The organism is Haloferax litoreum (assembly GCF_009674605.1).
In the GTDB taxonomy this organism is placed as follows: domain Archaea; phylum Halobacteriota; class Halobacteria; order Halobacteriales; family Haloferacaceae; genus Haloferax; species Haloferax litoreum.
In genome coordinates, this window is the sequence record NZ_WKJO01000001.1 from 1,334,401 (window position 1) to 1,389,537 (window position 55,137).

59 protein-coding genes, 1 tRNA gene and 1 pseudogene (2 of these 61 cut by a window edge) are annotated in these 55,137 nt (G+C 61.1%); 33 read left to right on the forward strand and 28 right to left on the reverse strand.

Features of this window, described 5'->3' with window-relative positions; genetic code table 11:
• Positions 1–54: the 3' end of a DUF5811 family protein gene (locus tag GJR96_RS06895; RefSeq protein WP_151162261.1), read on the forward strand. The gene continues 330 nt to the left of window position 1, outside the view; only the last 54 of its 384 coding nucleotides appear in the window; its start codon lies beyond the left edge, outside the window; its stop codon occupies positions 52–54.
• Between the two features lie 121 nt (positions 55–175).
• The gene (locus GJR96_RS18075; protein ID WP_191965819.1) at positions 176–337 is read left to right on the forward strand and encodes a hypothetical protein; all 162 of its coding nucleotides are present in this window, start codon (positions 176–178) and stop codon (positions 335–337) included.
• A gap of 48 nt (positions 338–385) precedes the next feature.
• Here GJR96_RS18075 and GJR96_RS06900 read toward each other — a convergent pair whose 3' ends face one another.
• From GJR96_RS06900 to GJR96_RS06915, 4 genes are all read right to left on the reverse strand, one after another.
• A complete protein-coding gene (locus GJR96_RS06900; RefSeq protein ID WP_151162262.1) occupies positions 386–691 on the reverse strand; it encodes a hypothetical protein in 306 nt (101 codons plus the stop codon).
• 118 nt (positions 692–809) lie between these two features.
• Entirely contained in the window at positions 810–2,612 is a 1,803-nt protein-coding gene (infB, locus tag GJR96_RS06905) for a translation initiation factor IF-2 (protein ID WP_151162263.1), read from the reverse strand.
• A gap of 119 nt (positions 2,613–2,731) precedes the next feature.
• The gene (locus GJR96_RS06910) at positions 2,732–3,370 is read right to left on the reverse strand and encodes a PH domain-containing protein (protein WP_151162264.1); all 639 of its coding nucleotides are present in this window, start codon (positions 3,368–3,370) and stop codon (positions 2,732–2,734) included.
• Positions 3,371–3,372: 2 nt separating this feature from the next.
• The gene (locus GJR96_RS06915) at positions 3,373–4,344 is read right to left on the reverse strand and encodes a hypothetical protein (RefSeq protein ID WP_151162265.1); all 972 of its coding nucleotides are present in this window, start codon (positions 4,342–4,344) and stop codon (positions 3,373–3,375) included.
• A gap of 223 nt (positions 4,345–4,567) precedes the next feature.
• On the opposite strand from GJR96_RS06915, the gene GJR96_RS06920 reads away from it, so the two are divergent.
• Complete coding sequence (locus GJR96_RS06920; RefSeq protein WP_151162266.1) at positions 4,568–4,813, forward strand: PRC-barrel domain-containing protein; 246 nt, start codon at positions 4,568–4,570, stop codon at positions 4,811–4,813.
• Between the two features lie 7 nt (positions 4,814–4,820).
• The gene (locus GJR96_RS06925) at positions 4,821–5,279 is read left to right on the forward strand and encodes an NOB1 family endonuclease (RefSeq protein WP_151162267.1); all 459 of its coding nucleotides are present in this window, start codon (positions 4,821–4,823) and stop codon (positions 5,277–5,279) included.
• A gap of 18 nt (positions 5,280–5,297) precedes the next feature.
• Here GJR96_RS06925 and GJR96_RS06930 read toward each other — a convergent pair whose 3' ends face one another.
• A complete protein-coding gene (locus GJR96_RS06930; RefSeq protein WP_151162268.1) occupies positions 5,298–6,035 on the reverse strand; it encodes a CPBP family intramembrane glutamic endopeptidase in 738 nt (245 codons plus the stop codon).
• A 142-nt stretch (positions 6,036–6,177) separates the two neighbouring features.
• On the opposite strand from GJR96_RS06930, the gene GJR96_RS06935 reads away from it, so the two are divergent.
• Together GJR96_RS06935 and GJR96_RS06940 are read left to right on the forward strand one after the other, a co-directional pair.
• Entirely contained in the window at positions 6,178–7,203 is a 1,026-nt protein-coding gene (locus GJR96_RS06935; RefSeq protein ID WP_151162269.1) for a DHH family phosphoesterase, read from the forward strand.
• A 212-nt stretch (positions 7,204–7,415) separates the two neighbouring features.
• Positions 7,416–8,756: a TIGR00341 family protein gene (locus GJR96_RS06940; RefSeq protein WP_151162270.1), complete on the forward strand. Its 1,341-nt coding sequence runs from the start codon at positions 7,416–7,418 to the stop codon at positions 8,754–8,756.
• 14 nt (positions 8,757–8,770) lie between these two features.
• Here the strand turns inward: GJR96_RS06940 and GJR96_RS06945 are convergent, their stop codons facing one another.
• Positions 8,771–10,063, reverse strand: a complete 1,293-nt coding sequence (locus tag GJR96_RS06945) for a glucose-6-phosphate isomerase (RefSeq protein ID WP_151162271.1) — start codon at positions 10,061–10,063, stop codon at positions 8,771–8,773.
• A 73-nt stretch (positions 10,064–10,136) separates the two neighbouring features.
• On the opposite strand from GJR96_RS06945, the gene GJR96_RS06950 reads away from it, so the two are divergent.
• Positions 10,137–10,670 (forward strand): hypothetical protein, encoded by a 534-nt coding sequence (locus GJR96_RS06950; RefSeq protein ID WP_151162272.1) that lies wholly within the window; start codon positions 10,137–10,139, stop codon positions 10,668–10,670.
• Between the two features lie 158 nt (positions 10,671–10,828).
• Positions 10,829–11,302: a DUF5812 family protein gene (locus GJR96_RS06955; RefSeq protein WP_151162273.1), complete on the forward strand. Its 474-nt coding sequence runs from the start codon at positions 10,829–10,831 to the stop codon at positions 11,300–11,302.
• A gap of 26 nt (positions 11,303–11,328) precedes the next feature.
• On the opposite strand, the gene GJR96_RS06960 is transcribed toward GJR96_RS06955, so the two are convergent.
• A complete protein-coding gene (locus GJR96_RS06960) occupies positions 11,329–11,697 on the reverse strand; it encodes a hypothetical protein (RefSeq protein ID WP_151162274.1) in 369 nt (122 codons plus the stop codon).
• Between the two features lie 131 nt (positions 11,698–11,828).
• On the opposite strand from GJR96_RS06960, the gene secF reads away from it, so the two are divergent.
• The 3 genes from secF (at position 11,829) to GJR96_RS06975 (ending at position 14,733) form a co-directional block, all read left to right on the forward strand.
• Entirely contained in the window at positions 11,829–12,692 is an 864-nt protein-coding gene (gene secF, locus GJR96_RS06965) for a protein translocase subunit SecF (protein WP_151162275.1), read from the forward strand.
• Positions 12,689–14,260, forward strand: a complete 1,572-nt coding sequence (gene secD, locus GJR96_RS06970; protein ID WP_151162276.1) for a preprotein translocase subunit SecD — start codon at positions 12,689–12,691, stop codon at positions 14,258–14,260. The genes secF and secD overlap by 4 nt, the downstream gene beginning before the upstream one ends.
• Before the next feature lie 233 nt (positions 14,261–14,493).
• A complete protein-coding gene (locus tag GJR96_RS06975; RefSeq protein ID WP_151163936.1) occupies positions 14,494–14,733 on the forward strand; it encodes a DUF7511 domain-containing protein in 240 nt (79 codons plus the stop codon).
• A gap of 72 nt (positions 14,734–14,805) precedes the next feature.
• Here the strand turns inward: GJR96_RS06975 and rnhB are convergent, their stop codons facing one another.
• From rnhB to GJR96_RS06995, 4 genes are all read right to left on the reverse strand, one after another.
• Complete coding sequence (gene rnhB, locus GJR96_RS06980; RefSeq protein ID WP_151162277.1) at positions 14,806–15,453, reverse strand: ribonuclease HII; 648 nt, start codon at positions 15,451–15,453, stop codon at positions 14,806–14,808.
• Positions 15,454–15,493: 40 nt separating this feature from the next.
• Positions 15,494–16,045, reverse strand: a complete 552-nt coding sequence (locus GJR96_RS06985; protein WP_151162278.1) for a hypothetical protein — start codon at positions 16,043–16,045, stop codon at positions 15,494–15,496.
• 78 nt (positions 16,046–16,123) lie between these two features.
• Positions 16,124–16,972 (reverse strand): CPBP family intramembrane glutamic endopeptidase, encoded by an 849-nt coding sequence (locus GJR96_RS06990; RefSeq protein ID WP_151162279.1) that lies wholly within the window; start codon positions 16,970–16,972, stop codon positions 16,124–16,126.
• 115 nt (positions 16,973–17,087) lie between these two features.
• Entirely contained in the window at positions 17,088–18,371 is a 1,284-nt protein-coding gene (locus GJR96_RS06995) for a tRNA pseudouridine(54/55) synthase Pus10 (RefSeq protein ID WP_151162280.1), read from the reverse strand.
• 180 nt (positions 18,372–18,551) lie between these two features.
• Here GJR96_RS06995 and GJR96_RS07000 point away from each other — a divergent pair, with 180 nt between their 5' ends.
• Entirely contained in the window at positions 18,552–19,535 is a 984-nt protein-coding gene (locus GJR96_RS07000) for a DMT family transporter (RefSeq protein ID WP_151162281.1), read from the forward strand.
• Positions 19,536–19,614: 79 nt separating this feature from the next.
• On the opposite strand, the gene GJR96_RS07005 is transcribed toward GJR96_RS07000, so the two are convergent.
• From GJR96_RS07005 to GJR96_RS07025, 5 genes are all read right to left on the reverse strand, one after another.
• Positions 19,615–20,226, reverse strand: coding sequence for a hypothetical protein (locus GJR96_RS07005; RefSeq protein ID WP_151162282.1), 612 nt, complete (start codon positions 20,224–20,226; stop codon positions 19,615–19,617).
• Between the two features lie 120 nt (positions 20,227–20,346).
• Positions 20,347–20,895: a DUF4112 domain-containing protein gene (locus GJR96_RS07010; protein WP_225317707.1), complete on the reverse strand. Its 549-nt coding sequence runs from the start codon at positions 20,893–20,895 to the stop codon at positions 20,347–20,349.
• A 226-nt stretch (positions 20,896–21,121) separates the two neighbouring features.
• Positions 21,122–22,423, reverse strand: a complete 1,302-nt coding sequence (gene aceB / locus GJR96_RS07015) for a malate synthase AceB (protein ID WP_151162284.1) — start codon at positions 22,421–22,423, stop codon at positions 21,122–21,124.
• 61 nt (positions 22,424–22,484) lie between these two features.
• Positions 22,485–23,519: an isocitrate lyase gene (gene aceA, locus GJR96_RS07020; RefSeq protein WP_151162285.1), complete on the reverse strand. Its 1,035-nt coding sequence runs from the start codon at positions 23,517–23,519 to the stop codon at positions 22,485–22,487.
• A complete protein-coding gene (locus tag GJR96_RS07025; RefSeq protein WP_151162286.1) occupies positions 23,516–23,764 on the reverse strand; it encodes a hypothetical protein in 249 nt (82 codons plus the stop codon). Before GJR96_RS07025 ends, aceA begins: the two co-directional genes overlap by 4 nt.
• A gap of 316 nt (positions 23,765–24,080) precedes the next feature.
• Between GJR96_RS07025 and GJR96_RS07030 the strand changes: the two genes are divergently transcribed.
• From GJR96_RS07030 to GJR96_RS07045, 4 genes are all read left to right on the forward strand, one after another.
• Positions 24,081–25,034, forward strand: a complete 954-nt coding sequence (locus GJR96_RS07030; protein ID WP_151162287.1) for an ABC transporter ATP-binding protein — start codon at positions 24,081–24,083, stop codon at positions 25,032–25,034.
• Positions 25,031–25,798, forward strand: coding sequence for an ABC transporter permease (locus GJR96_RS07035; RefSeq protein WP_151162288.1), 768 nt, complete (start codon positions 25,031–25,033; stop codon positions 25,796–25,798). The genes GJR96_RS07030 and GJR96_RS07035 overlap by 4 nt, the downstream gene beginning before the upstream one ends.
• A gap of 100 nt (positions 25,799–25,898) precedes the next feature.
• The gene (locus GJR96_RS07040; RefSeq protein WP_151162289.1) at positions 25,899–27,527 is read left to right on the forward strand and encodes a gamma-glutamyltransferase family protein; all 1,629 of its coding nucleotides are present in this window, start codon (positions 25,899–25,901) and stop codon (positions 27,525–27,527) included.
• Positions 27,528–27,602: 75 nt separating this feature from the next.
• Positions 27,603–28,949 (forward strand): hypothetical protein, encoded by a 1,347-nt coding sequence (locus GJR96_RS07045; RefSeq protein ID WP_151162290.1) that lies wholly within the window; start codon positions 27,603–27,605, stop codon positions 28,947–28,949.
• A 30-nt stretch (positions 28,950–28,979) separates the two neighbouring features.
• Here GJR96_RS07045 and GJR96_RS07050 read toward each other — a convergent pair whose 3' ends face one another.
• Positions 28,980–30,860, reverse strand: a complete 1,881-nt coding sequence (locus GJR96_RS07050) for an ABC transporter ATP-binding protein (protein ID WP_151163938.1) — start codon at positions 30,858–30,860, stop codon at positions 28,980–28,982.
• A 146-nt stretch (positions 30,861–31,006) separates the two neighbouring features.
• On the opposite strand from GJR96_RS07050, the gene trmY reads away from it, so the two are divergent.
• From trmY to GJR96_RS07075, 5 genes are all read left to right on the forward strand, one after another.
• The gene (gene trmY, locus GJR96_RS07055) at positions 31,007–31,603 is read left to right on the forward strand and encodes a tRNA (pseudouridine(54)-N(1))-methyltransferase TrmY (RefSeq protein WP_151162291.1); all 597 of its coding nucleotides are present in this window, start codon (positions 31,007–31,009) and stop codon (positions 31,601–31,603) included.
• 83 nt (positions 31,604–31,686) lie between these two features.
• A tRNA-Pro gene (locus GJR96_RS07060) sits at positions 31,687–31,759 on the forward strand.
• Between the two features lie 1,329 nt (positions 31,760–33,088).
• Positions 33,089–33,664: a hypothetical protein gene (locus GJR96_RS07065; protein ID WP_151162292.1), complete on the forward strand. Its 576-nt coding sequence runs from the start codon at positions 33,089–33,091 to the stop codon at positions 33,662–33,664.
• 615 nt (positions 33,665–34,279) lie between these two features.
• Positions 34,280–35,167, forward strand: coding sequence for a ParA family protein (locus GJR96_RS07070; protein WP_151162293.1), 888 nt, complete (start codon positions 34,280–34,282; stop codon positions 35,165–35,167).
• Positions 35,164–35,547 carry a hypothetical protein gene (locus GJR96_RS07075; protein ID WP_151162294.1) on the forward strand — a complete coding sequence of 128 codons (384 nt, stop codon included), beginning with the start codon at positions 35,164–35,166 and terminating at the stop codon, positions 35,545–35,547. Before GJR96_RS07070 ends, GJR96_RS07075 begins: the two co-directional genes overlap by 4 nt.
• A gap of 437 nt (positions 35,548–35,984) precedes the next feature.
• Here the strand turns inward: GJR96_RS07075 and GJR96_RS07080 are convergent, their stop codons facing one another.
• From GJR96_RS07080 to GJR96_RS07090, 3 genes are all read right to left on the reverse strand, one after another.
• Positions 35,985–36,353: a DUF7344 domain-containing protein gene (locus GJR96_RS07080; RefSeq protein ID WP_154326186.1), complete on the reverse strand. Its 369-nt coding sequence runs from the start codon at positions 36,351–36,353 to the stop codon at positions 35,985–35,987.
• A gap of 61 nt (positions 36,354–36,414) precedes the next feature.
• Positions 36,415–37,074 carry a helix-turn-helix domain-containing protein gene (locus tag GJR96_RS07085; RefSeq protein WP_151162295.1) on the reverse strand — a complete coding sequence of 220 codons (660 nt, stop codon included), beginning with the start codon at positions 37,072–37,074 and terminating at the stop codon, positions 36,415–36,417.
• 389 nt (positions 37,075–37,463) lie between these two features.
• On the reverse strand, positions 37,464–38,489 hold the full coding sequence (locus GJR96_RS07090) for a tyrosine-type recombinase/integrase (protein WP_151162296.1): 1,026 nt from the start codon (positions 38,487–38,489) through the stop codon (positions 37,464–37,466).
• Positions 38,490–39,052: 563 nt separating this feature from the next.
• On the opposite strand from GJR96_RS07090, the gene GJR96_RS07095 reads away from it, so the two are divergent.
• Complete coding sequence (locus GJR96_RS07095; RefSeq protein ID WP_151162297.1) at positions 39,053–39,607, forward strand: DUF1643 domain-containing protein; 555 nt, start codon at positions 39,053–39,055, stop codon at positions 39,605–39,607.
• A 167-nt stretch (positions 39,608–39,774) separates the two neighbouring features.
• Positions 39,775–41,928: a hypothetical protein gene (locus GJR96_RS07100; RefSeq protein WP_151162298.1), complete on the forward strand. Its 2,154-nt coding sequence runs from the start codon at positions 39,775–39,777 to the stop codon at positions 41,926–41,928.
• 46 nt (positions 41,929–41,974) lie between these two features.
• Here the strand turns inward: GJR96_RS07100 and GJR96_RS07105 are convergent, their stop codons facing one another.
• Positions 41,975–42,403 (reverse strand): RDD family protein, encoded by a 429-nt coding sequence (locus GJR96_RS07105; RefSeq protein ID WP_225317708.1) that lies wholly within the window; start codon positions 42,401–42,403, stop codon positions 41,975–41,977.
• Between the two features lie 205 nt (positions 42,404–42,608).
• Complete coding sequence (locus GJR96_RS07110; protein WP_004041873.1) at positions 42,609–42,803, reverse strand: cold-shock protein; 195 nt, start codon at positions 42,801–42,803, stop codon at positions 42,609–42,611.
• 254 nt (positions 42,804–43,057) lie between these two features.
• Here GJR96_RS07110 and GJR96_RS07115 point away from each other — a divergent pair, with 254 nt between their 5' ends.
• The gene (locus GJR96_RS07115) at positions 43,058–43,678 is read left to right on the forward strand and encodes a class I SAM-dependent methyltransferase (protein ID WP_151162300.1); all 621 of its coding nucleotides are present in this window, start codon (positions 43,058–43,060) and stop codon (positions 43,676–43,678) included.
• Positions 43,679–43,713: 35 nt separating this feature from the next.
• Here the strand turns inward: GJR96_RS07115 and GJR96_RS07120 are convergent, their stop codons facing one another.
• Both GJR96_RS07120 and GJR96_RS07125 read right to left on the reverse strand, forming a co-directional pair.
• The gene (locus tag GJR96_RS07120; RefSeq protein ID WP_151162301.1) at positions 43,714–44,151 is read right to left on the reverse strand and encodes an SRPBCC domain-containing protein; all 438 of its coding nucleotides are present in this window, start codon (positions 44,149–44,151) and stop codon (positions 43,714–43,716) included.
• Between the two features lie 57 nt (positions 44,152–44,208).
• Positions 44,209–44,427: pseudogene (locus GJR96_RS07125) on the reverse strand (hypothetical protein); the annotation flags it as partial.
• A gap of 186 nt (positions 44,428–44,613) precedes the next feature.
• Here GJR96_RS07125 and GJR96_RS07130 point away from each other — a divergent pair.
• The 4 genes from GJR96_RS07130 to GJR96_RS07145 all read left to right on the forward strand — a co-directional run bounded on the left by GJR96_RS07130 (position 44,614) and on the right by GJR96_RS07145 (position 48,173).
• Positions 44,614–45,345: a hypothetical protein gene (locus tag GJR96_RS07130; protein WP_151162302.1), complete on the forward strand. Its 732-nt coding sequence runs from the start codon at positions 44,614–44,616 to the stop codon at positions 45,343–45,345.
• Between the two features lie 99 nt (positions 45,346–45,444).
• The gene (locus GJR96_RS07135) at positions 45,445–46,728 is read left to right on the forward strand and encodes an arylsulfotransferase family protein (protein WP_151162303.1); all 1,284 of its coding nucleotides are present in this window, start codon (positions 45,445–45,447) and stop codon (positions 46,726–46,728) included.
• Positions 46,729–46,785: 57 nt separating this feature from the next.
• Positions 46,786–47,334 (forward strand): NUDIX hydrolase, encoded by a 549-nt coding sequence (locus GJR96_RS07140; RefSeq protein WP_151162304.1) that lies wholly within the window; start codon positions 46,786–46,788, stop codon positions 47,332–47,334.
• A gap of 62 nt (positions 47,335–47,396) precedes the next feature.
• Complete coding sequence (locus GJR96_RS07145; protein ID WP_151162305.1) at positions 47,397–48,173, forward strand: CPBP family intramembrane glutamic endopeptidase; 777 nt, start codon at positions 47,397–47,399, stop codon at positions 48,171–48,173.
• A 34-nt stretch (positions 48,174–48,207) separates the two neighbouring features.
• Here the strand turns inward: GJR96_RS07145 and GJR96_RS07150 are convergent, their stop codons facing one another.
• Together GJR96_RS07150 and GJR96_RS07155 are read right to left on the reverse strand one after the other, a co-directional pair.
• Positions 48,208–49,140, reverse strand: coding sequence for a hypothetical protein (locus tag GJR96_RS07150; RefSeq protein ID WP_151162306.1), 933 nt, complete (start codon positions 49,138–49,140; stop codon positions 48,208–48,210).
• A gap of 78 nt (positions 49,141–49,218) precedes the next feature.
• Positions 49,219–49,680 carry a cupin domain-containing protein gene (locus tag GJR96_RS07155; RefSeq protein ID WP_151162307.1) on the reverse strand — a complete coding sequence of 154 codons (462 nt, stop codon included), beginning with the start codon at positions 49,678–49,680 and terminating at the stop codon, positions 49,219–49,221.
• A gap of 118 nt (positions 49,681–49,798) precedes the next feature.
• Here GJR96_RS07155 and GJR96_RS07160 point away from each other — a divergent pair, with 118 nt between their 5' ends.
• From GJR96_RS07160 to GJR96_RS07180, 5 genes are all read left to right on the forward strand, one after another.
• Positions 49,799–50,521 carry a hypothetical protein gene (locus GJR96_RS07160; protein ID WP_151162308.1) on the forward strand — a complete coding sequence of 241 codons (723 nt, stop codon included), beginning with the start codon at positions 49,799–49,801 and terminating at the stop codon, positions 50,519–50,521.
• 60 nt (positions 50,522–50,581) lie between these two features.
• A complete protein-coding gene (gene tgtA, locus GJR96_RS07165) occupies positions 50,582–52,093 on the forward strand; it encodes a tRNA guanosine(15) transglycosylase TgtA (RefSeq protein WP_151162309.1) in 1,512 nt (503 codons plus the stop codon).
• Positions 52,094–52,221: 128 nt separating this feature from the next.
• Positions 52,222–53,049 (forward strand): ZIP family metal transporter, encoded by an 828-nt coding sequence (locus tag GJR96_RS07170; protein WP_191965821.1) that lies wholly within the window; start codon positions 52,222–52,224, stop codon positions 53,047–53,049.
• A 111-nt stretch (positions 53,050–53,160) separates the two neighbouring features.
• Positions 53,161–53,436 (forward strand): winged helix-turn-helix domain-containing protein, encoded by a 276-nt coding sequence (locus GJR96_RS07175; RefSeq protein WP_151162311.1) that lies wholly within the window; start codon positions 53,161–53,163, stop codon positions 53,434–53,436.
• 55 nt (positions 53,437–53,491) lie between these two features.
• On the forward strand, positions 53,492–53,797 hold the full coding sequence (locus tag GJR96_RS07180; protein ID WP_151162312.1) for a hypothetical protein: 306 nt from the start codon (positions 53,492–53,494) through the stop codon (positions 53,795–53,797).
• Between the two features lie 35 nt (positions 53,798–53,832).
• Here GJR96_RS07180 and epsC read toward each other — a convergent pair whose 3' ends face one another.
• Both epsC and GJR96_RS07190 read right to left on the reverse strand, forming a co-directional pair.
• Complete coding sequence (epsC, locus tag GJR96_RS07185; protein ID WP_151162313.1) at positions 53,833–54,696, reverse strand: serine O-acetyltransferase EpsC; 864 nt, start codon at positions 54,694–54,696, stop codon at positions 53,833–53,835.
• A gap of 411 nt (positions 54,697–55,107) precedes the next feature.
• Positions 55,108–55,137, reverse strand: the end of a protein-coding gene (locus tag GJR96_RS07190; RefSeq protein WP_151162314.1) for a pyridoxamine 5'-phosphate oxidase family protein. It continues 432 nt past the right edge of the window; 30 of the gene's 462 nt are visible here — the last part of the coding sequence; its start codon lies off the right edge, out of view — the gene reads right to left on this strand; it ends in the stop codon at positions 55,108–55,110.

The window sequence follows — 55,137 nt, forward strand, 5'->3', positions numbered from 1 at the left end:
GCGTTTCAGGTGATGAGCGCCGTCGGCGACGACATCACTCCTGCCGCCCGGTAATCACTCCAATCCTCTCACGGATTCACCCGCGGGGTTCGACAGCGGACTCGCCGCCGCGTTCGAATTTTCACCGTGTCAAAATTGCAACAACGCACTTGACCCACCAGTGCGTACGGTGGGTATGGTCTCTCTCAGTAGTTACGCGGACGAGATTGGTCCGACGACGCTCATCCTCGTCGGATTCCTGTTGTTCATCTTTCCCGAACCCGCCACGTCTGCGCTCGGTGCGGGGTTGATGTTGTTCGGGGCAGCGTACTGGTTTTGGGAGTGGAACCGCCCGTGAATCAGCGAGGCGAAACGTGACGGTCGAATCCGTGTCTTCGAGTCAGCGTCAGACGCCTCGGTGACGGCGTCGCTGTCCGGTGTCGTCTGGCCCCGAGAGGTCCACCGATTCGAGTGGTGTCTCTCCCGAACTGGGTCTCGACTCGGGAGACGCCGTCGGCCCGGCGACGAAGAGTCCGTACGCGAGCACTGTGACGGAGAGCAGTCCGCTCAGACCGACGACGGGCGAGACGGGCAGGTCGGTGAGCGTTCCGACAGTGACGCCGAAGAACAACGGGAGCGGAAGCGCCACCAGAATGAAGTCGTATCGTGACGCGTCCGAGACGATGCTGTCGCTGAATGTTCGTGTGCGCATTATACCACCTATTCGTGAATAACTGGCTAATAATACAAATTCGTTACGCCGTTGTCCTGCGGTTTGACAACTTCCTTCCGGGGGCCGCCGTGGACCTGACGGTGCCTGTCTGTCGCCCTTATTTGCCCCAGAAGGGGTCACGGCGGCGGTGCTTGTCGAGGTATCCGGAGAGTGCTTCGAGTTCGTCCACGGGGATGTCGTCGCGGAGTTCCTGTTCGAGAATCTTCGCGTGCTTCTCGGGGAGTTCAATCCAGAGTTCGTCGCCTTCGTCTATCTGGCGGCCCACAGTTGGGCCGTCGATGGCGACGCTGACGCGCGACCCGGCACGGGCGCTGGACACGTCTTCACCGTTTTCCTGAATCCCGGACAGTTGGCCGACTCGTTTGGGCTCGTTGCCCTCCCACTTCACGACGTTCATGTTGTTCTTTATCGTGCCGGCCATGACTTCGACGCCGACGACGGCGGGACTACTCTGACGGAAGACGTGGTCTTGGAGAATCTGGAAGCGACACGGACGGACGATTTTGTCGAGAATCGTCTCCTGTTGGGCGCGTTTCATCTCGTCGACGAACTCCTCGTACTCTTCGACGAGTTGGTAGATGACGTCGTCGTCGAACAGTTTGACCTCGCCTTTGTCGAGTTCGTCCTGCGCGTTCGAGAGCACGTCCACGTTGAACCCGAGGATGACCTTGTGCTCGGGTTCGCGGGCAGTCGACGCGACGGCCACGTCGCGTGGGGCGATGTCGCCGACTTCGGCGCGGAGGATGGGGACTTCTGCCTCTTGCAGTGCGTTCGCCATCGCTTCCAGACTGCCGAGTGTGTCGGCTTTGACGACCACACCTTCCTCTTCGGTGGTCACTTCGATGTCCGCGAGTTCGGCTTCGACTTCGCGGATGACTTCGTCTACGTCGCGGTCACCGACGACCCGGACGGGTGCGCCGGCCATCGCGTCTTCGAGGTCCGGCGCGGCGATTTTGACACCGGCCGCGGCGCGGACTTCGTCCACCTTGTCGAATCGCTTCTCGGTGCGAATCTCGGCGTTCGGGCGGGGTTGGAGGAGTGCGCGAACCTCGGTCACGATGGGTTCGTTCGCGCCGCCGACGACGATGGTGTCGCCCGCGTGAATCGTCCCGTCGTAGAGGACCACGTCGAGGGTGGCACCGAAGCCACGTTCCTCCTTGACTTCGAGGACCGTCCCGTAGCCCGGTCCGGCCACGTCGATTGCCATCTCGTCTTTCATGTATCGTTGCGAGAGGCCCATGAGGACGCCGAGGAGGTCCGGGATGCCCTCACCGGTCAGCGCGGAGACGGGGACGACACCGATGTTCTTCTGGAAGTTCTGGACGCGCCAGTAGAAGTCAGAAGAGAAGCCCTTGTCGGAGAGTTCGCCGATGAGTTGGTAGAGACTCTCGTCGAGTTTCGACTTGGCGCGTTTGGACTGCTTCTCCAGCGACTTCTGGATTGGTTCACCCTGTTGTGGGTTCCATCCGGGCGTCGTGTCCACCTTGTTGGCGGCGACGATGAACGGCGTGCCCGTTCGTTTGAGGATGTCGATGGCCTCCTCGGTCTGAGGTTGGAAGCCGTCGTTCACGTCCACGACGAGGATGGCGATGTCGGCCAGCGCACCACCGCGAGAGCGGAGCGTGCTGAACGAGTGGTGCCCCGGCGTGTCGATGAAGAGGAGTCCCGGGAGGTCGAAGTCCTCGGGCTTGACGAGGGAACCGGCCATCTGCGAGACGGTGTCTAACGGGACTGCGGTGGCCCCGATGTGCTGGGTGATGGCCCCGGCCTCACCCTCGCTGACGGCGGACCCGCGAATCTTGTCGAGAAGACTCGTCTTCCCGTGGTCGACGTGGCCGAGGACGGCCACGATGGGTGTGCGAAGCGTATCGGATTGTGACGTCGAATCAGTGTCGGACATGGAGAATCGCCCCGGAGAAGGTTACTTACCCGATTCGAGTCGGTGACTCCAGTTAAGTCCATCGTCACGGCATCAAGCGGGAATCGCGTCCCGGTTCTGGTGCGGAACGCCCGACGAAGTTACTCCGAGACGAGATTGCGAATACTGTCGGCGAACGACCCCGACTGCTCCATATTTCGCATCCGTATCTCTAGCGAATGACCACCGCCACTGGCGACCATAACGTTCCCGAGGCCGACGAGGCTCTCGGTGATGGACTTCCGCTCTTGTACACCCCGAATCTTCGACCGCGGAATCTCTTGTCGAACCAGCGAGACGAAGCGGTACTCCTTGATGATGCGGTTCGTCGTGACGTAGTACGTCGTCAGCGAGTTCGTCCAGTAGGTGTGGATACCGACTGAGAACAGATAGAGACCGACGACGAGTGTCAGCGTCGGGTAGACGTACGGGTAGTAGGTGAAGTACAGGAGGTACACTGTCAGTGCGAGAAGCGGGATTCCGGCCGCAACCTTCACCCGAGCGACCCGTTGTGTCGGGTGTCGTGTTTCGAGTATCTCTTCGCCGTCTGAGAGCCGGGGTGCACTCGGAGAGACGAAGTGGACGTACGCGCCGACGAGGACGACGAACGCCCCGAAGAGGACGAACGGGATGCCAACGTCCGGAGGGTACGTCTCTTGTCCGGTGTACAACCACGCACCGGCACCGACGAACGGGAGGCCGAGAACGGCACTCCAGAGCGCTGGTTTGCCACGAGCCATGGTTAGTACCCCCTCACGAGGTTGTGAGCGATACCGAGCACAGACAGGAGAAAGCCGCCTACGGTCAACACGAACGGGTCGTTCAGTGCCCCGAGGTCCTCGGCGGACGCACCGTTCGACAGGAACCCACGGGTCGGCCTGTCCGGCGTCGTTTCGTTCGCGTCGGTGGTCTGTGCTTCGGTACCGGTGTCTTCGGTTTCACGTGTCGTGTCGGCAGATGTCGCGGTCGCGGTGGACTCGCCCGACGTGCTCGCCGTCGATTCGGGCTTTTCCTCCGACTTCGACACGTCCCACGAGACGCCAGTCTCGCTCACCGTCGCGGTCACGACAGTCGGTCTGTCGACGTAGACCGCCTGCGTGAACGTCGCGTCTGGATACGTTTCGCCACGAGGTGGTTCTACTTCGACAGTTACCGACTCTACGACTTCGAAGCCAGTGAAATCCGCTTCGATGATTTTCGCATAGCCATCGTCATCGACGAGAATTCGATATGGGTCGACACCGAAGCCATCGTCTCTAATTTTTGGCCGAGCGTCAGTTAGTGGCTTCCCGTCGGGTGTCACGATTCGGATATCGAGGATGTGCGCAGTCGGTAGAACGATTTCGCCGAGGTCGACCGGCCCGTCGTCCACCGTGACCTCTTCGAACATGTAGACGTGCGGCATCCCGTCTTTCGTCGGTTGCAACTCGCGTCCAGACTCTGCCTTGTGGACGGTGAACTCGTACTCACTGTTCGTGCCGACGGCAATCTCGAACTCGCCGTTTGCATCTGTCTCTCCCGTGTGGTAGCTTCGGCCTGCGGCGCTTATTTTATCCCTATTGACCTTTGCTCCACTCTCGGCGACGAGCGTCCCCGAGACGATTGTCTGCTCTGCCGCCGTCGCCGTCCCAGTTCCGGCGGCCAGGGTACCCAGTGAGAGTCCCCCGAGTACCCCTGCCCGTAGGAAAGAGCGACGAGTTGACTGCCTGCTCATATTTCCAGCTTGATACTACTACATATATACGTTCTTGTCGATGTAACCGGCAGACTACGCTGTTGTCACCGGCCTCGAAGGGTCTTTTCCACACGGTTATTCTCTCTACTGATAATCTCGGTGGGGTGCCATCTTCGGTTCGAGCGTCGGACGAATCACTGTCGTCCGCCGCCCGTCAGACGTGCCCGTGGCGTTTATGGTAACCCACGAGGAACGTTCGAGCATGGCCGACATACTCGCCGAGAACCTCTCCGGAAAGGCCGTCATGGGGTCGGACGGAACGGAACTCGGGATGCTGTACAACATCACGATGAACCTGAAGTCGGGGTCGCTCAACGACCTGCTCGTCCAACCCAACGAGCAAGTCGCACCCGCGCGTGTCGCGTTCGACCGCGACGAGAGCGGTCGGTTCAAGATTCCGGTGAACCGCGTGCAGGCAGTCAAAGACTACATCGTCGTCCAACGATAGACTGCTCATGCGGATTCTCGACTCTTCTGCGTTCATCCACGAGTACCACACTGACGACGAGACGGCGTCGATTCCGCTCGTCAAAGAAGAACTCACCGGCGAACACGCCTTCCGATTCGACGCGCAGGAAGGGGCCGGCATGTACGTCCACATCCCCGGGCAAGGAACCGTCGACAAGGTGCTTCGGGCCGCCAAGGAGACGGGTGACGCTGACGTGCTCTCTGAGACTGACGCTCGCCTCATCGCCGCCGCGTTCGAACTCGACGCGGTTCTCGTCACCGACGACTACGCGATGCAGAACGTCGCCGAGCGACTCAACGTCACCGTCGAAGTCATCGCCCAGGACGGAATCTCCGAGCAGCGAAGTTGGAAGTTCCAGTGTCAGGGCTGTGGCCGCGAGTTCGACGAGAACAAAGACCGCTGTCCCATCTGCGGGATGGGCCTCGCACGAAAGAACCCGGCGTAGACCGACAGCCGCCCGGCGTTAGAGCAGTCCAGTCGTCTGCGCGTAACTCGCGAGGAACTGGACTGCGTTGAACAGACCGTGAGCGACGGCAGCGACGAGGAGATTGCCACTCTGCTCGTAGATAATCGCGAGGACGCTCCCGAGGACGAACACCATCCCGAGCGAGATGAGCATCCCTTCACCCGAGAACGACCAGAGGTGGATAGAGGCGAACACCGCACTCGACAGAACGACGGCCGGGGCTGGCCCCCAGAGGCGGCGGAGTTCGCCGTACGCGATACCTCGGAAGATGAGTTCTTCGGTCGGACCTACGAGGAAGATAGTGACAGCGGTGAGATAGAGGAAGTACACCGGATTCTCACGGCCCTGTTGTGCCAGGACGCTCTCTCCGCTCTGGATGTCGAGGAGGTTCATCAGCGCCGTCGCGGCGAGGTAGACGACGAGAAGCGCGAACAGACCGCCGCCAATCCACAGCATGTCTCGCTTCGAGGGGCGTTCGAGGCGGATGATGTCCCAGTCGTCGCGGGACGCGAGGTACGCGAGTCCGACGACGCCGAAGCCGACGAACTGTCCCGCGCTGGCGATGGCGTCTACGAGCGGGTCTGACGGGGCGAGGAACCCTCTCCCGATTCCGCTCGCGACGGCACCGAACATCGCACCGACGATAAGCGCGAGGGCGACGACGATGATGATACCGCCGTACGCCTGGAGGTGGTCGCTGGGACTCGCCGACGAGTGGGCGGAGTCGTGTGCCATTGGTCTCCCTTTCGGAAGCAGACCGGATAACGGATTCGGGTCAGGTCGCGTTCGACGTCGCCGTCTGTTCACGCCCGAGAGACAGTCTGGAATCTGTCAACCTACCGTCGCTCCTAACGTGATAGAGGACCTATACGATGTGATGAGTGCACCTCAGCAACTTCACGAGTTGCTATCCGAGGGGAACGAACTCAACATCGTCTGCCACAACAACCCTGACCCAGACTGTCTCGCGAGTGCCCTCGCGTTGGGGCGAATCGCCGCTGCTGCCGGCGTCGATGAGTCACACATCCACATCCTCTACGATGGAGATATCTCGCACCAGCAGAACCGCGCGTTCGTCAACCTCCTGGATATCGACCTCGGTAAGTTCGACCCGAAGACTGTTCGAGACCGTCCTCCAGAGTCGTTGCTCGCGTTCGTCGACCACTCGATTCCCGGTGCGAACAACAGAGTCCCGAAGGACACGCCCATCGATATCGTCATCGACCACCATCCGGCGAACGGTATCGACGCACGATTCGTCGACCACCGAGAGCACATCGGTGCCGCGGCGACCATCCTCACCGAGTACGTCGAAGCACTCGACATCGACATCGACGAGGCGCTAGCGACGGCACTCCTGTTTGCGATTCGTCGCGAGACGCTCAATTTTCTCCGGAGCGTGACCCGCGAAGAATACGAAGCGGCGGCGTTTCTCCACGAGTCAGCGGACCACGAACTACTCCGCCGATTGTCGGCACCGTCGTTCACGGGGGAGACGCTCGATGCGATTGCGACTGCCATCGGCAATAGAAGAGTAAAGCGTTCGGTCCTCGTCTCGCACGTCGGCCGAACCACCGAGCGGGATGCACTACCACAGGCCGCGGACTATCTTGCGACCTTAGAGGGTGTCGAAACGGCCATCATCTTCGGTGTCATCGACGACGCAATCCAACTCAGCGCTCGGTCACCAGACCCGCGTATCCACGCTGGCAACGTCCTCAGAAAAGCGTTCAGCGACGTGGGGAGCGCCGGCGGACACCACGACGTCGCGGGCGGTGAAATCCCGCTCGGCATCTTTGGCGACTACACGAGTGACGACGAGACGTTGCTCCGAATCGTCGAAGAAGTCGTCACTGCACGTCTCTTCGCAGAACTCAAGATAGCCGACGAGTCCAATAAATGACTGCGAGGGGTACGTGCGACGACGCCCGCACAAGTGGTCGACTCAATCGGTCTGAGCGCGAACCGGCGTGTTTGCTCTGCGTCCGGCCGTCTATCTGTTCACACGCTCGATAGGCCGACACTCGACATGGTCACCGACGGTTGAATGTATGATAATACCGAACGTTCGTGTATCTAATTTATGCCTCTAAATAACGTATATTTGTCGTAAAAATGCGCCTCGTTCACGTACTCATCCCAATTGGCAGACTGGAGGACGTTCTCGACGAGTTGGACGACGAAGGAATCGACTACGCTGTGAGCGAAGAGATTGGGAGAGGAGAGTACGAAGCGCAGGTTTCGTTTCCGCTCCCGACCAGCGCAGTCGAACCGGTGTTGACCCGACTCCGGGGCGTCGGACTCGAAGAAGCGGGGTACACCATCGTCGTCAGCGCCGAGACGGTCGTCTCAAAGCGATTCGCCGAGACGAAGAAGAAGTATACCGACCTGTCGCTGTCACGTGCAGAACTGGTCTCGCGTGCCGAGGATATGGCACCGCCGCTGTCCACGTTCGTCGTGATGACTATCGTCAGCGCTGTCGTCGCGACGACGGGGTTGCTGTCGAACTCTGCGGCGGTCATCATCGGCGCGATGATTATCGCGCCCGTGATGGGGCCGGCCATCTCCGCGTCTGTCGGGAGCGTACTCTACGAACCGAAACTCTTCCGTCGAGGTGTCGGGTTGCAGGTTCTCGGCGTGTTGCTCGCCATCGCGAGCGGACTCGTCTTCTCACTGCTGGTCAAAGAGACCCTGTTGGTGCCGCCGGGATTCAATCCGATAGAGGTCCCACAGGTCCAAGAACGACTGACGCCGAACATCCTCTCGCTGGTCCTCGCAGTCGGGGCCGGTGTTGCGGCCGTGTTCAGCCTGACTCGCGGTGTGTCGTCGGTGCTGGTCGGTGCGATGATTGCCGTCGCGCTGGTTCCGCCGGCGGCCACTGTCGGCATCGGCATCGCGTGGGACGCCCCACTCGCGATACTCGAAGCCGGGACCCTCCTACTCGTGAACATTCTCGCGGTGAATCTCGTGGCGCTCAGTCTCCTGTGGGTGAGTGGCTACCGTCCAGTGTCCGAAGGTGATGCGGGCTACGCTCGCAAACGGACCATCCAACTGCTCGGCATCATCACGTTCTCGCTCCTCGTCTTGGGCGTCATTCTCTCGGGTGTGACGCTCCTCTCGATTGCCGACGCCCAGTTCAAGCAGAACCTGAACACCGAGATAGCCGACGTCCTCTCACAACAGCGGTATCAGAACGTCCGCCTCGTAGAAGTCCATATCGACGTCTCACCGGTACAGGGTCTCCTGTTCAGTGAAGACCCCGAAGTGACGATTCTCGTCGACTCCCCCGGTGGGGTCCTACCCAGTGGATTAGCCGAAGCGATTCGCACGACAATCAAAGAAGAACAGGGGTACGACGTCATCGTCCTCATCGAAGCAGTCGACGCGTCCCGGCCTGCTGACGACGAGGCGACGATGACGGAACGGGTGGCCGTTCCCTCTCGGGTCGCCATCTAGGGTCGTTTCGAGCGCTATTCGACGACCAGTCGTTCTTTGTCCGCCACCGCGTCCGCCTCTTCGAAGTCGCCGCCACCGAGGAGGCCGCGGGCGGCGCGTTTGCCCCACTCGACGGCCGGTTGGACGAAGGTATCCACGTTCGCGAGTTCACCGTAGAGGACACAGGCCGCTTCCATCGCGTAGAGGAGTTCGCCGAGGCCGTACTCGTCCACGCGTTCGAGTTCGATGCGGACGTTCGGGCGGTCGGCGGCGACGAGACTCGCTTCCGTGGCCTCGAACTCGGCATCGAGGAGTTCACTGAGCGAGGACCCGCCGAGGTACGCGAGGCCGTCGAGGTCCGTCTCCGGGATGGCTACGTCGTCGCGTTCGGTGGCGCGGACGAGGGTGACGAGTTTGTCCCGTGGGCCGGCGCGGTACAGTTGGAGTTGTGAGTGCTGGTCGGTCGCCCCGAGGGCGCGAAGCGGTGTCTGGCCCAACCCATCCTTGCCGAGTGACTCGGCCCACAACTGTGCGAACCACTCGGAGAACGTCTCCAGCGACTCCGCGTAGGGCATCATCGCGTTCTGGAGCATCCCGCGCTCGGCGAGGGCGAACGAGACGGCACCGTAGGCGTACGCAGGCGAGTCGAACAGCGAGTCGGAGAGACGGGCCTCCTGTGCGGCCGCCCCGTCCAGAATCGCCTCGATGTCGTGCCCGCAGATGGCCGCCGCGGCGAGACCGACTGTCGAGAGGACGGAAAAGCGGCCGGGGACGCCGTCGGGAACCGGGAGAAGTGGCAGGTCGTGCTTCTCGGCGAGGTCACGGAGGTTGCCCTCCTCACCGGTCGTGACGAACGTCCGGTCAGCCCAGTCCACGCCGGCGTCGGCCATCGCCTCGCGGACGACGAGGAAGTTCGCCAGCGTCTCGGCCGTCGTCCCGGAGCGTGAGACGACGTTGACGACGGTCTGCGAGAGGTCCAGCGAGTCGAGGAGCGACGCGACCGCTTCGGGGTCGACGTTGTCGAGGTAGTACGCGTCCACGTCGCTGTCGAGGGCGTCCGTCAGCGTTGCCGCGCCGAGGGCGCTGCCGCCGATACCGACGGTGATGACCGCGTTGGGGTCGTCGAATCGGCTGACTGCCTCGCGAATCGCGTCGGGGTCTGTCGTGCTCGGAAGGTTCAGCGCTTCGTAGCCGTGTTCGTTGTCCTCCCGTCCCTGTTCGATACGTTCGTGGGCGTCCGCGACGCGCCCGTCGAGCCGTTCGAGCGTCTCGCGTGAGACACCGTGGGCCGACGCCGTGTCGAGGACGTTCCCGAGGTCTACTTGCATGGTAATTCGCGCGTCGGCCGGCGTGAAAACGACACCGGTCGGTTTAATCGCAGTCACTCCTAATCACCGGCTAATGGCAGACGACTACGGCGGCGTCTTCGGGGCGTTCCCGTACGCGTTCCGGCACAGCGAGTCGTGGCTGTTCAAACTCTACGTCCTCGTGGGTGCCCTCGCGTCCGGTATCGTCTCGTTGTTCGTCATCTTCGGACTCGTGGTCCTCATCGGCGCGACGGCGGCCGTCCCCGGCGGGTCGCTCACCCTTTCGCGGTCGTTTTACGTCCTCGTGGGACTGTTTCTGGTCGCACCGCTCGTCGCACCCATCCTGTTCGTCGCTCGGCGGCATCGACGCACTGGGTCGGACCCCCGCTACGACGTGAGCCTCGCGTTCACCGGGTTCCTGTTCATGCTCTCGATGTACGTCGGTCTCGTCGTCTCGGTGCCGGCGGACTTACAGACGCCTGTCGAACCGTTCACACTCGGCCCAATCACCGTCTCGGCGCTCGTTCCCGTCGTGGAACTCCTCTACGCGCTTCCGCCGTTGTACGGCCTCGTCCCACCCGTAGTGTGCGCGGCGGCGATTTACGGCGTCCATCGATTGCTGCGGTGAGTAGTGGCCGGACCTCGGTGCACCGAGCTAGGATGGTACCGTCTTCGTAGTTGAACACTCGCAGTAGTCGTTTCACCATCTGTTTCCGTGTGAACCAGCGACAACCAGCGCCGACAGACCCCGAAACGGGGAAAAGGCGCGACTGCCTACACCGGGTGATGACCGAGTCCGAACGAACGGGAACGTTCCTCGTGACGGCGGCCGACGACCAGTCGGCGGTCCTGCGAGACGTGCAATCCGGGCAGGTACACACGCTCTCTTCGAACCCCGGGGTCTCCGAGGAAGAGGCCGTCCGCGGCACCGTCGCGCCCGACCCGCCGATGAACGTCTCGTGGCAACTCGTCGAAGTCGAATCACGCTGGACCGTCTCCATCGAACGCTCGTCGGAGTCGCCGACGACGAACTCGCGAACCATCGCCAGTGAGAACCCCGAGGGCGAACTCGTCACCCAAGAGCGAGCGGGGACGGGCGAAATTCACGTCCTGTCGGTGCCCGAAGAGATGACCGAACAGGCCGTCGACGACATCCTCTCCGACCGAGAGGGACTACTTTCTCGCGCGGCCCGACTCGACGTGAACCGCGTCGAAGTCCGGTCTGGTCCGGGCGTCGTCTCGGTTCGGTACATGCCCTAGTCGGTAGGGAACCCTGTTTTCCGTCGTCAGTCTTGCTTCCCCGTCGTCGACGCAGGTCCGTCGGCGCTCTGGACGCACCACCCTCCGTGGACGCTTCCTTCGCGTTCGACGAACTCCACGTCCGTCTCTTCGGAGAGGGTCGTCGCGCCGGCGGGTTCGAGTTCTTCGACGCGAAGCGTCAGCGTGAGCGAGTCACCACAGCACCCCACGTCGAGGAACTCTTCCCACTCGTCGCCGAGGGCCGCCTCGTCGTGGAACCGTTTCAGGTAGTTCACGAACCGGTCGGCCGTCAACTGGTCGCGGCCCCACGCGCTCAGTTCGTCCGGGAAAGAGACGACGACGCTCGTCGCCGTCGCTTCAGTCGCTGGTTCTGGTGCTGCCGATTCACTGGTCATGATTCACGATTGTTGTTCAAAGACTATGGGCCTGTCGCGGAATCGTCGCGCGTCCGTCAAACCGTGTGCCTCGGCACCGTATCCTGCCACGGATAAGAAACCTTATTCGGCGTCGCTCAGGACCGCAACGCATGGTCGAGTTTACGGTACCGGAGGTAGACTACACCCGGTACACGAATCGCCAACTCGCGGCCGTCCCCCTCGCGGTTCTCGCGGTGGCCCTGCTGGTCATCGGAGGGTGGTACGTCGCGACTGGTTCACCGGTAGACCCCGGCGTCGATTTCACCGGTGGCACCGAACTCCGTATCGCAACGGATGCCCCGCAAGACGAGGTCCGCGCGGCCTTCGATACCAACCCCGAGTCGATTCGCGCCGTCGCCGCCGACGGGACGTACGTGGTGACGTTCCAGTCCGGAAGCGCGACGACGACGGAACTCGAACAACAGGCCGAAGCGGCAGGCTTCGAAATCCGCTCCGTCGACGCTGTCTCCGCGAGTTTCGGTTCCGACACGCAACTGCTCGCGCTCGGCGGCGTCCTCGTCGCGTTCGCCGGGATGAGCATTCTCGTGTTCGCGATGTTCCGCACGTTCGTTCCCTCCATCGCCGTCGTCATCTCTGCGTTCTCAGACATCGTCATCCCGGTGGCACTGATGAACATCCTCGGCATCGAACTGTCGCTCGGAACCGTCGCAGCACTCCTCATGCTCATCGGGTACTCCGTCGACTCCGACATCCTCCTGAACAACCACATCCTCCGGCGCTCTGGTGACTTCTACGAATCGACGTACCGCGCCATGCAGACCGGTGTGACGATGACGCTGACGTCCATCGCGGCCATGATTGTCATGACCATCACGGCGACGCTGTTCGGCATTCAACTGCTCGCCGCTATCGGCACCGTCCTCGTCTTCGGGCTTACCGCCGACCTGATGAACACCTACATGCTCAACGTGACGCTCCTTCGCTGGTACAAGTTCGAGGGGGTGGCCCGATGAGTACCATCCGCGACAACTGGCGGGTCATCCTGCTCGTCATCGGCATCCTCATCTCGACGTTCGCCCTGTTCTCGCCGACGGTCGGGTCTCAACCCGCTATCGGCGAGGACGACAGCATGACCAACCTCAAGTACGGTCTCCAACTCGACGGCGGGACGCGAATCCGCGCACCGCTCGTCGGCGTCACCGCCGAGGACGTGGAGTTCAACGGGGACTCCGACCGCGTCGTCGAACAGCAAGTCGCCGCGCAGTTACCGGACGCCGACGCCGCGGACGTCATCGCCCGGCAGGGTGCCGAAGGCAACACGGTCGAAGCGACTGCCGAGAACGTCACCACCGACGACCTCAGCAGTGCGCTCGACGCGGCCGGATACGCGCACGGTGAGGTCAGAGACGGCGTCACCGAGACGACCCGAACGGAGACGGTCCGCGTCCTCGAATCGAAAATTAACGAGGCAGGACTCTCCGGCGGGACGGTCCAACAGGTAACCACGGCGACGAACGAACACTTCATCCTCGTCGAGGTGCCGAACCGTGACCGACAGGACGTCATCGACCTCGTCGGTGAGCGCGGGACCGTCCAAATCGACATCTACTACCCGACCTCCCAGAACGGGTCGCGGGTCTACGAGACGCGTGAGGCCGTCTTGACGCAAGCCGACTTCACGTCCATCGGGACGGCACAGGAACCACAGACTGGCGGTGGGGCGTTCGTCCCCGTCTCGGTCCGTGACGAACCAGCGCGGGACTTCCAAGACGACGTCGTCGAAACTGGTGTCGCCCAACCCGGCGGCACACAGTGTACGTACATGGATGAAGACGGCCGCAACACGACCGAAGGGTGTCTGCTCCTCGTCGTCAACGGCGAAGTCGTCAACGCCTTCGGGATGAGTCCCGGACTCGCCGACGGTATGCGCTCCGGCGAGTGGGCCAACGCACCGAGTTTCCAACTGCAGACGCTCAACACGTCCGAGGCACAGGAGATTGCCATCAACCTCCGTGCCGGTGCGCTCCCCGCGAAACTCGACCTCTCGGGTGAAGACGGCGGTACATCGTCGTACATCTCTCCGAGTCAGGGTGAGAACTTCAAGACCGACTCGCTCATCACGGGTATCATCGCCGTCCTCGCCGTCGCTGGGGTCGTCTTCCTCCGCTACGGCAAACCGCAGGTCGCACTTCCGATGATCGTCACGGGTCTCTCCGAGGTGTACATCCTCCTCGGGTTCGCCGCGGCAATCGGCTACCCACTCGACCTCTCGGTCATCGCTGGGTTCATCGCTGTCATCGGGACTGGTGTGGACGACCTCATCATCATCGCCGACGAGGTGATGGGCGAAGGGACGGTGAAGTCGCGCAAGGTCTTCCAGTCGCGCTTCCGCCGTGCCTTCTGGGTTATCGGCGCTGCCGCCGCGACGACCATCATCGCGATGAGTCCGCTCGCCGTGCTCTCGCTCGGCGACCTGCAAGGCTTCGCCATCTTCACCATCCTCGGCGTCATCGTCGGCGTCCTCGTCACCCGTCCGGCGTACGGTGACATCCTCCGAATCCTCCTGACCGAGGATCGCTGACACCACTTCTGGACTCGCTTTCACTGCGGCTTTTCTCCGTCTCTCGTAGACCCAGCACTGAGTGCGTGCTGTACGAGTGGTCTCCCCCGATTCTGGATAGGTAGCTGGTTCCGGTCGTTTCAATCTCGGGGTAATCTCCAGTAGAGTAATATAGTCTGAATGAAAACTATTGATTGAAGCGATTTCTGAGAAACCGCCGCCCGTCGGTGATTACGGTGCAAACCACTCCACTCATGGAAGAGACTCCACTTCGACACGACGACACGGACGCGATGACGACGACGACGACGGAGCGTCAGGGACGAAACGTATCCCCGGCAGATGACTTGGAGTATACGGCAATCGTTGCCCCGTACGACGACGCACCAGACGAGTGCACCATCTTCCCCGCAGGCCTCTCCGAGGACGAACTGGTGACGACGTGGATTTCCGCGCAAGAAGGTTCGTACGTCTCGCTCGACGAGATGGTGTAACCCTCCGCCGACACTCGTTCCCCCGCGACCAATCCTCCAACTAACCCGCCGCGCGACCAGATTTTTTGTGCCTCAGAAGTCCCCGAGCGACGCCTGTTCGTGCGCGGCCAGCACGTCCGCACACGTCGACCACGACTTCCGCGCGCAATCGGGCAGGATACCGTGCTCGCGGACGAACTCCCGCAAGAAGTCACGCGTCGTCTGGTCGCTCGGATAGCCGCTTCCGACGTCGCCGTACTCCTCGGCGATGGCGTCGACGCGGCGGTCACGTTCGACCTTGGCGACGATGCTCGCCGCGCCGACGATGGCGTGTTCGTCGTCGGCGCGGTGCTGGGCGTGAACCTCGACGGAGACGCCCGCGTCGGCGAGTCCGTCGCGGACGCGAGTGCCGAACCGCGACTCGCTCACGTCACCGGCGTCACAGACGAGTTCGTCGGCGTCGGCGGCGACTTCGGCCGCCGCTTCCACCTGCGCCCGGACGGTGAGGAGATTCATGTCCGTCTCGGGGTCGTCGATGGTCGCGGGTTCGACGAACGCGACACCGACCGAGATGTCGTCGCGTTCGCGGAGCGTCGCGGCGAGTTCCTCGCGGCGGGCGGGCGAGAGTCGCTTCGAGTCGGCGATTCCATCGGGAAGCGTCTGGGGGTCTGCTCGAACCGCTGCGGCGACCATCGGACCGAGCACGGGTCCCTTTCCGGCCTCGTCGACGCCGATTCGCATATCTGGACGGGTCTTCGAGGGAGGGATTGAACGTACCGATTCAGTCTCGCGGGTAGCAATCCCAGTTGACTCGCGGCCCGGGGTCAGCGTGGTAGTCGAAGACGGCAACCCCGTCGGACGTGACGGCGACGGCGATACCCCTGATGAGTGGTGTCTGCGCGACGACTGACACGTCTTCGGTGTCGGATTGCTCGCCGACCGTGGCAGTAGCCCAGATTTGGTGGTCAGTCTCGGGGTCGAGCGAGGAGAACACGGTGTCGTCTTCTTCGGTCGTCAACTCGTTCGCCGGCACGTCGTAAGTCGATTCGAACAACAGTGTGCCGGTCGTCCGGTCTTCGACGGTGAGCGTGACGATGACCGGTTCGTCCCGTTTGTTGCGGACTTCGACGTCGGGGACGACTCCCTGTTCGTCACACGTGTGGGTCTCGATTGTCGTCGTGTCTGTCTCGACTTCCGTCGTGGTCGATTCCTGCGTCGGTGCCGTCGTGGACGTGGTCCCCGCAGAACCACCTCCCAGACACCCGGCGAGAAGCGTGGCCGACCCGCTTGCGAACACTTTGAGCACGGCGCGGCGGCGGGGGTGGAGGGACATGGTCTGACCACCTGTCGGTCGAATAAGTGTCTTCCCCCTGTCCATTCGTGGAGTGGACTCTCGTCTTCCACTGCTTCGTCAGGTACCGACCGACCGAACCTGCTGTCCAATCACCTCACGCTTTCGCCACCCGACCACCGCGACGGCGACGAGGATCGTGAGGTAGAACGCGTACCACCTGACCTGCTGGGACGGCGCGAGCACCTCGCCGGTGAGGTTAATCATCAGGTGGAAGAGGATTGCCGCGAGGACGCTCCGGTCGGTGTTGTCGTAGAGCCACGCGTACAGCGTCTCTAAGAAGACGAACGTGGCGAAAAAGCGCCAGACGATTGGCTGGTACGACGCCTGACTGTAGTAGCCGTCCATCAAGAACAGCGGGATGTGCCAACTCGCCCAGACGACACCGCTGACGACACCCGCAACTGTCGGGTTCCAGACGGCGATGAGTCGGTCCAGAAAGTACCCTGTCGAACCGGTCTCTTCGACCAGTCCAGCGCCGAGCGTGAACCCGAAGAAGGCGAACAGACTCAGCGGCGTCACCAGTCGTTCGAGCGCCTCGGTGGGGTTCAGCGGGGTGGTCTCGGCACCGACGAGAGCGGCGATTCCGGCGGCGGTCAACGTAATCGCCGGATACAACCCCACGATGACGAGTGACCACCGCGGGCGGATTCGCCGAACGTCGACGATGCGGTTCCCAAGTCGTCGGAGGCCAGCGACACCGCTGCGGCGGTACACCATCAGGATGCCCCCCAACGCGGGACTGATAGCACCGACGTAGAACAGGAGGACGTTCGGGAACGTCCAGACGCTCTGTCCGGAGAGAACGACGAGACTCCAGAAGAACCACGCCCATCCGAGGTAGATGGCGACGTAGCCCACCAACCCGCGTTTTCCCGCGAAGATGGTGCGGGTCGCTGTCTTTCCCATACGGACTATCGGTTCGTCGTCATCTTAATGCCGAATCACAGTTCTCCGACTGTGGGAGTCGAGCATCGAGACGTGGTACGACTTGCCGAGAGAAGTCTGGTGCCGGAGTCCCCGGTCAGTCCTTGAAGAACTCGTCGTCCTCGAACGGTTCGTCCTCGCCTTCGACGGCGATAACGTCGAGTGCCGTCACGACTGCCCCCGTGTCGAGGAGGCCAGCGAGACTCGGTTCCGTCCGGCCTTCGTCGCCGGAGACGAGTTCTTTGATGTAGAGGCCACCTTCGCCGTGAATTTCGACGGTGGCGTGCCGTGCGTCTTCGAGTTCGCCGGAGGCGTCGTAGACCTGCCGGACGCGAGTGAGACTGGCGCGGCGGTGGTCGACGCGGTTAGGCGTGTACTGGTCGATGGTCGCGCCGGTGAGTTCGTCCAGTGCGGCCTGTAACTCTTCGTCGGTTACGTCGTCGTCGAACTCGACGGCGGCGCGGTACTGCTTGCTCGCGTCGAGTTTCTTCACGCGTTCGACCATGTCGTAGGTGGCGAGGCGGAGTCCCTCGACTTCGATGGCTCCCTCGGCCATCGCGTTGACGTCGCCTTCGAGTTGTTCCACGTCGATGTCGCGACGCCGGGGTTCCATGATTTCGACCACGAAAGGACGACCCGTCCCGAGCATCAGGGCGTCCACGTCCTCGCGGCCCGCACCGTGGAATTTCGCGTCGACGCCGTCCATCACGTCCATCACGACGGGCGCGACGAACCCCTCGACGCTGTGTTCGTAGAGGTAGCCAGACCCGCCGCAGTAGTCACACGGCTCTTTTCCTTTGTATCCCGACCCGTCGCACTCGCGGCAGGGCCACTCTGTCTGCGGGATATCGCGTTCGAGTTTGCGGTAGCGACCGTAGACGAACGCCGAGTTGAGTTGTGTCTCGACGACGTCTCGCTCGATGTCGAGGAGGAACTGTACGTCTGGGCGTGTGAAGTCGACGTCAGTGCCGGTGAGACGGCCGATGCGCTTGCCGACTTCGCGGTTGAATTCGGACTTGAACAGTTCGCCGGCGTCTTCGGGGAGGCCAGCACCTTCGCGGAGGAGTATCTCGTTCTCTTCGACCAGCGGTGGTGCTCGCGTCCCGACCTGATACGTCTCGACTTCGACGTCGTCGATGGACGCGGCACAGCGCTCTGCCCAGTCGTCGAAGCGAGCACATTCACCTTCGCAGACCCAGCAGTCTTCGGTGTCGACGGATTCGTACGGTTCGTCTGCGTCGAGGGCGGCGGCGATGCGAAGCGATTGGCCTCGTTCGGCGTTCGTCAACCCGAAACTCCGTTCGGCGAAGGCCCGGCCGAGACAGGCATCACAGACAGGCCCACTCTCGGCGAGGGCACGGGCGTCCTCCAAGATACTCATACTCGGGTTCTCTCGCGGCGCGCGTAACTACCTTACTTTGTTCGAACGCCCACAGAGACTCATCTTCTTGCTGAGACATTCGTCAACATACGCCGGGTGAGGTGTTATCCTGACTCCGAGAAATTTCATGTACGGGGGCGTGATAGTCCGGGCAACAACCGGGTCTCAGGTCGATATCTCGTGTCTATCGGAACACAAACACATCGAAACGTCGCACTGTTCGCAATCCTCGCGGTTCTCTGGGGGACATCCTTCATCGCCATCGAAGTCGGGTTGGAGGTGCTTCCCCCCGCACTCTTCGCTGCACTTCGGTACGACGTGGCCGGTGTCGTGCTGTTCGGCTACGCGTTGTTCGCGGCCGAAGATTGGCGGCCACGCGGCCGAGACGAGTGGGTCGTCGTCGCCGTCGGTGGCACGCTTCTCATCGGTGCACACTTCGCACTCTTGTTCTCCGGCCAGCGGTACGTCACCAGTGGTGTCGCGGCTATCGTTCTCAGCACCTCTCCCATTCTCACGCCACTGTTCGCGTGGTCGATGCTCCCCGACGAACGACTCGACGCTGGCGGGTTCGTCGGCGTCTCCCTGGGTCTCGTCGGAACCGTCGTCATCGCTCTCTCCTCTGGGTCGGTCGGCGGCCAACTCGTGGGCGTCGTCCTCCTCTCTCTCGCCGCCGTGAGTTGGGCGTTCGGCACCGTCCTCGTCAAGCGACTCCCAGGCAACCCACCGGTCGTTCCGATGCAGGCGTGGATGATGCTGCTCGGTGCTGGACTGCTCCACGTCGCGAGTCCCGTCCTCGGCGAACCCGGTATCGCAACCGTCGCGTGGTCACCGCTGGTCGTGGCGGCACTCCTCTTCCTCGCCGTCCTCTGTAGTGCCGCCGGGTTCATCATCTACTTCGTCCTCTTGGACCGTATCGGAGCCATCGAAATCAACCTCGTGAGCTACGCCGTGCCCATCGTCGCCGCACTCAGTGGATGGGCCGTCCTCGGCGAGACCATCGGGTCCGAGACCATCCTCGGGTTCGCCTTCATCCTCTCCGGGTTCGCGCTGATGAAGCGCCGGGCACTCGTCCCGTTCGTTCAGCGCCTCGGCGTCCGTACCGGTATCGTGGCACCCGAAGCAGTCAGTGACTACGAGCACGACGGCGTGCCTGCGGACGACTAAGTGCGCTTCTGTCGGTCGTCGACTGCGCCGAATTGGCCGCGTCTTCGAATAAAAAAGTTCGCTGACGGTTGTTGCTCGGTTACTCGCTGGTCGTGGTCGTCTCGTTTGCAGTCGTCGTGGTATCCGTGGTCGTCTCGTTTGCAGTCGTCGTGGTATCCGTGACCGTCTCGTTTGCAGGTGTCGTCGTGGTCGGCGTGGCCGTCTGGTTCGTCGTCGTGGTTGTCGTCTCGTTAGCCGTCGCCGTCTCGGTCGGCGTGGCTGTCTCTGTCGTCGTCTCTTTGGCGGGTACTTCGTGCGTGGCGAGTACCGATTCGGTGCCGGCGCGACCCACCCAGACGACTTCGACGGTGGACCCGGACTCCGCCGCCTCGATTTCGACGAAGTTCCCGACCGAGATTGGGTACGGTTGCGTCTCTTCGTCGTCTGCGACCCACGTCGTGGTTCGCTCGCCGTCGACGGCGACGTACACCTCGGTCGTGTCCTCGTCTTCGATTTGGTCGCCGCCCATGTGGACTGCGCGGAGGACGCCGCCTTCGCTCGGGAACGAGATGTCGGACTCCGGAACCGGGGCGGGTTCGGGAGTCGTCGTCTCGTCCGATGCGCCGCCGGACGTGGGAGCACCGCCGAGACAACCGGCGGTGAGGAGGGCACCTGTCGCGCTGACGCCTTTCAGAAAGGTTCGTCGTTGCATAGGCAATTTTTGCGAGGCCGGTATAAATGTCTTTTATTTTATACTTTGGGCATCGATGACCAGTCCCACGGTCACACAGGTCACTGTCGAGAACCCGAACAGACGGGGGACGCAGAGTCGTCAGAAGAGGCCGATACCGAGTTGGCCGAGAACCCACAGTACAGCGAGCGTGACCGAAACGCCGAGTCCGACCAAGAGTACCGTGACGATAGCGACGGCGAAGAGCAGGAATCGCCGGTCCGCTTCGACGCCCTCGCCCGAAAACTCGCCGTAGCGGTCCTCGATGAGGCGGACGTTCCGCGCGTTCGCCTTCCACGCGGCGTCGAACACGTCACCGGCGACGGGAACCGACCCAACCGTCGCGTCGAGCAGGACGTTGCCGAACATCCGAGCGAGTGTGGCCCGCGGGACGCCCATCATCGCCGCTTCGACGAGGATGTACGCCGAGAGGGCCGACCCGACGGTGTCGCCGACGCCGGGGACGAATCCCAAGATGGGGTCGAGACCGATTCGGTAGTTCGTCCCCGGAATCTCGATGGCGTTGTCGAGGTAGAAACTCACAGTCCGGAGTCGCTCCAGTGTCTCTTCGGGTAGGTCGTCGTCGAACTCGACGATTGCGTCGGGTTCCGCCGGTCGGTCACCGACGTGCTGGAGGCTCGAATCGTTCACGTGGGAGGAGTCGCGCCGCTCGAACTTGAGCGTGGCGTCGAACCCGTCGCCGGTCGAGACTGGACAGGAGCGAAGGAGATTCGTCGAAAAAACGAGTGGCGCACCGCCCCCACGGTATCGGGCGTGTGCGCCGCGTAGAGCTACAACCAGGAGTGCCGTCGAACGTGGTTCCTGCCCGACGGCGACCGCATCTAGGCGGAGTGCTGCCGAAGGCAGCGTGCTGTGCTTAGAGACCGACCTCCATCGCGCGTTCGACGACGCCCGTACTGTAGCGTTCTTCCAACTCGTCGTGTTGGTCAGGGCGGTTCTCGTACACGTCCTGGAACAGACTGATGGGTGTCATCGCGGCCTGATAGGTCGCCTCGTCCCACATCCGGTCGGTGGAGATGTCGAACTCGGTGTCACCGATGCGGAGCGTCGCAGACCGTTCCATGGCGATTGCACCTCGTCCGGCCTCCTTGGCGGCCTCGAACTCCTCCATCGAGTCGACGATGTCGTCCATGCTCGGGACGTACGAGGTCAGACCGAGGAGTTCCTCGTGCAGTTCGTCTTCGTCCAGCGTTCGCGTGTCGCTGCCGACGCGAAGTTCGTAGCCACCGTCGGTCGCTTCGAGCGACATGCGGTCGCCGTCGTAGACTTCGACGCCGTCCTCGGAGTCGAGTTCGACCTGCTCGCCGTCCACGTCGAGAAGCCAACTACCGGTCTTCGGCGGAAGCGGCGACGTGTTGGCCTCGACGACCTGACCGGGCGTGAGCGACCAGATGCCGAGCATCCCTTTCGCCTGGTTCTCGGTCATGCGCTCGTGGTAGCCTTCCACGTCGCGGATGTCGTCGTACGGGCCGTCGACTGCGATACACCCGTTCGCGCTGGCACCGCGAGAGGTGTTGTGGCGCAGCTCGGGCCACGCCGGCAGTTCGCCCGTCGGCGTCATCGCGCGCATGTCTTTCGTGTAGTCCACCTCGCCGTCGACGAAGAGGAACAACCGTTCGAGGTTGTTCGTGTCCTTGCCCATCTCGTCACGGAGTTTCCCCATCGCGAGTTCGGACTCTCCGCTCTCGATGATGACGGACATCGCGAGGCTTCCCTCTTCGAGGCCGCACTCGTTTTCGACGATGGTGAAGAACTCGTCGGCCTTCTTCCAGTCGTCGATGTCGCCGACTTCGGGGATGACGAACCCGTCAATGTGTTCGATTGCACCGGTGTCGGAACTCGCGATTTCCAGCATGTGCTGGAATCCCTGATAGCGCGTCGCAGGACTGTCGCGGTGCCAGACCATCCGCGGGTGAATCTCACCCGGGAAGTCGGCTCCATTCTCGGAGACGACTTCGATGATGTTCTCGACACCTTCGTCGCGCATCGAGGGCGCTGTCGCGTCTTCGTTGTCGGGCACCCACACGTCCGGGGCCTGCATGCCGCGGAGCTGGGACGCGCTTCGAATCATCTTCGCGGAGTCTTCTTCGCCTTCGACGGCCGTCGGCGACGTGAAGAACGTCCGCACGAACTCTCTGTCGTGTCTTCGTTCAGTCATATACGTGTATCTGGATTATAGTGTGTTAATAATTGGTTTGGCAGAAAGTATCGGTGTGTCCCTAGTCGTCGTTCGACGTGATGGGGTCGGCCTGTTCTTCGCTGAACCCTTCGGATTCCTCGATGCGTCGGCGGGCCTCTGGGTCGAACTCCGTCTCGATGTCCTGATACCGTGAGACGAACGAGAGTTCGTGGTGACTCTCGGTCGGGTGGCCGAGGTAGCGCTGTTCGAGGTCGAACTGCCCCTCTTCGTCCTGTTCGGCGAGTTTCTTGAAGTCCTCGTAGACGGCGTGTGCGCCCGAGTGGAGGCCGAACAGCGTGATGAAGATGTACTTGTACCCGAGGTCACCCAGTTCCTGGAACGTGAGCGGGTCTTCCTCTTCGGACCACGCGAACGACGACGAGTAGTTGAATGCGAGTTTCAGGTCGGGATGCGTCTCGTGAATCTCCTCGGCGTACTTGACGGCGTCCTCTCGACTCGGGTTGGGCATCTCTGGCCAGACCAGGTCGACGCCGGCGTCGGCGTAGATGCGGCCACGTTCGAGGTGCTCTTCCCAGTCACCGTTCGACGACCCGTAGGCGTCGGTGCGGGCGATGATGATGGTGTCTTCGCTCTGCTTGGCGTCGACGGCGGCCTCGAATCGAGCCTTGGCCTTCTCTCGGGAGACGATTTGCTTCCCAGCGATGTGGCCACATCGCTTCGGCGTCGTCTGGTCTTCGATGTGAATCGCGGCGACGCCTGCCTTCTCGTACTCGCGGACGGCGCGGCGGACGTTGTGGATGCCGCCGTAGCCAGTGTCACAGTCGGCGATGATGGGGAGGTTGGTCGCCTCGACCATGCGCTTGGCGTTCTCGACCATCTCGGTCATCGTGACCATCTCCAGGTCCGGGAAGCCGAACTGCCCGAGGACCGTCGAGTAGCCGGACATGTACGCGGCGTCGTGGCCGGTCATCTCGGCCAGTCGGGCGTCCAGTGCGTGGTACATGCCGGGTGCGAACACGAAGTCCTGCGTGTTCAGTTTCTCGCGGAGTTCGCGGGCTTTCTGGTTGTCAACTTCCTGTGCGAAGACGTCGCTGTCGAGTTCGGTCGGATTCATTGGGTGTTGTCGGTCGGAGTCGTCTGCATCGTTCGCTCGATGCGGTTCAGTTGCGTGCGGAGCGCGGCGAGTTCACGACGGATGTTCGTCATCTCGTCTTCTTCGCCGGGTGTCTGGATGAAGGGGACGAGCGGCGCGTCCATGTTCTCCTCGTTGTTGGGGTAGCGTCGCGTCGTCTGGGGAGGGCGAGTGGTCGTCGTGCGGGTCGTCGTGTCGGTTCGGGTCGTGTTGGGTCGGTCTGTCATTGGTTACGTTGGGGGTGTCGGTGGTCGATAGCGGTCCAGTCGGCGGGGCGTCGATTTGTGATGTGCTGCGGCGGATACTGCGGATACTACCATTGTGCGTTACCTCACTCGGTTCGACTCGAGAGCGATATTAAAAGTTAATCATTTATAATGATAATATTCGTTAATGACTTAGTTCGATACACACGAATAATAGGTCCTAATTTGATACGTTACAACATACCATGCTCTCGCAACGACGACCGTGTCACGTGGTTTCACGCCATTCCGCGGACAGCACGCTTAATCGCGTCCACGTCTGACGACGCATCAACGAATGGCATCCGCGATAGAGATACGAGACCTCACGAAGTCCTACGGTGACGTGACGGCCCTCGACGGAATCGACCTCGACGTGCCGGAAGGGTCGTTCTTCGGGTTGTTGGGACCGAACGGTGCCGGGAAGACGACGTTCATCAACATCCTCGTCGGCCTCGTCCGCAAGTCCGGTGGGACGGCCAGTGTGTTCGGGTACGACGTGGAAGCAGACTACCGAGAGGCCCGTGACCGAATCGGCCTCGCCCCACAGGAGTTCAACGTCGACCGCTTCTTCCCCATCCGCGAAGTGCTGGAACACAAAGCCGGGTACCACGGGATTCCGCAGGACGAAGCGCGCGAACGGGCGGACGAAGTCCTCAAACGCGTCGGCATCTACGACAAGCGCGACACGCGATTCGACTGGCTCTCCGGCGGGATGAAACGCCGATTCATGCTCGCACGTGCGCTCATCACCGACCCCGACCTGCTCATCCTCGACGAACCGACTGCCGGCGTCGACGTGCAACTCCGCCACGAACTCTGGGAGACCATCGTCGACCTGAACGACCAGGGGACGACCATCCTCCTCACCACCCACTACATCGAAGAAGCAGAACGCCTCTGTGACGAAGTCGCTATCCTCGACTCCGGGCGCGTCATCGAAGTGGCGAGTCCCGAGGAGTTGATGGACCGCGGCACCGACGACATCGTCGTCCAACTGCGCGACAAACCGACGGCAGTCCCCGATTTCGAGGCCGAAGACGACCGGGTCGAGTCCGTCGAACTCGACGGAATTCGCCTCGTCGTCACCGCGCATCAGGGGGGACTCGTCGCCCCCGACGTCGTGCAGGCACTCGACGATGCCGGTCACGAAATCGTCGACCTCGAAATCTCTCGCACGTCGCTCGAAGAGGTGTTCGTGGAGATGACCAGACAGGGACAGGGCCGTGCGACGATGGAGGTAGAACAATGAATCTCGACGTGACCGGATTCTACGCACTCCTCCGGCGCGAGGTCCTCCGGTTCGTCCGCCGTCCCCGGAACACCTTCGTCCCGCCGTTCATCACGAACGTGCTGTACTTCTCGGTGTTCGGCGTCATCCTCGGCGAACGTATCGACCAGATTGCGGGCGTCCGCTACATCCTCTTCATCCTCCCCGGTCTCATCGTCCTCGGGGCCGTCTCGAACGCCTTCGAGAACGCCTCGTTCTCTATCTTCCACGGCCGCTGGAACCGCTACATCGAAGAGGCACTCACGTCGCCGCTGTCGTACACCTCGATGGTCGGCGCGTACGTCCTCTCCAGTGCGACTCGCGGCGTCCTCGTCGGCGCACTCGTCGCACTCATCGGCGCGTTCTTCACGACTGTCGGCGTCGCCCGGCCGTTCTACCTCGTGGCGTTCATGCTCGTCATCACGCTCCTCTTCGCCGGATTCGGCGTCATCGGCGGTCTCTGGGCCGACGACTTCGACGACCTGACGATGATGAACCAGTTCATCCTCCGCCCGCTCGTCTTCTTCGGCGGCGTCTTCTACTCGCTCAACGAGATTCCCGAACTGTTCCGGCAGGCGTCGCTCCTCAACCCGATGATATACATGGTCAACGGCGTCCGCTACGGGTTCCTCGGCGTCACCGAAGTCGACCCGAACCTCTCGCTCGGCGTCCTCTCGGCGCTCACGTTCGTCGTCGTCGCCGTCAACATCGCTCTCTTCCGGCGTGGGTACGGACTGACTGACTGACCAACTGACCGAGACGTTCCATTTTCTGCTCGTTCGATACACACCTCCACCGACTTCCGAGAGCCGAACAGCTATGCGGCGTGTTTACGAAGCACACGGCATGTCCGGCCCCACACCCGACCCCGACCGTTTTACCTCCCGGCGGTCGACCGTCTACGCCCCGAACGGTATCGTCGCAACGAGTCAGCCACTGGCCGCACAGGCAGGCGTGGAGATTCTCTCGAACGGTGGCAACGCGTTCGACGCCGCCGTCGCCACGGCCGCCGCGCTGAACGTCGTCGAACCCACGTCGACGGGACTGGGTGGCGACGTGTTCGCCTGCTATCGAACCGCCGACGGCGAGGTGGGTGCGATGCGCAGTTGTGGCGGTGCACCCGCGGACGCGACGCGTGACCGGGTTCGAAAGGCAGTCGCTGCCGAGGAGGGCGTGCCCCTCTACGAGGTGGAGATGCCCGAAACGGGTGCACACACAGTCACCGTCCCCGGGACTGCTCGCGGATGGGAGGCGACGCTCGACCGCTTCGGAGCGCAGTCGCTCGGCGACGTGCTTCGACCGGCGATTCGCTACGCGAACGAGGGCTATCCCGTCACGGAAGTCGTCGCGGCGCAGTGGCAACACGGCGAGGACCTGTTCGAGTCCGACAACGCACGCGAGGCGTACCTCTTCGACGGTTCTGCGCCGACAGTCGGGCAGATGGTCACGCTCCCGAAGTTGGGCCGGACACTCGAACGGGTCGCCGAGGAGGGTGCAGATGTCGTCTACGAGGGCGACATCGCGGCGGCCATTGCCGACGAAGTCCAGTCGAACGGCGGGTTTCTCACCACTGACGACTTGGCCGCGTTCGAACCGGAGTTCGTCGACCCCGTCTCGACGACCTACGGCGGCGTCGAAGTGTACGAACTCCCACCGAACAATCAGGGCCTCGTCGCCCTCGAAGCCCTGAACGTCGCCACCGAAATCGACGCGGGCGACCACCCGTTCGGGTCCGCCGAGTCGGTCCACGCCTTCGCCGAGGCGATGAAAGTCGCGTTCCACGATGGCCACCGGTACATCACCGACCCCGAACACGAGGAGATACCGCCGCTTGCCAGTCGGGAGTGGGCCGCGAAACGGGCCGAAGAAATCGGTGACGAGGCGAACCACGACGTGACCTTCGGCGTCGCCGACGCACACGCTGAAGACGCCGACACCGTCCTCTGTTGTGTCGCCGACGCCGCCGGGAACGTCGTCTCGTTCATCAACTCGCGGTTCGCCGGGTTTGGCTCCGGCCTCGTCGCGGGCGACACCGGCATCGCCTTACAGAATCGGGGTGCCTCGTTCTCGCTGGACGACGACCACCCGAATCGGTTGGAACCCGGAAAACGCCCGTTCCACACGCTCATCCCGGGCCTCATCGAGTTCGGTGCGGACGACTGGGCGGCCTTCGGCGTCATGGGCGGGTACATGCAACCGCAGGGGCACGTGCAGGTCGTCTCGAACATCGTCGACCACGGCCTTCCGGCGCAGGCCGCCCTCGACGCGCCTCGATGGCGATACCGCGAAGACGGGACACTCGCAGTCGAAGACAGACTCGGCGGCAGCGTCGGTGCGAAGTTGGCTCGGAAGGGCCACGACGTTCGACTCCTTCCGGCGTCGATGTTCGGCGGTGCCCAGTTCGCTCGCTGGGAGGACGGCACGCTCTCGGGGGCCACCGAACCACGGAAAGACGGGCAGGTCGCCGGGTATTGAATCCCACTGCCGAACGTTGTCCTGTGGCAACACATGTCGTAACAGTAAAGCACGACGCCTCGGCAGTGAGAGTCGATGGTTCCACTCGGTCGCCGAAGATTTCTCAAACACGCCGGTGTCGGTGCCGCGGGAGTCTTTGGCCTCACGCGAACCGTTCGCGGTGCCGTCGACGACACTGCGTTCGACCCTGAGCGACACGCGTTTGGATTCAAAAACTGGTCGTCTTCGGACGTGGCGTATCCCGAACACCAGCACGCAAGCGTCGACCCGAAGGCCGTCGAGAAACGGATTCGGCGCGAGTGGAGCGGTGTCTTCTCGGACTTGTTTGGTCTCGCACTCTCGAATACGCCCGGGTCGCTCGTGAGCCTCCTCGCCAGCCAACTGTCGGTCGATGTCAACCAACTCGCGGCGTCGAACGGCCACTGTTACGGGATGACCTTCGCGGCACAACGATACTTCGAAGTCCCGGGTGACCTCCCCGATGGTGTCGAAACCGCGTCCGACGTATCCGACCCCGAGATTCCGCTCGGGTCCGATGAGGGGCCAATCGGTGACCTCATCGACCACTATCAGGTGACGCAACTCCTCGACGTGCACGCGTGGCTTGGGCGGCGGCGCATGCTCCGCCCACGCCACATTGACTACGAGGCCGAACTCGCGGCGCTGGTCGCCGTCATCGACGAGTTCGGAACGGCTGGTATCACACTCGTCGACTCCGAAACACGGGCCTCTCATCAAGTCCTCGTCTATGGGTACGACGAGACGCCGACCGGCGTCGAATTGACGCTCTACGACCCGAACTACCCCGCACAGAAGTATCTGAATCAGACGCGACGACTCACTATCGACGTGGGGAAGACGACGCCCGTTTCGGGGTCGTCGGAGTACGACGCATTCGTCTTCAACCGCTGGGACCGCGCGATTCGGTCCGATGCCGACACCACGAAACCCACCCAGAACGGCGTTCGAGAGACGTTCGACCACTTACTGTCTCGGGTGTTCCGGGTCGCCGTCGACAGTGACGCCGTTTCGCTCGCAGTCGTCGACCCCGGCGGGAACCCGGTCGGACGAAACAACGCGGCGTTCATGGACCGCGAGCAATCCGACGTGTGGGCGACGCGCTATTGTTACGACGCCCCGGCGGGGACGTACCGACTCGCTCTCGTCGGTGCCACGGAGACGGCGTACGACCTCCGCGTGCAAGTCGCAGGACTCGGGACTGAGTCGCTCGATACCGTCGTCTGGAAAGCGCTGTCGTCCGGTGAAGTCCACGAGTACGAAATCACGGTTCCCGAGTCTGACACGCCGTCGGTCGCCCGTGTCGGCGAGACGCCGACGGCCTTCTCTCGGTTGGACCCGACGAGCGTCGCAATCGGTCTCGCGGGTGGGGCAGCGCTCACGTACCTCGCTCGCTCGCGCTGAATCGGTCGGTCACTCGCGTTCACTGGCGTGTCACTCTTCGCCGCCGTCGGCAGACACTTCATCGACGATATCGGCCACTCGAACCCGGTCGACCAGTCGGTCGAGGAGGTCCGCGGACACGCCGGACGTGTCGCCTGCTTGGACGCTCCACAGCGTCGCGTACAGGCCGCCCTCGGCGACGAGTTCGTCGTGCGTGCCGGATTCGGCGACGCGCCCTTCGTCGAGGACGACGATGGTATCTGCGTGTCGAATCGTCGAGAGACGATGTGCGATGACGAGCGTCGTTCGGCCTTCGGTCAACCGGGCAAGCGCGCGCTGGATGAGGAGTTCCGTCTCGGTATCGACGGCGCTCGTCGCCTCGTCGAGGACGAGTATCCGTGGGTTTTGGAGCATCGCGCGGGCGATGGAGAGTCGCTGTCGCTGCCCACCCGAGAGTTTCACGCCGCGTTCGCCGATGCGGGTGTCGTACCCGTCGGGCAGGTGTGAGACGAAGTCGTGTGCTTCGGCGGCCCTCGCGGCGGCGACCATCTCTGCTTCCGTCGCCTCGAACGCGCCGTACAGCAGGTTCTCGCGGACGGTTCCGTCGAAGAGATACACGTCCTGACTCACGTACCCCATCGCCTCGCGGAGACTCCGTATCGACACGTCGCGCACGTCGTGGCCGTCGACGCGGACCGCCCCACCAGAGGTGTCGTAGAGGCGCAAGAGGAGTTTCGCGGCGGTGGATTTCCCGGCTCCCGTCGGGCCGACGAGTGCAACTGTCTCACCGGGGGCGGCGGCGAACGAGACGTCGTGGAGGACCTCTCGCCCAGTGGCGTACGCGAACGACACGTGGTCGAACTCGATACCACCTGCGACGGTACCGAGGTCCACTGTCTCTGAGGAGTCTCGAACCGTCACGTCGCGGTCGGTCAAGCCGAAGATTCGCTCGCCCGAGGCGCGGGCGTTCTCGTAGGCGTTGACGATGCGTCCAGCACCGGAGAGTGGGTCGATGAATCGCTGCGTCATGAACAGGAAGGTGACGAACTCTCCGACGAGGAGTTTCCCCGTGAACGGCCACGGCGGGCCGAGGATGAGCCAGAGTCCACCGATGGCGAACGTGGCCGCGAAGGCGACGCCCGCGAGGAGTTCCATCGTCGGTTGGTAGAGGTAGTCGAGTCGGACGACGGCGAGCGCACGCGTGTAGTAGTCCATCGACGCGTCGGCGACGCGGGTCGTCTCGTACTCTTCGGTGGTGGACGCTTTGATGACCTCCATCCCGGCGACGTTGTTCTCGATGCGCGTGTTGAGTGCGCCGACGCTCTCGCGAAGAGCGCGGTACATCGGACGGATGGTTCGCATGAACCAGACGGTGAAGACGGCGAGGAGTGGGACGGCCACGAGGGTGACCACGGCGAGTTGCGCGTTCAGGTAGAACAGCACGCCTGCGATACCGACGACGGAGACGACGAGTTGCAGGCCGCCGGAGAGCGTGCTGTCCAGAAACGTCCGCAAGTTTCGTACGTCGCTGTCGAGGATAGAGAGCACTTGTCCCGTCTGCTTGTCGTCGAAGAAGGTCATATCGAGGCGCTGGAGCACGTCGTAGGTGTCCACGCGGACGGCGTGCTGGACGCGATTCGAGTAGACGGCGAGGCCGAGTCCCTGCACCCACGAGAGGCCGACACCGGCGACGAACGCCGCGATGACGAGCCAGAAACTCAGCCAGAACTGTCCCGTAACCATCTCCGGAATCCACGCCGACGGAACGAGCGGAAGCGCGTAGGCGGTGTTCTGGAAGAACACGGCGTCGATGGCCACTCCGAGGACGAGTGCCGGCACGATTCCGACGAGTCGATTGAAGACGCTCGCTGCTAGCCCGACGACGAAGAACGCGAGGTTCTCCCGACCGTATTCGGCGAACAGGCGGACCATCGGGTCGCGCCCGGATTGGTGGCTCACTTACCTGAGGTAAGGCTCCGACAGATATGACGTGCGCGGTGGGGGTAATCGGTGTCTGCACATGGACTCTCTCGACCACGAGTGGACAGGGCTAAGGGTCTCTCCGGCGGAGTCGGCGTATGCGCCAATTCATCGTCCTCGGCCACGACGTGCCGACGACACCCGACTTCACGCTCGACGACATCGCCGGCGGTGCCGGCCGTCTCGACGTGCTCTGCCGCTGTGTCAACTCTGCGTTCTTCCTCTCGCATGCGATTCGTGAGGACGTGCGCGTCCACCTCGTCCTCGGCGACGAGTACACCGTCCGATTCGAAGGCTCCGAACTCCGCCGCCTCAACCCCGACGAGCGTTCGACTGCCGCACTCGTTCGGAAGGCGCTAGAGAAACGCGACGAGGCTATCGGCCACATGCCTGCCGAGTCGTCACCGGGAGTCTCCATCCGGCGGATGGGATTCGAAGCGACGCTCGAAGAGGCGGCCCGCGATTCGACTGTCGTCGAACTGCACGAAGACGGCGACCCGGTGGTCGACGTGGAACCGCCTGAGAACCCACTGTTCGTCCTCTCTGACCACAACGACTTCACCGACGAGGAAGCCGAGTTGCTGGCCGAGGTGTCTGACCAGCGGGTTCGACTCGGCCCGGAAGTGCTCCACGCCGACCACTCGATTACGGTGGCGCACAACTACCTCGATACCGAGGGCTATTCGCAGTACTGAGGCGGGGTGAGAGTGTGTCATCGAGTCTGATGGTGAGAACTAATCACAACTGTTAAACGCGACGGTGGCTTGCCTCAAAATGCGGGCCGGTGGGGTAGCTTGGTATCCTTCGGCCTTCGGGTGGCCGTAACCTCAGTTCGAATCTGAGCCGGCCCATTTCTTGCTACCCTCGTTTTGGTGCCGACAACAATCGCCATACAGCGACGGGTTTCGCACTGCTATCGCGCCCATGGTGGGGTTGATTCCATTTGCAGTGCAGTGGGTGGTCAAAGCAGTCATGCGATTTCCGTAGAGCCGACAACGAATGTTGAACGAACCGTAATAAAACCTTGCACCAGCCGATATTCTCACCCGCGCTGATGCATTCATTGTCAAAAATCAGAGGTATCGTTGCCGGGGAATATCGAACAGCTGCTTAGATTTCCCGAACAGACCGTTTACGACTGATTGGACGCGATCGCCCAGGGCGGCGAGGTTGTGCTCGGCGACCGGAGGAGTCGGCCTGGGGCATACCCCAAACGGTACGAATCCTCTTTTCACGGTAGATTTTTCTGATTGTTGGTGTGCGGAGCCGGGTGCGCTTGTAACGCGCTCCAAAGACTCGAACTCTCCGTGAACGCGGATATACATATATGCGCGTACCCATGTATCTGGATATTCGGCTAGTTGTGTATGCAGCTATTCAGAGTCCCCTCGGTCACCATTGCTATCTTAGGTGCGTGTTTTCCAAACGATAATTGAGGGGCAACGTTTGGTTACACGAGAAAAGTGTAACGACCGGGAACCAAACGTAACATCGGCAGACACCCCGATTCCCAAATGAAAACTAGCCGAATACGCGTATATGTGGGCACACATGTAAACGTCTACACGCATATCTATCTATCTGGATATTCATCTAAGCACCCCCTGAATTTTATCCGTACAGCGACGAGCTAGCCGGTATGACCTATTTCGGAACCGACTCATCTCGCTATAGTGGCTGGTCTCCAGAAGAGAAGGAAGAGGAGCTGAAGAACGCCGAAATCTCCCCTGACAGGGGACTGCGGTGTAATGACTGACGAATCGACCAGCACTGACTGGGAAGATACCGAACTCTGGGCAGGCATCCAAGACGCATTGGCCGACCGGTTTGTTCGTCCAAATCAACCATTCGAATTTTAACCGTACCAAAGGACTTCGGGGGTTAGTCTTCCGAATTGATCATCGTGTCACTGACTGCAGACAGGATGTGTTCACCGTCGCGGTCGCCAGTCGGCCCTTGCAGTCGGAAGCCTGCGTCGAGGACGTGTCGACCGAATTCCAAACGATAGGCTCTGTTGAAATCCTTAGAACCTGACAGAATCCGTGTGACACAGACAGAGGGTGGATTCAGCACCAGACTCACCGTTGAATGACTAACGTCACTCGTCATTCCAGCGAACTAAGTTGCCGAACAGTCTCTAAGATGCAGAGAATTATGTTGGTTCGACGACAATGAGCGCTATGGATTTTTCCCGTCCAGTTCGTCCACACCGACGACTTTTGTTCCCATTTGTGGTCGTACTATTCCCGCTGCTCGCGTTTGTATATCGGGACGCGGGAGTTAGAATCGTAGACGGACAGCAGGTGAATACGCCGCTATTGCGGACACTCACGCTCACGGTTACTGCAATCGCTGTGAGTTACACCATCGCAATCGCCGTGGCCAGAGCAGTTGGTGAAAGGAGCAAACGAGACTCTGCGTGGACATGGATGCTGTTTCATCCCTCAAACGGGACGATTGCCATTCTTGGTATTCTGTGGTCACTCATTGTGGGCTACGTGGCCCTCAACTCCGCAGTGACACTGCCCCCTGAAGCATCACTGGTCGTCGGTATTCCCCTTGCATGGCCGCTATTCATTTTGGTTCTCTTGATGTATGCCATCGGAAATGCGTTTCCCGTCTTCCAAGCATCATTCGCGGCCCAAGCAGCGTTCGTGGCAATCGGCTACGCGCTTACAAGCGCGTGGTTGTTTCTTTTCTCAACGTGGATTGCATCTACTGTACTACACAGGCAGAGGAGAGCGGTGACAGAATGACTACGAGAAACAGACTATGAAGAATCGTCCCCGTGATTGCCAGTACTGACTGTGTGCGTTGTGTTCAGTACGATCGCAGAAATCTCATCGAACGCTGTCAGAAGTGACGTGCTGAACTCAGAGGGTGAATTCAGCAAGAACTCGATGTTCGATTCACGCGACCAACGATGAAACAGACGATAGGTAGGTGTGCTTAGCGAACATCGAGAACCCCGTCTACGAACATCAAGAGAGCAAGAACGAAAACCGCGATAACTAGTAATCCAACATTACTCGAGCCGTTAAAAGCGAAACGCCAAATGAAGAACCCCGAAACGGAGGCAAGCAGGCACATCCCAAAGAAACGGAGTTCTGACGGGGTGTTCATAATAAAAGTGGAGTTTCTAACACTTTAACTGATTCCCTGTGCGTAACGATTTTCCGGCGACCCACATCGGGCCACCCCATTGACCGACTCGCGCTCTGTATTCAGCACGAACTCAGCAAACTATCAGCTGCTGATGATTTCAACAGAGCCAGAATTATCGAACCTTAGGTACCTCACCTGCCTTACCTGAGGCACCTAAGGTAGCTATCTGACAAGCAGTTAAATACTACAAATAACTATATTATATTATGTCCCCACAAGAACCACACGAACCCAAAGCAGTCGCCACAGTAATGCTGAAAGGTGGAACAACCAAGAGCACCATAACTGCGAATACCGCAGAAGCACTCGGACGCGCCGGGTATGATGTCCTCACCGTCGACACAGATCCAAACGGACATCTCACAGCCAATCTCGGATACAGTGATCTCTACTACGACGGTGATATCGATCTGGGTGATATTATCCTCTCAGAAGGCAATGCAGCCCCTAGTGATGCGATCCAATCTACCAACCTCGGATTCGACCTCCTGCCGGCTAGCGTGGCTCTCGAAAGCGTCGAGACCCGGCTCAAAAATGAGATGCAGCCATCTCTCTGTCTGAAGCAACGACTCGTCGATCCTCTTCTGGGTGACAGATATGATTACATCCTCATGGATACCCACTCAAGCAGAAATGCACTCGTGAACAATGCAGTCGTCGCGGCCCCAAATCTTCTCCTTCCGCTGATACCCGAGCAGGGCATTAACAGCGGGCTCTCACGGACACAGGAGCGCATCATTAACCCACTTAAGCAGAAAATCGATCTCAAAATTTTGGCGATGGTGCCGAACAAGCTCTCGCAGCGAATCGATCATAAGAATGAGGATCGACGGCTTATTGAGCGAATCTGTCGGAGTGACTCCCTCTCTGAGTATCTTCCTCAGTTCGCTCACGTTAAGCCAGAAACATTCGATGCTATTGATGCAGACGAGCGGCGTGGCAGCCTCCCGAAACCCGGATTGCGTAAGGATTCCGATCTCAACGATTCGTTCAAGCAAAACAAGACCCTTGGTGCTTTCAACCCCGAGAATACACAACTTGAGGCATTCGATGAATTGGCTGAAATAGTCGTTCAAGGGGAGGTCAGTCAATGACTGATACCGACGACCCGTTTGCGGATCTCGAAAGCGGCCTCGAAAATGATCAGAAGTCAGGCACCTCCGAGACAACCGAGCAAGATGAATCCAGGGAGACAGCTCCAGACGTTCAACGACCAGATCCCATACCCGACAGCAATCTATCTGACCCCGCGTTTTCGTTCGACGTAACCAAACAAGATCCACTGTACGCGCGTCCGGAGTCCTGGGAACGGTTCAACGACACTCTCTTGGAAGTTGAGCTTGCGCTCCGAGACTGCGAAATTCGGGATGTGCCCAAGCGGGAGCTGCACGACGCCGCGTTGAGAGTTCTCACAAACCACACTGACGAATTCGTGGAAGCCGTGGTTGATGAACGCCGTGATAACGACGTTTGAGCTAGCCCTGAACGCATTGCGACGAGATTATACCAGAGTTCTCGAATGAGGACGCAAGCGATTACGAGGAATAGGAAAATGGCATGCTATCTCCTCACATATCTGGAGGCAGCTCTGTTGAAACCCTTAGACCTTGACAAGAAGTGCGTGACACAGACAGAGGATGTATGTGTCACTTCACACAAATCGTGGAATTATCTCGAAACACGCTAGTACCGGCAGAAGTGTGCTTGATTCGCACCTGTTCGGGCAGGGAACTGTGGTTGATTGGGACGAGAACAAGCAATTCCTCTTGTTGTGTCTCCACCCACTCCTTCATAGAGTTCGAGTTCCAGCAACAGGGCGTCCACGCTCCCGATTCGAGGTGGTTCCACACGTCCACATCACCGTAATAATGGCCGTCACTGCATCGATAAACTGTCCCCCCGCCTTCCGATTTAGTCATATAGTTCCATTGGTGCGTCAAGTGAGGGGTCGGCACCGAGAATCGTAGACAGAGTTGGCTGCATCTGGTCGAGTAGCTCAGTTGGTTCTACGAACTGTCGCTCTGGGTCATAGGTTATGAGCCCTCCCGAGGCCAACTTTGGGAGGTGGACGTGATGGAGCGAGAGGCGAACCTTTGTCATCGCGTCCTCAGACGCCTCTGTACTGGTCGTCTGATGATTGTACGTGAGGACGGTCTTTGTGAGGTCGTTCAACGTAAACGACCGGTGCTCTTCTGTGAGCACCGCAAGCACGATTCGACGATGCTGGTTTTGACACAGGCTGAGTACCGAGCTGAAGTCAATCGGTTCCTCAGTCACCATACGTAGCTATGACCCCTGTCACGTATCAGCCACACTTTTTAGTATACAACCTGTTTAAGTATCAGTCTGGTCGGACTGTGATGGTCGAGAGCGTCCTCCCGAGGACGTGCTTGATTCCGCGTCGGAGGCGGGAGGCGACTGCCTGCTGTGAGATACCGAGTTCCTCGCCGAGTTCTGCCATCGTGATCTCCCGCGGAGACTCGAAGTAGCCACGCTCGTAGGCGAGTATCAACGCCTCTTGCTGGGTGTCAGTGAGAGTGTCTTCTGTTCCCGTCTCAACTCGTGTGAGCGCGTTCAACGCCGTCAACGTGACAGGGATGTCCAGTTCTCGACAGCGTCGTTGAAAGTCTGCGATGTCGCTTTGTTGGTCGCCGCGTATCTCGAACGTCCACTGTTGGTTTGTGCCGATGGCCTCGATGAGCGGTACCTCTGTCTCCGCCAATATAGTGAGCACGTCGGCGTACTCCACCGACCACTCGACGCGTAACAGGTACTCGTCTTCAACAGAGTCAACGAGACGAATATCCTTCACGCCCGGGTGCTCGGTGAATGCACCCTCGATGTCGTTGACTTCGGTTCCCCGTACCCAGAAGTAGGGAATCACCACGTCCCGCGCGAGGACAATTCGCTCCAGTTCGACCGAAACGTTCGGCAGTTGGTTGAACACAGTCCCCAAGGGAAATTGGTCTGACGGAACTGTGAACGTCGCCTCGGTAGCCATCGTATGTACCGTCGACGTCCAACTGTAAATGTTTGCCACTGGTCAACTACCATTCTCGTCGTGCCACCGGCCCGGACGCATTATCTCTCGGCCCGAGAATCGGTATCAGGTGCATCTTGTCCCAAACAGTGGAACCACTAATACGGTAATCCGAGGTCGTTACCAGCTCCCTCTGTACGTAACACTGAGGCCGGGAACGTCACGTGACCGATACGCGCGCTGTATCTCGCATGGCAGTTCAAACAGTATCCTGATCTGGCAGGTTTAAAGCTGGTCAGTTCGCACACCTACTTAGCGGCTGTTTCAGCGATGAAGGTGTTGAACTGATGGGATCTCAACAGAGTCGTGGAAGTATACTACGAAGAAGACAGAGGGAGAGACGGTACTGCTTAGAGGTTGTCGAGGTAACTGCGCCGCAGTTCCATTTTTTCGTACTCGGTTCTGGAGTCGTAGTGCTCGTCGATCACGTCCTTGCTAACGTTCATCCTGTCACTCACGACTTCTCCTGGGGTGTCTGTGTTCAGGTAGTGCGTGATCGCCCCTCTACGAATGCTGTGTGGTGCACTAGAGGATGGGCATTTGCTTGCGTACATTCTTCGCATCGCTTCACAGTCGTCTTGTTCTCGGTCGTGAGGGCAACTACCCCCGTTGTAGATGCAGGGTCTTGTGACTCGATAGATGTAGGTGCGGATAATGTTCTTGGTCAACCGCCCTTGCTTGCTGGTGAACAGTGGCCTCCGCCCGTAATCGTCTTCCACGTCGTATCGGTGCTCATCGATGTAATCCCGGATTATGTTGCATGTGCGCGTCGAAAGCGCAACTGCACGTTCGCCTCCATCCCCGTTCTTCAACGTTGTACCCGTCTCGGGACGATGGTTCAGCTCAACGTATTCGGCACGCAAGTGTAGGTCATCGAGATCGACGCTGTGCGCAGCACCCATCCTGCAACCTGTCTCCCACAAGAACCGGAAAAGGGTGTGTTCGACAGAGGCGTAGTGATATTTGTCGTGGTACGCGAGGATGGCGCTGGCTTTGTTTTCGCGTACGATGTCTTTGTCGCGCACGTTGACGCGCTCCAAACTGGGTGATCGGACGCTGTCGGCCACGCCATCGCGCACGCCGTCAATGCTTTCGCAGAACCGGAGGAACACTCTGAGGGTGTCCATTTGAGATTTGAGCGTGACGATGTTCACTTGCTCGCTACGCCATTTTTTGAATCGTTGGATGTCACGCCCGCCGATTTCGTTCAGGTTCTCAACGTCGTTCTTGTCGCACCAGCGTACGAAGTTGTGAAGCCGGTAACCATGGCTCTGAAGCGTTGCTTCGCTAACTTCGTCCTCTCGGTCTTGTTCGTAGAAGGCAATTGCTTCTCTTGGTGCCAGCGGTTCAAGCGGTTGCTCGTTGGGTTTCGTCATGATTTTGCTCTCCTTGTGGGGTCTACGGAGGGCATGACTGCCGGGTGGTCGCTCGCGCGCACCGACTGACCGTTAGCGCGGCATTCTTGTTGGCCCCTCGTTATGTCAGTTTGCGTTTGCTTGATTGCGGGCCAGCCTGCGATGACAGTTTCCTTCGTGGAGTCGGAAGCGCAGCCGTCCGAAGGACGGCGAGAACCGATAGGCCGTAAGCTCAATGACGCGAGGCCGCCAGGCCGAGTGTCATCAAAGAAGTCTGACATACGCGCAGCGTCAGCGAGCATATGTCAGTCTTCGTATCGTTCGAATCTGAGCCGGCCCATATTCTACCCCTTTCAACGCCAACGAGCACCGCGTAGCGTGTGCGAGTCCCCCGAAACGGTTGTCTGGGCGACCGAAGATTCGAATCAGGGAGCGAACGGAGTGAGTGACTGTGGTTCACGCGAGCAACGCGAGCGTGAGCAAGTGAGACGAACGTCTCACAGCGTTCGAATCTGAGCCACATCGGAAATTGACCCTCCACTGAGACCATCTATTTTCACGCTCCCAACCAACGTTTCCCACCAATGCTACTCGACACGTGGGCGTTCGACCCACGAGACGTAGACGGTGTCGTCGTCGAACTGGGCGACATCGACGGCTACACCGAGGCGGGTGCCGTCCTCAGCGAGGACGAAACCTATCGCTATCTCCTCTGGCGAGTGTGGGACCCAGACAAGCCGACGCTGACGTACATCATGTGCAACCCGAGCGTTGGCCGCGGCACGAAAAACGACAGAACGCTCGACAGATGTACCTCGATTGCACAGGAAAACGGATACGGAGGCTTCGTGGCCGGAAACCTGTTCGCTCGTCGCACGCCGCACCACGAGACGTTATCCGAGGACGACGACCCAATCGGCCCCGAAAACGACCGGTTCCTCCAGGCACTCTGTGCCGAAGCAGAGACAGTCGTCGCCGCGTGGGGCGGCATCGGCGAGAAGTTCGGCCGCCCCGAAGCAGTCGTTACGATGCTGGATGTCGAGTTCTACGTCATCCACGAGAATCGGGATGGGACACCACGGCACCCGCTCTACGCGAAGCAGCACGTTGGGTTGACGCGTTGGAACTGCGATAGCTGAATCGGTGTCGACGACATTGGGGGCAGAGATGCCACTCACGTGGCACAAACGTTATGTCTCGGCCTCGGGTGAACCTCGTATGGTATGCCCTCCTCACGTCACGAATCACGCGCGCTGCAGTGCCAACAGGCGGCCGGTCGGTGCGGACGTCGGCCGATGGTGAGTCGATGACGGACCGGTCAGGTGTCACCCGGCGTACCGTCCTCGGTGCTGTCGCAACCGCTGGACTCGGGTCGATTGCCGGGTGTTCCGGCGGCGGTGACGACGACAGTGATGATGCCACGACCACCATCGAAGACGGTTTCGCACGCGAACTCGCGATTCGATTCGCACCGACACTCTACTTCGACGAGTACGAACAGTGGTTCCCGACCGACCCGAGGCGGTACGCGAGCGAGCGAGATGGAGAGACAATCGTCGACGGATTCGACGCCTTCGACGGGTATCACGCACGGAAGAAAGAGACGGGCGACGCGGCCCCCGACCCGACGGTGTTCTACAACGTCGTCCAGTACGAGAACTCGCCGCTCGCCGTGGTGCAGTACTGGTTCTACTCGGCGTTCGACCAGTTCACGACGAACTTCCACTGGCACGACTGGGAGGTGTTCCACGTCTTCGTGGACACGGGCGAGGGAGACGAGCGCGACGTCGAAGACGCCGTGCCACAACTGTTCGTCGCCAGTTCGCACTCTCGGAGGGTTCCGAACAACGAGTTCCTCGACCCGGACCCCGAACGAGTACCGCGCATCCTCTCGGAGTTAGGGTCGCATTCGAGCGCGCTGTCGGTCAACGACAGCCTCGACCGGTTCCAGCGGTTCCCGTCTGACGGAACCTTCGCCGACATCACCAACAGTTCCATCGAACGCATCGAAGACATCGCGGAGATTCCAATCGCCTATGGGCTTCCCCGCGACGAGGGTGCAAGACTCCCGTACGTCGTCCCCGAATTAGACGGCGTCCCACTGTACGACGACGACCGACTCCCGTCTGTCGAACGCACTGACCTCGTCGACGACGCCTTGACCGTCAGGTCGTTCGACACGCTGTCGTCGCCGCCGTCCAACCTCCCGAAGCGAGCCACTGGACTGGTGTTCGACCACGGGGAGAGAGACACGGACGCCGACGTGACGTACGCGCTCGTTCCGGCGAGCGACGTCGAACACATCGCCGACTTCACCGGGCCGCAACTGAGTTTTGAGTTCGCCGTGCCGCAGGTCGCCGAAGACGCCATCGCGAGTCACATCACGACCACGGGCGCGCCGTGGTCGCAACCTCGGTACGAGAACCCGGCAGCGGACATCTCCGAGCCGAACCACCGACTCGCGTTGGCCGAGCGATACGACGTCATCAGTGAACCATCCACCATCAACACGGTCTTCGTCCAAGTCACAGAGGCCGTCACGGCTGACGACGCACCGGACGGCGAAGGGTTGACCACGCAGGAATCGACCGTCGAGTCGGTGGTCCTGCTGGAGAGTGACCCAGAGGCGGTACCGACGTTCGGTGGCATCGGCGTGGTTCAGGACGTTCCTGCGGGTGATCACCGAATCACGGTCAACGGGGCCGGTCTCGCACCGCACAGCGAACAGGTTTCGGTCCCCGAGGGCGGCGACGCAGGAGATGGCCCCGTCGTTGCCGGCGTCGACGGCGAGATTCCGCTCGTCGCACGCGAGTCGGCGACGAAACTGGAAGTCGACGCCGACGGCGCGGACAGCGAACTCAGCGCCCTCGGTGTCGAAGACGACTTCGCCGGTCGGTTGTACGACACCCCGGTGACCGGGCCGGACGCCGTCTACGTCCACCGCGGCGGTGCCTACACGGTGGAAGTCCGCGACACAGAGGACGAAGTGGGGGCATTCCGCGTGAATCCTGCCCCTGCCGCAGAATCCGACTCGGGCGGCGGCGTCCGCATCGGCCGACCCAACACGGGGAAAGCGTCGCTGGCGACGTTCCTCGCGGACATCGCGGAGGAGACGCGGACACAGGTCGAATCGGTGGCCGCCCGGGACGACTCGGGGTCTGACTCCGAGAACGACCAACAAGATGGCGGTGGCGGACGCGCCAACGCAATCCAGGGCCTCGCACAGGCACTCGCTGCAGTCGCCGAGGCTGCCCGCCGGGCCGCCGAACGCGCCGAAGCCGGGAACCGTGGACGCGCCGACGAGAGTCTGGAGACAGTCACGTCTCGAATCGAGACGGTTGCCGAACGATTGGCTGAGGCCCAATCCGCGCTCCCAGATGACCTCGCTCGTGCGACGGACCGACGCCTCTCACAGGCACGAACGCGGTCCGAACAGGCACAGTCTGCAAAAAAACTCTGAGTTCGGATTTTGCGACCCAGCAGAACCGAGCCCACCAGGCTTTGACTCAGGCCGTGTGAACGACGACGGTACTGCCTGCGAGGTCGCCGACGCGCTGGTGGTCGTCCGTCAGGTATGCGACAGCTATTCCGAAGAGGTAGAACGCCGGAAGTGCGTCCACGATTCGGAGAAGATTCCGAACGATAGAACTCCCCCACGAGAGATTCGACCCGTCTGTCCCGACGACGACGATACCACGGAGTCTCTTTCCGAGCGTCTGACCATAGTACCCCTCGAGAACTGTCTGGTAGCCGAGCAGGACGAACGGTGCCCCGAATTGGACCGCGAGGAGCGAACTCCCGAGGCCACCGTATTCACCGCCGACGAACAGCGTGCCAGCGAGAAACCCGACGACTGCCATCGAGAGTGCCACGAGAAGGCCGTCTATCAGTACCGCTTCGAATCGTCGTCCGAGAACGCTCGCTCGTTCGTTCATGTTTGGTGTCGGATATCTAATCATATCAAGCGAAAATAATTATAACCATACAATAAATAACTCTATCGGGACAGGACACTGGGCGACGCCTCTCCACGTTCTCTCGTCGTTCAGATTCGCGCCAACACGGCGTACCCACTCTTCAATCGGTTACACTAAAATGAAAAGTGTCGTTCTGCCGCGAAACGCGGCGTACTAAAGTAATTTAAAGGCGCGTGAGGTTCGTCGCGCGAGGGCCCTTGGGGGCCTGCTCGATGTCGAACTCCACATCCGTGCCTTCTTCGAGGTCCGGGCCGCCGATGTCTTCCATGTGGAAGAACACGTCGTCGTCAGCATCGTCCGTCGAAATGAAACCGTAGCCGCCAGTGTCGTTGAAGAAATCAACGTTTCCTTTCGCCATTGCTTTTGGACAAATGCCCCCTTCACGGTTAAGGCTTGTGAGGGTTGTTGTGTCATGGGCGGATTTTTGTTGACATCTAATTTTGAATCTGGAAGATTGGTAGACGAACGTATCTACAACAGCAATTATGCTCGCACTCTCCGCCTAGTTCGACACCGATTCGGTTGGATTCTTTGGTATCACAACTTCTGCAGACTGAATCACGCCCGTCGGATGCAACGAGGCTTTACCCGTCCACCGTCCGTTTCGTACCTGTGGATGCAAACGACGTTCGTCGCGCGTGGGAAGACCGGTCGGGAGAGTTTTCGCCAGAATACTACGCGTACTATGGCCCGAACGACACGAGCGAGTCGATTCGCCGTGTGTTCGAACAGTATCTCACTCGGGAGGCGACGATTCTGGAACTCGGGTGTGGACCGGGGCGTCACCTCTCACATCTCCACGACCACGGATTCGAACACCTCCACGGTGTCGATATCAACGCCGAGTCGTTCGAGGTGATGGCCGAGGCGTACCCCGCCCTCGCCGCCGATGGAACGTTCTACGACGCCGCCATCGAGAACGTCGTCGGCGAGTTCGACGACGGGCAGTTCGACGCAACCTTCTCTATCGAGACGCTCCAGCACATCCACCCCGACGACGAGTGGGTCTTCGAAGAACTCGCCCGCAGCACGAGTGACCTCCTCGTCACCGTCGAGAACGAAGGTGACGAGAGCGTTCCGCCGAACGACAGGGGCGTGAACGACGACGAGTACGACTTCCCGCTCTACTACCGCGACTGGAAGCGAGTCTTCACACAGTTCGGGTTCGTCCAGTGTGAAGTCGAACGAAGCGAACGCGACACCCTTCGCGTGTTTCGTCGCGTCGAAGAATAACGGTACACTTCACGGGGTGGTCGCGAGAACGCACCTCAGGCAATCGAAGGCGCACGTTCGACCCGTGTTTTGAGTGCTCGATTCATGGCCTCGTAATCTCGTTCCGGTTCGTCAGTCGTGGCGAATCGAGCGAAGACCCCAGAGAGTTCCTCGCGGTTCACGAGTCGCGTCCGTTCCTCGCCGAGCGGTTCGAGTTCGAGTGTGTGTCGGCCTTCGAAGAGTCGTGGCGAGAGTAGTTTCCCAACCCATTCGAGTCGACGCTCGGGTTCGAGTGCAGTGATGGTGACCGTCATCGAGCGGTCTTTACCCCCTTCGCGGCGCACGACGATGTCCACTGCTTCTCCGACCCGGAGGTCACCGCTCGCGTGTGGGACGTGTGGATTCCACGCTGGGTACGACGAGAAATCCGTGAGGACGTCCCAGACTGCCGATGGCGAGGCGTCGATTTCGACGGCGGTTCGGATGGTTCGCATAGAGGATATAGCCGCCGGTCGGACAAAAACGAGACGTGAAGTCGGGTCTCAGCGACCTCAGAACCCGCCGAATCGGAGGTACACTATGTCGGCGATGAGGACCAGTTGGAACAGTCCTTGGACGCCACCGAGTGTCGCGTTCTGTCGTCCGATAGCGGAGATGACACTCGGGTTCGGGTCGTCAGAAATCATCTCGAAGTACGTGCGAATCTCACCCGGCATCAAGAACCCGAACCCCTGTACGGAGAGGAGTGTGACGATTGCGAGTGCGACGACTGAGACGGCGACGACACCGCCAGCGAACGCGGGGTTCACCCGATTCGCCATCCCCCAAATCGTCCCACGAATTGTCACTGTTTGTGAACTCATGTATTCGAGACATGCACCACTGGTAGCAAACGTATCAGACACAGCGAATCTATGACGGACGCGCTTATCACCCCGCACGCAGTCTCTCTCACAATGACTGACGCCCTCTCGTTCGACGTCACGAGCGTCGACGACGTTGCCGCCAACCGCGACGAAGTGGTCTCGGCGGTCCAGTCCCACGCGGGGACTATCGCGCGCGAACTCGCCATCTTACAGGGCGGCGACTACGGCCAAGAGACGTTCAAGACGCGCCGGGGGAAGTGGACGCTCAAGTACGAAGCGGGTGCCTTGCAGTACCTCCGGTTCAAGGGCAAGTCGGGTGGCGAGACGTACGTCGTCTCGACCAAACAACCGCCGGAACCCAAACCGCTCGCGACGGCGATGCAGGACTATCCCGCGTTCGTCGAGGCGTACAACGACTACGTCGAGGGACTCGACGGCGTCCTCGACGACGTTCCGACCGAATTCCCCGAGGTCACGACGACGGCGTCCATCGTCGCCGACCGGGACCGACTCGTCGAGACCATCCGAGAGGTGGCGAACACGATTGCCGGTGAACTGAACCGATTCGACGGCGAGTACGGAACGTTCACCCAACGGGTCGGCGGGACGCGATGGGAACTGAAGTGGGACGGGCCACAGGTGTCGTACCTTCGGGTCGGTGGCGAAGGCGGTGTCTACCTGCTCTCGCAGTACGAACCGCCGTCGGCACCCGACGTGCGCGAACTCGCCGGCGGGTTCGTGGAATTCGTCGAGGCGTACAACGAGTACGTCGACGAGTTAGAAGTGGACCTGCAACAGGTCTCGCTCGACGACAGAAATTGAATCTCACCCACATGTTTATGAATAATCAATTCTTGTGAAAGTAGCAGACGACGGCTGATCTCCGAATGTTTTTCCTCCGCGTGTGACCATCAATAGGTAATGGACAACAGGTCGAGAGGACGGATTGGTGTGCTCTTCGTTCTCTTCGGAGTCGGTATCGTGGTGGCGACGTTCGTCGTCGGCGCGACGCTCGCCCCCGACATCGGCGTGTCGGCCACCAGCGCCGCCGACGAGGGGCCAACGATGGAGACGCTCGTCGGGTCACAAGGCGGGGGGACGGGACTTCACAAGTACGGGAACGTCTACCTCGTCTCCAACGACTCCGTCTCGTGGCGACTCTCCGACGCGGACAGTTACTTCGACGTGACACAACTGGACGATGGACGCGTCCTCGCGGCGTTCGCAGACGGTGGGTACACCGACTGTGGACCGTACAAATCGCCGTGTACGCGAACGGGCTATCGCATCATCGACCCGGACGCACCGGACGGCCCGGCGACCGTCGAGGAGTGGAGTTTCCCCGTGCGAACCATGACGAACAGCGAGGTCCACGACGTGGAACTGCTCGACTCGGGTGAAGTCCTCGTCGCCGACATGGAACACGAGCGCATCCTCACGGTTCGAGACGGCGAGGTGACGTGGCAGTGGAACGCGTCGTCGTACTACGATGCGCCCGCCGACCCCACGACGGTCGATTGGCTGCACATCAACGATGTGGACGCCATCGGCGAGGACCGCTATCTCGTCTCGGTCCGCAACGCAAACCAACTGCTGGTCATCGAGCGCGGTGCGGGCGTCGTCGAGGTCATCAACGAAGACGACGACGGCGACGGGAAAGGCGACGCTGACCTCCTCTTACGCCAGCACAACCCGCAGTGGTTGGCAGAGGGCGCTGTCCTCGTCGCCGACAGCGAGAATGGCCGTATCGTCGAACTCCATCAGTCCGAGTCCGGCGAGTGGGAAGTCGTCTGGGAAGTCGACTCCGCGGAGGGCGTCGAGTTCTGGTGGCCGCGAGACGCCGACCGACTGCCGAACGGGAACACGCTCATCACAGACTCGGGGAACCAGCGCATCCTCGAAGTAAACCGGACTGGAAGCGTCGTCTGGAGTCTGAAGACTGACTACATCCCCTACGAGGCAGAACGCCTCCCGGTCGGAGAGACGGTCGGCGGCCCACTGCACGACTCGACGCCGATGCTCGCCGACGGCCGGGGTGAAGTTCCCGTCCTCTCGCCACTTCTCGTCGGCCTCCGGGCGAGTTATCCACTGCCGTATTGGCTCGCCGAGAGCCACCTCGTGAGTATCGCCTTCGGCCTCGGAACCGCCGTCTTCGGCGTCGGCATCGTCGTCCGAGACACGTTCGGTCGGTTCTTCCGCTGGTGAGTCACGGCCCTCACCACGACCGCGACGTTTTTTGAGTCACCGACGCCACGTCCGTCCATGACTGACGACGACCTCGCGTGGGAGACCACCGGCACGCGAATCGACTACTCGTGTCCCGGATTCGACATCCGAATGGACGACGTGCGCCTCCCCGACGGGACGGAGACGGACTTTCACTACGTAGACGAACCGCCGGCCGTGGTCGTTCTCCCGTTCACTCCGGACGGCGACGTCGTCGTCATCGACGAGTGGCGACAGGCGGTCGGTCGAACGAACCGTGGCTTGCCTGCCGGCGGAACCGAAGACGGCGACGACGACTACGTCACCGCTGCCCACCGAGAACTCGGAGAAGAGACGGGGTACGAAGCCGAGACGATGGAGAAACTCGTGACGGTCGAACCGGCGAACGGTATCGCCAACTCGGTCCACCATTACTTCGTGGCCCGTGGGTGCGAACCGAGCGCCGACCAGAATCTCGATTTCAACGAGAGCATCCGGCCGACGACAGTCGAGTACGACGAGTTGCGGCAGGCGGTCCTCGCGGGCGACGTCCGCGACGCTCGCACGGTTCTCGGAGTCCTCTACTACGAACTCGCCGGTCAGTAAGGGGACAACTCCATGGGCGGAGGCGAGAAGGGTTTTGGCACCGGCGTTCCTACGTCTCCCTTGTGGCTACTACGACGCGACTCTTCGACTCGGCTCGGTCCCTCGTCGCTGCCCTCGTCCTCGGCGGTGGTGGTCTCCTCGCGGGGACCATCCTCGTCGTCGTCACGCAGGTGGCGGCGGTCAGCGTCGGGTTCGAACTGACCCCGCTCTCACTCATCGTCATCTCACTCATCCTCCTGCAGGGAATCGCCTTCGGTGGCGTCGCCCTCGGATACGTGACCTTCCGCGGCCTCGGGCGCGACTACTTCGGCGTCTCCATCCCGTCGCTCCGTGACCTCGCCGCAGTCGTCCTCGGGTACGTGACGGCGCTCGGTGCGGCGTTCGTCGGCGCACTCCTCGTCTCGACGATTGGCGTCGAAGCCGGGTCGAATCAGGTGACTGAAATCGCCGCACAGGACCCCGAAGTGCTCTTGCTTCTCGTCCCGGCGTCGTTCCTCCTCATCGGTCCCGGCGAGGAACTGCTGTTCCGCGGCGTCGTCCAGAATCGTATCCGCGAGTCGTTCGGCCCCGTCCCGGGAATCGCCCTCGCGAGCGCTATCTTCGCCGCCATCCACTTCGTCGCTCTCACCGGTGGCGCAGGCGCTCGACTCGTCACGATTAGCATCCTGTTCTTCCCGAGTCTCGTCTTCGGGACGGCCTACGAACTCACCGACAACCTCGTCGTCCCTGCGCTCATCCACGGCGCGTACAACGCGACGCTCTTCACCATCGCCTACATCGCGTTCAAGTTCGCGGAGATGAACCCCGACGCGATGCCGTCTGGACTGCTGTTCTTCTGAACGGACGCTACGGCCGTCTGTGGCCTTGTTTTTGTCACTGCTGGACTTCGAATCGTTCGACTTCCGTCCCGTCAGCAGAGAGGTGGACCAACTCGAACGACGTCGGGCGCTCACCGTCGAACGACAGGCCGACGGTGTATCCGAGAACGGCCGTCTCTCCGTCGTCACACGTCGTCTCGGGTGGCCGCTGGAACTCACGGACTGCGACCCGAACGACTGCCGTCGTCCCGTCTCGTGTTAGCCGCGCGCCACGGAATTCGGCGACGTAGTTCGGATTCGGCGTCGGAAGCGTTCCGCGGACGCCGACGTCACAGCAGGCGGTGGTGACCACACTCGGTTCTTCGCGTTCGCAGATGCGATAGTACGTGACCAACTTGCCCGCCGAGATTGCCGTCCCGAGTTTCGGGTCGCTCTCTGGGAGTGGGGGAAACGGGTCTCTCGATACGAGGGTCGAATCCCATGAACTCGGTGACACTGTCCCCTGTGGCAGGGACCCGTCGCTGTACGTGAGCCCAGACGCGTGTTCGAGGGCACCGGTACGAATCTGTTCGTACCACAACCCGAGGTAGTACGGGAATTCGTCGACGTCGAAGTCGCGTCGAACCGTCGTGCTCCCTCGCTGGTATCCACCACACGACATCTCGCGTCGGTCCTCGTCGGAGACGTCTGCCCACGTCACGTCACCGATTCTCACCAGTCCGACTCTCGTCCCATTCTGGGCGTACAGCGCGATGCCGGCGTTCGTAATATCCGGTCCGTCACCGCTGACGTAACTGAAGTCCACGTCGAGTGCGCAGGTCCCGGACCATCGGTTTCCGTCTGCGTCGGAGGCGATATCGCCGAGGCGGACAGCGTATCCGAGACCCGTCCACGTCTCTCCGACGCAGGGTTCCGGCGTCGTGATGCACCCCGACAGCGAGAGTGCTGCCGACCCGGTGAGTCCCGCGAGAACGTCTCGCCGTTTCATACACTCCCACAAATCTCAACAATCTAAACAGTACCGACGGGGCTCCGTCGTCGTCCTCCGACGATTACACCATATCGACTACTCGTCAGCGTCGTGGTCGAAGAACGCCGAAACCTCCCGTTCGTCGTCACTTCCCGGTGGTGCGCCGACGAAGACACCGACTTTGCCGATGTCGGGGTGGACCGTCACGTCCGGGTCGCGCATCGTGGAGATGGCGAGGTATCGTAGCGTCTCTTCGGAGTCGTTGACGATTGTGTGCGCACCGGATTCGTCAGCAGGGCACGGAACGTAGTCGCCCCCGCAGACCGTGTACGTCTCTCCACCGAGGCGGAGCGTCCCGGTTCCAGAGAGGATGTACAACGCCTCTTCGTTCGCCGCGTGGTAGTGATACGACCACGGCTGGGCATCCGGTGGGAGTTCGTAGAGACTACAGCCGAGGTTGTCGCTCCCTGCGGCCGCACCCAACTGTTTCTGTCTGAACCTGCCTTCGACTCCCTCGTGTTCGGCCCAGTCGAAGTCGGACTCGTTGACGGGTTGCATCTATCACGCGTTGTGGTTTCTGGATATGTATCTCTGTGCCCTGTGACGGGGCTGTAGACTGCCCCTGCCCGAGTCGAATCTCCAGAAGACACTTCATTTCGTGATAGAATATCAACACATGTACCGTCGAGAGGTCTTGTTGGCAGTCGCTGGGTCGTTCGTTGCGACTACTGGATGTCTCTCCGAGGCGGGTGACACGACACAGGCCCCTCTCGAACGCACATCTGAGACGACTCCTTCCGCTACCGGTGCCTCGTCACCGCTCCCACACGGACTCACCAACGAGACGCTCACGTCGTGTGAAGCGACGTTCGTCACGTCCGAGAAGGACTACGGGACGAACACCGGGCGTCCGAGGGTCGAATCGGTCGAGACGACTGCCGACGGTGTTCGCGCCGTAGTCGAATCAGAGTGGGGGAAAAAGACGCCGCCGCGACACACACTGCGATTCGAGGCGGCCGACGACGTGGACGACTCTCGCATCGTCGTGAGTGCAACCGACAGTGAACTAACCGAGAGTGATTCACTCCAGCGTGCCCTCTCGGACGCTGCGTCGGGTACGCCACGCGAACTACAATACGAAGACGAGGCGTTCGATTCGACCCTCATGGCACTCGACGCGGCGACCGACGACGAGTTCGGTGGCGACGAATCCCGGACAGTCTACGTCGACTACGAGGGAACACCTGTCGAAGTCGCGTACGAACACCGGCCACCACTGTATGCCGACTATCGGGTCGAGGCGTACTACTACGTGACCGAATCGGGAGTCTACCGGACGGAAAACCGGAGCGTAGACCCGACTGATGGTCTCTCGATGGACTGGTGTCTCGACGAGTAAGTCGGCATCTCTCCACTCCCGAACGCAACTCTTACCGCCGCGCTCACGGAACGCCACTCCATGCGCGACCACTTCGAAATCCGTGACGGGGACCTCGCCGGCCGAATCGGCCGCTTGACCGTCCCCCGCGCGGGGGTCACCGTCGAGACGCCGGCCCTCCTGCCGGTCGTCAACCCGAACATCGATACGATTTCGCCCGCCCGTCTGGAATCCGAGTTCGGCGCGGAGATTCTCATCACCAACTCCTACATCATCAAGAAGAACGACCACCTCCGCGAGGAGGCCCTCGACGTGGGTCTCCACGAGATGCTCGACTTCAACGGAGCCATCATGACCGACTCCGGGTCGTTCCAACTCGCCGAGTACGGCGAGATAGACACGACGACCGAGGAGATTCTGCAGTTCCAACACGACATCGGGACAGACATCGCCACGCCGGTCGACATTCCGACACCGCCGGACGTAGACCGCGAACAGGCAGAAGACGACCTCGAAATCACGAAGCAGGCCATCGCCGACGCCGAGGCGGCCGATACGGGCGAGATGCTCGTCAACGCACCCGTACAGGGGTCGACGTACCCCGACATCCGCGAGGAGGCCGGTCGACACGCCTACGAATCCGACCTCGACGTGTTCCCCGTCGGTGCCGTCGTCCCGATGATGAACGCCTACCGCTACGGCGACATGGTCGATGCCGTCGCCGCCGCGAAACGTGGTCTCGGCGTCGATGCACCCGTCCACCTCTTCGGTGCGGGCCATCCGATGATGCTCGCACTCGCCGTCGCACTCGGGTGCGACCTGTTCGACTCGGCCGCGTACGCGCTGTACGCTCGTGACGGTCGCTACCTCACGGTCCGCGGGACCGAACACCTCGAAGACCTCGACTATCTCCCGTGTACCTGCCCCGTCTGTACCGAGTACTCGCCTGACGACCTGCGAGCGAAGGGCGACAAACAACAGGAGAAACTGCTGGCCGAACACAACCTCCACGTCACGTTCGCGGAACTCCGTCGCATCAAGCAGGCCATCCGCGACGGCGACCTGATGGAACTCGTCGAAGAGCGCGCACGCTCGCACCCGGCCATGCTCGACGGCTATCGCGCACTCCTCGACCACGTGGACCAACTCGAACGCGAAGACCCGGCGTCCAAGGGCGCGTTCTTCTACGTGTCCAACGAGAGCGCCCACCGCCCCGAAGTGGCCCGCCACCACGACCGGATGGACCGACTGACTGCCGAGGGCACCGTCTTGCTCACGGAGGGCGGCATTCCATCGGGCGACGAGTTCGACGCCGCGTGGCGCGTCGTCCCCCCGTTCGGTCCCTTCCCACGCGCACTCTCGGAGACGTACCCACTGACCGCGGAAGTGCCGGAGCGACTCGACCGAGACGCCTACGAACAGGCTGCACGAGGTGTCGCTCGTCTGGTCGAAGAGAACCCCGACGCGACGTTCACCCTCGCCCACGACGACTGGCCCGCGTCGGCGCTCTCACTCGTTCCTGACTCGGTGGCCGTGGAGTCGCTCGCAGAAGTGACGGAGCAGTTGGCAGACGCGGCGGACTCAGACGAATAACACTCCAACGGCGCTCTCTTACGTTGGTTCGTGCGCTCAGTTCTCGACGACGCATGCAAAACTAGATACAGTTCGCAGTTTCACATCTCTCGTACAATCATGTGCACTCACAGTGGAGGGCGAACAGTGTGGTAGTCGAGCAGTTCATCCGACTGTTCGGCGACAACCCCGTCGTCCACGGACTCATCGGTGGGTTCGTCATCGCTGGGTTCAACCTGTTGGGTGCCTCGCTCGTGTTCGTCTGGCGAAACCCCTCGGAACGTGCCCTCAACGGTGCACTCGGGTTCGCTGCAGGTGTGATGCTGGCGGCGAGTTTTACGAGTCTCATCATCCCCGGTATCGAGACGTACTCGAACGGGAACCCGATTCCCGTGTTGTTCGGGATGGCGCTCGGTGCGTTGTTTTTGGACCGCTCGGACATGCTCGTCCCACACGCGCACTATCTCCTCTCGGGGCGACGCAGACCGGACGCGGCGAATCCGAGTGACAAGAGTCCCGTCGACGACGAACGACTCGCCGGCGTCGTGTTGTTCATCCTCGCGATTACGCTGCACAACATGCCCGAAGGACTCGCAGTCGGCGTCGGATTCGGGAGCGGTGACCTCTCGACGGCCATCCCGCTGATGCTCGCTATCGGCATTCAGAACATCCCCGAAGGACTCGCCGTGTCGGTCGCCGCGATAAACGCGGGACTGGACAAGCGATTCTACGCCGCGTTCGCGGGGATTCGGTCCGGCGTCGTCGAGATTCCGCTGGCACTGCTCGGTGCCTACGCCGTCCAGACCGTCTCGGCGTTGTTGCCTTACGCGATGGGATTCGCGGCAGGTGCGATGCTGTTCGTCATCAGTGACGAGATTATTCCCGAGACACACACGAAAGGGCTCGAACGCATCGCGACGCTCGGTACCATCTTCGGTGCTATCGTGATGCTCTATCTCGACATCTCGCTCGGCTAAGTCGAGACACGCGACGTGGACCACTCTAACGGGAGGTTCTCCGTCACTTCGGTCGATGGTTTGGCGCTGCCTCGTGGTTCTTTAAGGGTCTCCAACGTATCAGCAAAAACGATGGAGGCTGTCCTCTGGTACGTGCTCACGGGAACTCGCGGTGGTGAAAACCGCGTGCGAATCCTCCGGACTATCGAGGAACAGCCACGAAATGCGAATCAACTCGCCGAGTCGCTGGACCTCGACTACAAGACGGTGAGACACCACCTCGACGTCCTGATGGACAACGACGTCGTCCAGCGAAGCGGTGACGACTACGGGGCAGTCTACCTTCCGTCGCCACGGTGTCGAGCGAACTGGGAGACTGTCGAGACGATTATCGAACGAATCGACTAACTATGGAGGAAATTGGGAACGTGTTTATCACACATCCGCGGAAAGTGGGGGACGAATGAGTATCTGGGTCGACGTCGCGCGCGCCTCTGCCGCACTCAACGTCGTCGTACTGTTCGTTCTGTCGGCGATTTGGGCGCGCAACTACCTGACCTTCCGGTCGAAACACGCGATTGGACTCCTCGTCTTCGGCGTGTTTCTCTTGGCCGAGAACGCACTGGCGCTCTACATGTACATCGTCGACCCGACGCTCTCGGGGTGGTTCGCCACCGACGTGCCCGTCATCGCGTGGCGACTCATGATGTTGCTGCACGTCTTCGAGACGGTCGGCCTCGCGTTCCTCGCGTGGATTACTATCGACTGAACTGCGGATGACGGCGGCGTCTCCGGTTGGACGACCTACTTCTTCGGCTTTCGCTCGTGTGTCGGGTGGTCTGAGATGTAGACGCTCGTGTGAGGTGGCACGTCCTCTGTGACCCACGAGTTCGCCCCGATACTCACGTGGTCGCCGACGCTGACTGCGCCGAGGACTTTACTGCCAGCGCCGATGACGACGCTGTCGCCGATATCGGGATGGCGTTTGTACCCCTTCTTCAGCGTGTGCTCGTCGTCTTCTTCCTCTTCGAAGTGGAGTGCGCCGAGGGTCACGTCCTGGTAGATTCTGGCCCAGTCGCCGATGGTCACCGTCTCGCCGATGACGACGCCCGTGCCGTGGTCGATGAAGAAGTAGTCGCCGATGTCGGCACCGGGGTGGATGTCGATTCCGGACTCCATCTTCGCGTACTCGGTCAACTCGCGGGCGTACTCGGGTGCGCCCATCTCGTAGAACGCGTGAGCGATGCGCTGGACGAGGATTGCCTGAAGTCCCGGATACGACCGGATTATCTCGATGTAACTCCGCGCGGCAGGGTCTCCTTTGTACGCGGCCTCCACGTCTTTCTTCAACGTCTGGCGAATTTCGGGGAGGCGTTCGAAGACGGACTCGACGACGATGGCGGGGTCCTCGTCGCTGTAGGGCGCGATGCCGTCGTAACAGAGGGCGGCGAGTTCACGCACTTCTTCGCGCAGTGCAGATTCGTTTTCGACGAGTGACCCGGCGTTCCAGCATCGAGGAAAGATGAGGCGCGTGAACAGGTGGACGTCGTCTCGGAGGTGGTCCCGTCGGGGGAAGTTCAGTGACGTGTCCGTCGGAAACGGGTCGTCGTCCTCACGGTACGACGCAGAGAGGGCGAGATGTGCGTCACCAGTGTAGGTGTAGGACATCAGTTGTTGGTTAGTGGTGGTTGGACGGTAATAATCTCGTCTCATTCACACCTCAACTGTGTCTACATCGGGCACGTCTGGCAAATCAGGGAAGAATTTGGGTGAGAGTTCGGAAAATCTTCTTGCTGCTTTCAGGACTAGCGTATACTGTGCGAAGGATGCGCCCCGAGTCAATGCCTCCATAACTGCCCCCCCTGGTGCTCGTCGACTCGGCGGACGATGCCACTACGCTGCCGGCCCCGCTGACTTCGCACACCGCTCCCCTGCCAGTTACGACGTCGTCAGACGGCGGCATCGCTCGACGAGGTCAACCGGACACCACGCTTTCGTACGCCGTGTGGGCTACAAAGCCACCCCCGCGCGGTACCCGCCCGCTTGGGCATCTTTTTGCGTGCTCGCCGACGCGCCTGCTTACTGCGTCGTCTCCATTCGACTCGCGTA

Excerpts from the sequence above, each read along its gene's own strand:
- GJR96_RS18075 (WP_191965819.1), top strand. The coding sequence starts at position 176 with ATGGTCTCTCTCAGTAGTTACGCGGACGAGATTGGTCCGACGACGCTC.
- GJR96_RS06900 (WP_151162262.1), bottom strand. The coding sequence starts at position 691 with ATGCGCACACGAACATTCAGCGACAGCATCGTCTCGGACGCGTCACGA.
- infB (WP_151162263.1), bottom strand. The coding sequence starts at position 2,612 with ATGTCCGACACTGATTCGACGTCACAATCCGATACGCTTCGCACACCC.
- GJR96_RS06910 (WP_151162264.1), bottom strand. The coding sequence starts at position 3,370 with ATGGCTCGTGGCAAACCAGCGCTCTGGAGTGCCGTTCTCGGCCTCCCG.
- GJR96_RS06915 (WP_151162265.1), bottom strand. The coding sequence starts at position 4,344 with ATGAGCAGGCAGTCAACTCGTCGCTCTTTCCTACGGGCAGGGGTACTC.
- GJR96_RS06920 (WP_151162266.1), top strand. The coding sequence starts at position 4,568 with ATGGCCGACATACTCGCCGAGAACCTCTCCGGAAAGGCCGTCATGGGG.
- GJR96_RS06925 (WP_151162267.1), top strand. The coding sequence starts at position 4,821 with ATGCGGATTCTCGACTCTTCTGCGTTCATCCACGAGTACCACACTGAC.
- GJR96_RS06930 (WP_151162268.1), bottom strand. The coding sequence starts at position 6,035 with ATGGCACACGACTCCGCCCACTCGTCGGCGAGTCCCAGCGACCACCTC.
- GJR96_RS06935 (WP_151162269.1), top strand. The coding sequence starts at position 6,178 with ATGAGTGCACCTCAGCAACTTCACGAGTTGCTATCCGAGGGGAACGAA.
- GJR96_RS06940 (WP_151162270.1), top strand. The coding sequence starts at position 7,416 with ATGCGCCTCGTTCACGTACTCATCCCAATTGGCAGACTGGAGGACGTT.
- GJR96_RS06945 (WP_151162271.1), bottom strand. The coding sequence starts at position 10,063 with ATGCAAGTAGACCTCGGGAACGTCCTCGACACGGCGTCGGCCCACGGT.
- GJR96_RS06950 (WP_151162272.1), top strand. The coding sequence starts at position 10,137 with ATGGCAGACGACTACGGCGGCGTCTTCGGGGCGTTCCCGTACGCGTTC.
- GJR96_RS06955 (WP_151162273.1), top strand. The coding sequence starts at position 10,829 with ATGACCGAGTCCGAACGAACGGGAACGTTCCTCGTGACGGCGGCCGAC.
- GJR96_RS06960 (WP_151162274.1), bottom strand. The coding sequence starts at position 11,697 with ATGACCAGTGAATCGGCAGCACCAGAACCAGCGACTGAAGCGACGGCG.
- secF (WP_151162275.1), top strand. The coding sequence starts at position 11,829 with ATGGTCGAGTTTACGGTACCGGAGGTAGACTACACCCGGTACACGAAT.
- secD (WP_151162276.1), top strand. The coding sequence starts at position 12,689 with ATGAGTACCATCCGCGACAACTGGCGGGTCATCCTGCTCGTCATCGGC.
- GJR96_RS06975 (WP_151163936.1), top strand. The coding sequence starts at position 14,494 with ATGGAAGAGACTCCACTTCGACACGACGACACGGACGCGATGACGACG.
- rnhB (WP_151162277.1), bottom strand. The coding sequence starts at position 15,453 with ATGCGAATCGGCGTCGACGAGGCCGGAAAGGGACCCGTGCTCGGTCCG.
- GJR96_RS06985 (WP_151162278.1), bottom strand. The coding sequence starts at position 16,045 with ATGTCCCTCCACCCCCGCCGCCGCGCCGTGCTCAAAGTGTTCGCAAGC.
- GJR96_RS06990 (WP_151162279.1), bottom strand. The coding sequence starts at position 16,972 with ATGGGAAAGACAGCGACCCGCACCATCTTCGCGGGAAAACGCGGGTTG.
- GJR96_RS06995 (WP_151162280.1), bottom strand. The coding sequence starts at position 18,371 with ATGAGTATCTTGGAGGACGCCCGTGCCCTCGCCGAGAGTGGGCCTGTC.
- GJR96_RS07005 (WP_151162282.1), bottom strand. The coding sequence starts at position 20,226 with ATGCAACGACGAACCTTTCTGAAAGGCGTCAGCGCGACAGGTGCCCTC.
- aceB (WP_151162284.1), bottom strand. The coding sequence starts at position 22,423 with ATGACTGAACGAAGACACGACAGAGAGTTCGTGCGGACGTTCTTCACG.
- aceA (WP_151162285.1), bottom strand. The coding sequence starts at position 23,519 with ATGAATCCGACCGAACTCGACAGCGACGTCTTCGCACAGGAAGTTGAC.
- GJR96_RS07025 (WP_151162286.1), bottom strand. The coding sequence starts at position 23,764 with ATGACAGACCGACCCAACACGACCCGAACCGACACGACGACCCGCACG.
- GJR96_RS07030 (WP_151162287.1), top strand. The coding sequence starts at position 24,081 with ATGGCATCCGCGATAGAGATACGAGACCTCACGAAGTCCTACGGTGAC.
- GJR96_RS07035 (WP_151162288.1), top strand. The coding sequence starts at position 25,031 with ATGAATCTCGACGTGACCGGATTCTACGCACTCCTCCGGCGCGAGGTC.
- GJR96_RS07040 (WP_151162289.1), top strand. The coding sequence starts at position 25,899 with ATGTCCGGCCCCACACCCGACCCCGACCGTTTTACCTCCCGGCGGTCG.
- GJR96_RS07045 (WP_151162290.1), top strand. The coding sequence starts at position 27,603 with ATGGTTCCACTCGGTCGCCGAAGATTTCTCAAACACGCCGGTGTCGGT.
- GJR96_RS07050 (WP_151163938.1), bottom strand. The coding sequence starts at position 30,860 with ATGGTCCGCCTGTTCGCCGAATACGGTCGGGAGAACCTCGCGTTCTTC.
- trmY (WP_151162291.1), top strand. The coding sequence starts at position 31,007 with ATGCGCCAATTCATCGTCCTCGGCCACGACGTGCCGACGACACCCGAC.
- GJR96_RS07065 (WP_151162292.1), top strand. The coding sequence starts at position 33,089 with ATGGATTTTTCCCGTCCAGTTCGTCCACACCGACGACTTTTGTTCCCA.
- GJR96_RS07070 (WP_151162293.1), top strand. The coding sequence starts at position 34,280 with ATGTCCCCACAAGAACCACACGAACCCAAAGCAGTCGCCACAGTAATG.
- GJR96_RS07075 (WP_151162294.1), top strand. The coding sequence starts at position 35,164 with ATGACTGATACCGACGACCCGTTTGCGGATCTCGAAAGCGGCCTCGAA.
- GJR96_RS07080 (WP_154326186.1), bottom strand. The coding sequence starts at position 36,353 with ATGGTGACTGAGGAACCGATTGACTTCAGCTCGGTACTCAGCCTGTGT.
- GJR96_RS07085 (WP_151162295.1), bottom strand. The coding sequence starts at position 37,074 with ATGGCTACCGAGGCGACGTTCACAGTTCCGTCAGACCAATTTCCCTTG.
- GJR96_RS07090 (WP_151162296.1), bottom strand. The coding sequence starts at position 38,489 with ATGACGAAACCCAACGAGCAACCGCTTGAACCGCTGGCACCAAGAGAA.
- GJR96_RS07095 (WP_151162297.1), top strand. The coding sequence starts at position 39,053 with ATGCTACTCGACACGTGGGCGTTCGACCCACGAGACGTAGACGGTGTC.
- GJR96_RS07100 (WP_151162298.1), top strand. The coding sequence starts at position 39,775 with ATGACGGACCGGTCAGGTGTCACCCGGCGTACCGTCCTCGGTGCTGTC.
- GJR96_RS07105 (WP_225317708.1), bottom strand. The coding sequence starts at position 42,403 with ATGAACGAACGAGCGAGCGTTCTCGGACGACGATTCGAAGCGGTACTG.
- GJR96_RS07110 (WP_004041873.1), bottom strand. The coding sequence starts at position 42,803 with ATGGCGAAAGGAAACGTTGATTTCTTCAACGACACTGGCGGCTACGGT.
- GJR96_RS07120 (WP_151162301.1), bottom strand. The coding sequence starts at position 44,151 with ATGCGAACCATCCGAACCGCCGTCGAAATCGACGCCTCGCCATCGGCA.
- GJR96_RS07130 (WP_151162302.1), top strand. The coding sequence starts at position 44,614 with ATGACTGACGCCCTCTCGTTCGACGTCACGAGCGTCGACGACGTTGCC.
- GJR96_RS07135 (WP_151162303.1), top strand. The coding sequence starts at position 45,445 with ATGGACAACAGGTCGAGAGGACGGATTGGTGTGCTCTTCGTTCTCTTC.
- GJR96_RS07140 (WP_151162304.1), top strand. The coding sequence starts at position 46,786 with ATGACTGACGACGACCTCGCGTGGGAGACCACCGGCACGCGAATCGAC.
- GJR96_RS07150 (WP_151162306.1), bottom strand. The coding sequence starts at position 49,140 with ATGAAACGGCGAGACGTTCTCGCGGGACTCACCGGGTCGGCAGCACTC.
- GJR96_RS07155 (WP_151162307.1), bottom strand. The coding sequence starts at position 49,680 with ATGCAACCCGTCAACGAGTCCGACTTCGACTGGGCCGAACACGAGGGA.
- GJR96_RS07160 (WP_151162308.1), top strand. The coding sequence starts at position 49,799 with ATGTACCGTCGAGAGGTCTTGTTGGCAGTCGCTGGGTCGTTCGTTGCG.
- tgtA (WP_151162309.1), top strand. The coding sequence starts at position 50,582 with ATGCGCGACCACTTCGAAATCCGTGACGGGGACCTCGCCGGCCGAATC.
- GJR96_RS07175 (WP_151162311.1), top strand. The coding sequence starts at position 53,161 with ATGGAGGCTGTCCTCTGGTACGTGCTCACGGGAACTCGCGGTGGTGAA.
- GJR96_RS07180 (WP_151162312.1), top strand. The coding sequence starts at position 53,492 with ATGAGTATCTGGGTCGACGTCGCGCGCGCCTCTGCCGCACTCAACGTC.
- epsC (WP_151162313.1), bottom strand. The coding sequence starts at position 54,696 with ATGTCCTACACCTACACTGGTGACGCACATCTCGCCCTCTCTGCGTCG.